Source organism: Actinomadura sp. NTSP31, assembly GCF_041951385.1.
GTDB classification, from domain to species: domain Bacteria; phylum Actinomycetota; class Actinomycetes; order Streptosporangiales; family Streptosporangiaceae; genus Spirillospora; species Spirillospora napierensis.
Map to the genome: position 1 here is coordinate 1 of NZ_JBGNUT010000046.1, position 55778 is coordinate 55778.

The following is a 55778-nucleotide window of genomic DNA, read 5'->3' on the forward strand; positions in this document are numbered from 1 at the left end:
CGCCCCCGGCGGGCGGGCCCGCTCCGCTCGCTGCACTCGCTCCGCGTGCCCGCCCGTGGCCGGTGGCTGAGGTCTGGTCTTCCGGACGGGTGTTCAGCCGGCGCGGGGGACGCGGCCGTGTGCGTGATCTTGGTGGGGTTTCTGAGTGTCGGCCGGGACGGGGCGGTGTCCGGTCGCTAGGCTCTGGGCGGACCCCGACCCCCAGAGGGCAGAAGACCGATGAGCGAGTCCGCGGCCGGCGATCCGGCCCTGTTGTGCGAGGAGGCGCGGAGCCTCGCGGAGAACGGCGCGGCCCGCGAGGCCGCGCTGCTGTTCGAGCGGGTGCTCGCCCTCGGCGACACCCCGTGCCGCGCGCAGGCCGCGCTCGGCCTCGCGGTCGTGCTGGACGACGGCGGGGACGTCGAGGCGGCCCGCGAGGCCGACCGGGCCGCCATCGCCACCGGCGACCCCGAGTACGGGCCCCGCGCCGCCTACCACCTCGCGCTCACTCATGAGCGGGCCGGCGAGCACGAGGAGGCCGCGCCGGCCTGGCGCGTCGTCGTCGACTTCGGCAACCCGGCCTACCTGCCGCCCGCCCATCTCGCGCTGGCCCGGTTCGCCGACGACGCCGGCGACTTCGAGGAGGCGCGCGGGCACTGGGAGGCGGCGGTCGGGACGGGCGACCCCGAGTACGGGCCGCCCGCCGCGCACGAGCTGGCCCAGCGGCTGCTGGAGCGCGGCGAGCCCGCACGCGCGCAGCGGGTGCTGGCCGCCGGGCTCAGGCTGATCGACCGGGACGGCGCGCCCTACGCCTACGCGCGGCTCGCCGTCGCGCTCGGCATCTCCTACCTCGACCAGGCCGTCGGCGCGTTCGGCGCGGCGCTCGGCGACCCGGCCGACCCCGCCGACCCCGAGGTCGGGCCGCTCGCGACGGAACTGCTGGCGCGGACGCTGCCGCTGCGCGGGCGCGGCCCGGAGGCGGGCGAGGTGTGGCGGCGCGGGCTCGCCGACCCCGGAGTCGCCGGGCAGGTCCGGGCCCGGCTGCGCCGCGACTTCGGCGACGATCCCGACGACGCGGCCGACCCCGCCGACCTGTGGTGGGAACCGGTCGTCGAGCAGGCCGTCACCGACGGCACGCTGCCCGCCCTCGCCGGCGAGGCGTTCGGCGCCCTCGACCACATGTACGCGCTGCTGGCCGTCCGGTACGCCGGCGAGAGGCCCCCCGGGGAGGCGCCGGACGCCGTCGGCGACGCCGTCCGCGTCCCCGACGGCTACCCGTGGGGCCCGCTGCTGCACGAGAGCTTCGCCGAGCGGCTGCGGCTGGCGATGGGCGAGCCGGCGCCGCCCGACCGCCCCACCGCCTGACCTCAGTGCGCGACGTCGCGCTCGGCGACCACCTTGGTGATCCGGGCGCGGACGAGGTACTCGCCGGGGACGGCGTTGCGCTTCCCGAACTCCTCGCCGCGCTCGGGGCCCATGTAGCGGCGGCCGAGGACGGTCGCCCACCTGAGCAGCTCGTCCATGTCCTCGACGAGGCGGGCCTCGGCCTGGATCATCACGTACGAGTACGGCGGGGTCTGGTCGTCCACGCACACCGACAGGCGCGGGTCGCGGCTCAGGACGCGGCCCTTGATGCTCTCGTTGTGCGTGGTGAACAGCAGGTCGTCGCCGTCGAGGACGAACCAGACGGGCGTGACGTGCGGCGTGCCGTCCTTGCGGGTGACGCCGGCCTTTCCGGTGCGGGTGCCCTCGGAGACGAAGGCGCGCCATTCACTGTCGGTCATCTGCTCCATCCGTCCAGTGTGCCCCACAAGATCATCGGCCATGCCCGGCGGATACGGTGGCGGTATGCAGATCCAGACCGCGCGCGGGCCCGCCGAGGCGACCCTGGACGAGCCGGACCGCCCGGCGTTCCTGCTGGTGCTGACGCACGGGTCGAACGGGGGAGTGGACGCGCCGGACCTGCTGGCGGTCCGGGACGCCGCGCTCGGCCTGGGCGGCGCGGTCGCGCGGGTCCTGCAGCCGTTCCGGCTGGCGGGGCGGCGGGCGCCCGGCCCGGCCGCCAAGCAGGACGAGGCGTGGCTGGAGGTCATCGGGGTGCTGCGGGAGCGGTTCGGGGACGTCCCGCTCGTCCAGGGCGGCCGCAGCAACGGCGCGCGGGTCGCGTGCAGGACGGCGGTGCGGGCCGGCGCGGCGGGCGTCATCGCGCTGGCGTTCCCGCTGCACCCGCCGGGCAGGCCCGAGAAGACCCGGGTGGACGAACTGCGCGGCGCGGGCGTGGAGGTGCTCGTCGTCAACGGGGACCGCGACCCGTTCGGGGTGCCGGACGCGGCGGACGCGGCTCAGGTCACGGTGCTGCCGGGGGAGCGGCACGACCTGAACAGGAACCCGGCCGAGGCGGGCCGGGCGGCGGAGCCGTGGCTGCGGCGCTGGGCGGCGTCCCCCGTCCGGAGCGGCCGCTGACGGGGCCCGCCGACAGGGCCGCCGAAAGGGCCGGAGAAACAGAACGCCTCTGGGCCCGGTGCGGGCCCAGAGGTCGTGGTCGGGCGGGCGTGCCCCCGAGGATGATCACCCGTTCGAACTAGTCCCCCGTCGGAGACTGGTCACGCGGCGGACGGCGCCTTGAGGTCCGTCGGCCGGTGCGGTGCGATGACTGCTCCGTCGGGCAGCAGCTCGCCGGTGTCCTCGAAGAGCACGACACCGTTGCACAGCAGGCTCCACCCCTGTTCGGGATGGGCGGCGAGCGTCCTGGCGGCGTCGCGGTCGGATGCGTTGTGCGAGGGACAGGGCGGCTGGTGCGGGCACATCGGCGTGCCTCCGGTCTCAACTACTGGTCGGTTGTTGTGCTTATCTCTTATGACGCACCCCAGTGTGGAACGGTTCGCCCGGACCGGCCATAGCCCGTTGGGACGGTTGTCCCGTGGTACCGGAGTACCGGTGATCTGTGACCCGTCTCACCCCGAGGTGCCAGGCATAGCGTCCCTCACGTGCGATAGCGGGCGAACGGCGACACGCCGTCCCGGGCGGGAAACCTTCCCGCCGGTTCCATCCTCCTTACCGGGCCGCCCGGATCCGGTCGGCGTGTGCGATCGTTTCCCCCGGACGGCGCCTCCGGGCGCCCTACGATGTCCCCCGGGGGCGAGGCTTTGCGAGGCGTGGGGGTGAGGCCGGTATGCGCGTCGCACTGTTCGTCGCGTGTTTCGACGACGCGTTGTTCCCCGCGACCGGCAAGGCCGTGACGGCGCTGCTGGAGCGGCTCGGCCACGAGGTCTCCTACCCGCCCGGCCAGACCTGCTGCGGCCAGGTGCACTGGACGACCGGCTACCACCGGGAGGCCGCCGGGCTGGCACGCGCGTTCACCGCCGCGTTCGAGGGCGCCGAGGTGATCGTCGCGCCGTCCGCGTCGTGCGCCGCCGCCGTCCGCGACGCCTATCCGCGGATCGCGCGGGCGGCCCGCGACCCCGCGCTCGCCCGCGCCGCCGAGGAGCTGGCCGTCTACGAGCTGACCGAGTTCCTGGTGGACGTGCTGGGCGTCACCGACGTCGGCGCCTACTTCCCGCACCGCGTCGCCTACCACCCGTCGTGCCAGTCCGCGCGGGCCCTCGGCGTCGCCGACCGGCCGCTGCGGCTGCTGCGCGCGGTGAAGGGCCTCGACCTGGTGGACCTGCCGGCGGCGGACGAGTGCTGCGGGTTCGGCGGCGCGTTCGCGATGAAGAACGCCGACGTGTCGGTGGCGATGGTGGCCGACAAGGTGCGGCACGTCCGCGACACCGGCGCGGATGTGGTGTGCGCGGTCGACAACGGCTGCCTCGCGCACATCGGCGGCGCGCTGTCGCGGCTGCGCGGCGGCGTCCGGGTCATGCACGTGGCCGAGATCCTGGCCGGGACGGGGCCGGCGTGACCGGCGCGTCACCGGGGTCCGCCGGGGCGCCGGGGCCGCCGCGGGCGGGGGCCGCGCGGCCCAAGTTCGCCGTCGCCGCCCGGTCCGCGCTGGCCGACACCGGCCTGCGCCGCACGCTGCGCGGCGCCACCGCGGCGATCAGGGAGCGCCGGTCGGCGATTCCCGAGCCCGCCGACTGGGAGGACCTGCGCGAGGCCGGCCGGGCCATCAGGGACGAGACGCTCCTCGGCCTCGACGCGCACCTGGAGGAGCTGGAGCGTGCCGTCACCGAGGCGGGCGGCCGCGTGCACTGGGCGGCGGACGCCGCCGAGGCGCGCCGCGTCGTCACGGGCCTGGTGCGCGCCGCGGGCGCGGCGGAGGTCGTCACGTCGACCTCGTCGGCGGTGCGGGAGATCGGGTTGGACGGCGCGCTGGCCCGGGCGGGCGTGACCGTCCGCGAGACCGCGTTCGGCGACCTCGTCGCCCGGCTCGGCGAGGAGGGGCCCGCGCACCTGCTGTCGGCCGCGCCGCACCGCGACCGCGCCCAGATCCGCGAGCTGTTCGCGCGGAGGCTGCCCGGGGCCCCCGACGACCTGTCCGACGACCCGGCCGCGCTCGCCGAGGCCGTGCGCCTGCACCTGCGCGAACGCTTCCTCGGGGCGCGCGTGGCGGTCACGGGCGCGAACTTCCTTGTCGCGGAGACCGGCACGGCCGTCCTGCTGGAGTCGGAGGGCAACGGCCGGATGTGCCTGACGCTGCCCGACACGCTGATCACCGTCGCGGGCATCGAGAAGGTGGTCCCGACCTGGCAGGACCTGGAGGTCCTGCTCCAGCTGCTGCCGCGCTCGTCGTCCGGGGAGCCGATGACGCCGTACGTGTCGTCGTGGACGGGCGTCACGCCCGGCGACGGCCCTCGCGAGTTCCATCTCGTCCTGCTCGACAACGGCCGCACCAACGCGCTCGCGGACGAGATCGGGCGCGCCGCGCTGCGCTGCATCCGCTGCTCGGCGTGCCTGAACGTCTGCCCCGTCTACGAGCGGACGGGAGGCGCCCCCTACGGTCCCGTCCACCCGGGGCCGATCGGGGCGATCCTCACCCCGCAGCTGCGCGGCGTGGAGCGGGCCGCCGAGGCGTCCCTGCCGTTCGCCTCGACGCTGTGCGGGGCCTGCGCCGACGTCTGCCCGGTGAAGATCGACATCCCGGAGGTGCTGGTCCACCTGCGCGGCAAGGTGGTCGAGTCGCGCCGCCACCGGCCGGTCCCCACGCCCGAGCTGATGCTGATGCGCGGCCTCGCCTGGACGATGGGCGACCCGCGCAGGTACGAGGCGGCGCTGCGGCGCGGCACCCGGTGGGCGCGGCTGATGTCGCGCGGCGGCCGGATCCGCCGGCTGCCCGGCCTGCTCGGCAAGTGGACCGAGGCCCGCGACCTGCCCGCGCCGCCGCCGGAGACCTTCCGCGCCTGGTGGGCCCGGAGGCGCCGGTGAGCTCCCGGGACGAGGTGCTGCGGCGGGTCCGGGACGCGCTCGGCGGCGAGCGCGGCCCGCGCCCGCCGGTGCCGCGCGGGTACGCGCGCCGGCTGGCCGCCGCGGCGGCCGGCGGTCCGGACCGGGAGAGCGCGGCGGACGTGCCGGCGCTGTTCAGCGAGCGGGTCGCCGACAACCGGGCGGCGGTGCGGCACGTCGGCGCGGACGAGCTGGCCACCGCGGTCGCCGCCGCCCTGTGGGGCCGGGAGGCCAAGCAGATCGTCGTCCCGGCGGACCTGCCGTTCGGGTGGCTGGCGGAGCTGGACGGGGTACGGGCGATGGCCGACCGGCCCGCGATCGACCTCGACGGCCTCTCGGCCGCGGACGGCGTCGTCACCGGCTGCGCCGTCGCGATCGCCCAGACCGGGACCGTGGTGCTGGACGGCGGCCGGGCGCAGGGCAGGCGCGCCCTCACCCTCCTCCCGGCCTACCATCTGTGCGTCGTGCAGGCCGAGCAGATCGTCGGAACGGTCCCGGAGGCCGTGGAGCGGCTCGACCCGGCCCGCCCGCTCACCTGGATCAGCGGGCCGTCCGCGACGTACGGCGTCGAGATGGTGCGGGCGGAGGGCATGCACGGCCCCCGGCACCTCGAGGTGCTGGTCGTCGAGGACTGACCCGGGCGCCGTTATCCGGCGCCCGCGAGGACGAGGTCGAGGCCGGCGGTGAACCGGGCGTCCCAGTCGACCGCGCGGTCGGCGCCGTCCTCCTCCGTGCCGCGGATCTCCAGGGCGGCGTGCCCGATCACGTAGCCGAGCAGCGTGTGCGCGGCGACGGCGGCGGACTCCTCGCGCACGCCGCCCCGCCGCAGCACCTCGCGCAGGGACGCGACGGTCGTGGCGAGCGCGACGGGGTTGCGCCGGGTGACCACGAGCGGGAGCACGCCCGCGTGCGCCAGGAGCCGGGCGCGGTAGTCGCCGGCCCAGGAGCGCAGGACGTCCCGCCATGACCCCGCGGCCGCGCCGGTGTCGGCGGGGGCGGACGCGACGTGCGCGACGAGGCCGTCCAGCAGCTGCTCCTTGCCGCGGGGGAGGTGGTGGTAGATCGCCATCGCCTCGACCTCCAGGGCGTCGCCGAGACGGCGCATGGTGAGGCGGCCGAGTCCCTGGCCGTCGACGATCTGCAGGGCCGCCTCGGTGATGCGCTCGATGGACAGCGGCGCGCGGTTCTGGGCGTTGATGCTGGGCTGCCTGACCATGGGGGCAAGCGTACGGGGGTCCGCCGACATGATCGGGGATGCCGCGGGGACCTGCGCGGGGACATCGCGACCCGGTGTTACCTTACTGTGTAAAGGCGCCGACTTCGGTGTCCGGCGTCACACTCGGCGACCGGCGCGCGTACGCTGGCCTCCATCGTGACGATGAAGATCGTGAGCTTGAGGAGTATCGCCATGCCGCTGATCCGCAGGGTGGGCAAGGACGTCGCGGAGCAGTACGAGGCCGACGAGCGGCTGGCCGCCGACTACGACGCGCGCATCGCGGCCGCCTCCGAGGCCGAGCGCGCCCTGCGCGACGCCCAGGGCGCCGACGCGTCCGGGACGGGGCTGCACGAGCTGACCATCGCCTTCGACAAGGCCCTGACCGAGGCGCTCGCCGCGGCCGAGGCGGCCGAGCGGGTCGCCATGGGCCCGAAGGTCTACGTGTCCGAGGCGCAGGACGCCACGGCGCGCCGCGCCGCGGAGATCGCGCGCCGCAAGGCCAAGGCGCGCCCGTCCGTGCGGCCGTGGACCGACGAGGTCGACCGGCTGCGCACCGCGCGCGAGGCGCACCGGCTGAGCTTCCGGACCCGTCCCGCCGCGGCCGTCTGAGCGGGCGCCGCCGGCGGCCGGGGGGCCGCGGCGGCGGCCCGGGACCACGTGTGACGACGTGGGACGACACAGCACCACCGAGTGGCACCGGCCACCGAACTTTGAGAGTCTGCCCTCTCGGGGAACGCCGGGGCGGCCCGCGCCGCCCGCCGCGAGCTCGCGGCGGGCGCGGGACGCGCTCCGGCGGAGAGGGCGCTGGTGCCCTGGACGCGGGGGGAAGTCACGTGGAGCGCACGCCGCCGGACCGGTGCCGCGTACTCGAGTCCTACCAGGACGGGACGCGGGCGATCCGTGCGCTGGCGTCGGCGGTCGAGGACTGGGACGTGCCGACGCCGTGCGCCGACTGGCAGCTGATTGACCTGGCCGGGCACCTGCGGTGCGTGGCGGAGAACTTCCTGGAGTACCTGCAGGACGCGCCGGACAGCCGGCTGGCCAAGCTGTTCGCGCAGGACGCGGCGTCGGCGGTGCTGATCCGCCAGCAGGCGCGGCAGAACGCGGCGGAGCTGGCGGTGCTGCCGCCGGAGCCGGGCCCGGAGCGGATCACGGCGTTCTCCGTCTCCGCCGGGGCCTACGCCGACCTGATGCCCGACATGTGGGACCGCACCCACCTGATCTACCGCGGCACCAAGTACACCGTCGGCGACCACGCGGGCGCGGCCTGCGTGGAGTGGCACCTGCACGCCTGGGACATGGCCCGCGCGATCGGCGCCGACTACCGGCCGCGCGACCCCGAGGTGCTGGTGTCGGCGTGGCACTGGGGGGTCCCGCACCTGCCGCTGGCCTCGGGGGACGCGTGGGAGTCGGTGCTGCGGTCCTCGGGCCGGGCGCCGAACTGGCCGGACCCCGTTGAGGGGCCCGGCCGGTCGCGGGGCGGGCGGCAGCGCAACGCGCGGCAGGGCGTCAGACGCCCTCCGGCCTCCTCGGGTGGCGCCGCAGGTAGACCGTCCAGGTGACCACGCAGCACAGCGCGTAGAAGGCGATGAACGCGATGTAGGCGGCGTCGCCGGTGCCGGAGTCCAGGAACGACTGGCGGAAGGCGACGTTGACCAGCACGCCGCCGAACGCGCCGATCGCGCCGGCGATCCCGATGAGCGCGCCGGACAGCCGCCGCGCCTCGTGCTGGGCGGCGTCCGCGTCCTCGCCCCCGGCGATCCGCAGCCGCGCCTTCGCCTGGAAGATCGCCGGGATCATCTTGTAGGTGGACCCGTTGCCGACGCCGCTGAAGCCGAACAGCAGGACGAATCCGGTGAGGAACAGCGCGAGCGAGCCGCTGCGGGAGGCGATGAGCACCAGCACCGCCGAGACGGCCATGGCGACGAAGTTCCAGAACGTGACCTTGGCGCCGCCGATCCGGTCGGCGAGCCGGCCGCCGACGGGGCGGATGAGCGAGCCGAGCAGCGGGCCGAGGAAGGTCAGGTAGGCGGCCTTCACCGGGGTGTCGAAGTCGGCCTTGAACTGCACCTGCAGCACCTGCCCGAACGCGAACCCGAACCCGATGAACGACCCGAACGTGCCGATGTACAGCAGCGACATGATCCAGGTGTGGGCGTCGCTGCACACGTCCCGCATCGCCCGCTTCTCGTTGCGGGCCTGCGAAAGGTTGTCCATGTAGAGGGCGGCGCCGAGCGCGGCGAGGACGATGAACGGGATGTAGATGCCGGCGACGAGGCCGGGGTGGCCCTTGCCCGCCGTGGCGAGCACCAGGAGCCCGACGAGCTGGACGACGGCGACGCCGAGGTTGCCGCCGCCCGCGTTGATCCCGAGCGCCCAGCCCTTGAGCCGCTGCGGGTAGAACGCGTTGATGTTGGCCATCGACGAGGCGAAGTTGCCGCCGCCGACGCCCGCGATCGCGGCGAGGACCAGCAGCGTGGAGAAGGACACGCCCGGCTTGATCAGGAACGCGGCGAGCACCGCCGGGACGAGCAGCAGCGACGCGCTGACGACCGTCCAGTTGCGTCCGCCGAACCGGGCGACGGCGAAGGTGTAGGGGACCCGCAGCACCGACCCGACCAGCGCCGGGACGGAGGTGAGCAGGAACTTGCCGGCCGGGTCGATGCCGTAGGCGGGGCCGAGGAACAGCACGACCACCGACCACATCGTCCAGACCGAGAAGCCGATGTGCTCGGAGAAGATGGACATGACGAGGTTGCGGCGGGCGACGCGGGAGCCGGTCGCGGCCCAGAACTCCGGCTCCTCGGGCCGCCAGTCGTCGATCCGGCGGCCCCTGAGCGGGCCGCCGCGCTCGGTCCGCGCGGCTTGGGTGGTGACGGTCATCGTGTCTCCCTGTGGTCTGTGTCGCGGCACGACCGTAGGAGCGCGCGGTTTCGTGCTTGTGCAGCCGGTGATGCAACGGTGATAACTCCACTGCACAGCGTGGCCTCGCCCGATGTGAGACGGGTGGGGCCGCTCCCGCCGGGGTAGACAGTGATCGCGGCGCGGCGGGGGGAGGAGAACAGGACCGATGGCGACCTGCGAGGTCTGCGGGAACGACTACGCGATGGCGTTCGAGGTGCACGCGCAGGGCAGCGTGCACACCTTCGACTCGTTCGAGTGCGCGATCACCCGGATGGCGCCGATCTGCGAGCACTGCGAGTGCCGGATCCTCGGGCACGGTGTGGAGGTGGACGGGCGGTTCTACTGCGGCGCCCACTGCGCGCGCGCCGCCGATCCGGTGGGCGCCCGCCTCATCCAGGACGCCGCGCCGGTGTAGGCGCGGCGCGTCCGGCCGGCGGGGCGGCCCGCCATCGGCGCGACTGGTGAGCGGTGCGGTCGGCGGGCGGTGCGGTCGGCGGGCGGTGCGGTCAGCGGGCCGTGCCGAACGCGGGCTCCCGGCCGTCCTCCAGGTAGACGGGGCGGCCGTCGGCGAGGGCGCGCAGGCTGGGCTCCATCCGGCGCGACACGTGCGCGGGCGACAGCTCGGGGATCTTCTCCGGCGCGACCAGGACGTGGTCGGACAGCTCGTCGGGCGGCAGCCGGATGGCCTCGAGCTCGGCGTCGGTGATGGCGCCGCCGAAGACGAACACGTTGACCGAGTCGACGCCGTCGTCGCGCGGGGAGCCCCAGTCGACGCAGACCAGGCCGTCCAGGCGGGGGACGAACCCGAGCTCCTCCCGGCATTCGCGGACGCACGCCGCGAGCGGGGACTCGTCGGTCTCGATGACCCCGCCCGGCAGGAACCAGCCTTCGCTGTAGGTGGGCTTGACCAGCAGGACCCGCCCGAGGTCGTCCAGGAGCAGGGCCGCCGCGGCGCCGCGGGAGCGCGGCAGCGAGGCGTAGTAAGCAAGGTCGGGCATGTACCGAGATTAGGCCGGATGGCCGTCGGGTGATCCGCGGGGCGGCGGGGCGGGGACCGCATTTTCCGCGAGATCGCCGGGCCGCCAGTGAATCCGGTTCGGTATTCGGCCGGTCGGTGACGAATGGACCCTGACAATCGCCGACAACGCTTGACACGCGATCGTCAACCTCTGTCCGGGGTGCCCGCGGTGCGCGCCTGACCTTGACGGATGTGCGGCGTGAACCGCATTTAACGCCCGGGTCACACGTGGGACCCGAGCGCGAAACGGCGCCGCCGGACTCTTCAGCCATGACCGGGACTCCTACGCATTGTCCGTACTGCGCCCTGCAATGCGGGATGAACCTCGACGGCGCGCCGGGTTCCGCGGGCTCCCCGGTGCGGGTGACGCCGCGCGACGACGTGCCCGCGAACCGGGGCGGGCTGTGCCAGAAGGGCTGGACCGCCGCCGAACTGCTCACCGTCCCGGACCGCCTGACCACGCCGATGATGCGCCGATCCCGAGACGCGCCGCTGGAACCGTGCAGCTGGGACGAGGCGCTCGACCGCGTCGCCGCCGAGATCGGGCGGCTGGCCGCCGAGCACGGGCCGGACGCCGTCGCGGTGTTCGGCGGCGGCGGGCTGACCAACGAGAAGGCGTACCAGCTGGGCAAGTTCGCCCGGGTCGCGCTGCGGACGTCGCAGATCGACTACAACGGGCGGTTCTGCATGTCGTCGGCCGCCGCGGCGTCCGGCCGGGCGTTCGGGATGGACCGCGGGCTGCCCGGCCCGGTCACCGACCTGGCGGAGTCCGGCGCCGTCCTGCTGGCGGGCGGGAACCCCGCCGAGACGATGCCGCCCTTCATGCGGCACCTCATCGAGATGCGGGAGGGCGGCGGCGCGCTCATCGTGATCGACCCGCGCCGCACCGCGACGGCGCGCCAGGCCGACCTGCACCTGCAGCCGGCGGCGGGCACCGACATCGCCCTCGCCAACGGGCTGCTGCACCTGGCGATCGCCGAGGGCCTCGTCGACGAGGACTACATCGCGGCGCGCACGACCGGGTTCGAGGCCGTCCGGACGGTCGTGAACGCGTACTGGCCGGACCGGGTGGAGCGCATCACCGGCGTCCCGGTGCCGAGCATGCGCGAGGCGGTCCGGCTGCTGGCCGGCGCCGGCCGGGCCCACGTGCTGACGGCGCGCGGCTCCGAGCAGCACGCGCGCGGCACCGACATGGTCAGCGGCTTCATCAACCTGGCGCTGGCGCTCGGGCTGCCGGGCCGTCCCGGCTCGGGCTACGGCTGCCTGACCGGGCAGGGCAACGGGCAGGGCGGGCGCGAGCACGGCCAGAAGGCCGACCAGCTGCCCGGCTACCGGAAGATCGACGACCCGGCGGCGCGCACGCACGTCGCGGCCGTGTGGGGCGTGGACCCGGACGCGCTGCCGGGGCCGGGCCGGTCGGCGTACGAGCTGCTGTCGGCGCTCGGCACCGCGGGCGGCCCGAAGGCGATGCTGCTGTTCGGGTCGAACCCGGTGGTGTCGGCGCCGCGCGCGTCGTCGGTCGAGGAGCGGCTCGGCGCCCTCGACCTGCTGGTGGTGGCGGACTTCGTGCCTTCGGAGACCGCGCGGCTCGCCGACGTGGTGCTGCCCACGGCGCAGTGGGCCGAGGAGTCCGGCACGATGACGAACCTGGAGGGCCGGGTGCTGCGGCGGCGCCGCGCGGTCGGCCCGCCGGACGGCGTCCGCACCGACCTGGAGATCATCGCGGCTCTCGCCGGGCGGCTCGGCGCGCCGGGGGAGTGGAGCACCGACTCCGAGCGGGTGTTCGGCGAGCTGCGCCGCGCGAGCGCCGGCGGCATCGCCGACTACTCGGGCATCACCTACGAGCGGATCGAGGCGGAGGGCGGGGTGTTCTGGCCCTGCCCGGGGGAGGACCATCCCGGCACGCCGCGTCCCTATCTGGACCGTTTCCCCACACCGGACGGGCGGGCCCGGTTCACGGCGGTCGAGCACCACGGCCCGGCCGAGGACGTCGACGCCGACTACCCGCTGTACCTGACGACCGGGCGGGTCCTGGCGCAGTACCAGTCGGGCGCGCAGACCCGCCGGGTCCGGGCGCTCGCGGACGCGGCGCCGGGCCCGTTCGTGGAGCTGCATCCCGACCTCGCCGAGCGGCTCGGCGTCGAGGACGGCCAGGACGTGAAGGTGGAGAGCCGCCGGGGCGCGGCCACGGCGGCGGCGCGCGTCACGGACGCGATCCGCCGCGACACGGTGTTCATGCCGTTCCACTGGGCGGGGGAGGGGCGCGCGAACCTGCTGACCAGCACCGCGCTCGATCCGGTCTCGCGAATGCCGGAGTTCAAGGTGTGCGCCGTCCGGATTTCGGCGTGAGCGCCTTTTAACACGGCGGTGACAAAGGAGACCCAACCGTGAAACGGCCCCTTCGCAGACTCGGTCCCATGAACATCGGGGACGGACCGGCGGCACCGGCCACCGCACGAACCTTACAACGTCAAGGCGCCGGGTCGAGGGCGTTGACCGCCCTGCTCCCGGCCGGAAGGTCCCCGCACGCGACTCGCCCGGAGGTTGCCGTCCGATGAGCATCACGTCCGAAACGACGATCACGAGGCGTCCCGCCGAAGCCGCGGCCCGCTGGTTCGACATCTGCTCCTACACCGACCTGATCCCCGAGCGCGGCGCCTGCGCGATGCTGGACGGCACGCAGGTCGCGGTCTTCCGCGCCTTCGACGGGACCCTGTACGCGCTGGCGAACCTGGACCCGTTCAGCGGCGCCTACGTGCTGTCGCGGGGCATCCTCGGCACCCGCGACGGCACCCCGACGGTCGCCTCGCCCATGTACAAGCAGGTGTTCGACCTGCGCACCGGGGTCTGCCTGGACGATCCGCGGGTGGCGGTGCCGACCTTCCCGGTCCGCCGCGCGGCCGGCGGCGACCGCGTGGAGGTGGCGCTCACCGATGAGCACCGACAGTGAGCCGCTGGCCGGGTTCGCCGTCGGGGTGACCGCGGCCCGCCGCCACGAGGAGCTCGCGACGCTGCTGGAGCGGCGCGGCGCGCGGGTGGTGCCGGCGCCCGCGATCCGCCTCGTCCCGCTGTCCGACGACGCCGAGCTGCTGGAGGCGACGCGGGCGTGCCTGGAGCGGCCGCTCGACCACGCCGTCGTCACGACCGGGATCGGCTTCCGGGCGTGGCTGGAGACGGCCGACGGCTGGGGCCTGCGCGACGCCCTCATCGGGGCGCTCGTCGGCGCCGACATCGTCGCGCGCGGCCCGAAGGCGCGCGGCGCGATCCGCTCGGCCGGGCTGCAGGAGCGCTGGTCCCCGGACTCGGAGGGCTGCGCCGAGGTGATCGCGCACCTGCTGGAGAAGGACCTGGCGGGCGCCCGGGTGGCGGTCCAGCTCTACGGGGAGCGGCAGCCGGAGCTGACCGCCGCGCTGCGCGCGGCCGGCGCCGAGGTGATCGAGATCCCCGTGTACCGGTGGGCGCGCGCCGAGGACGGGACGCCGCTGCGGCGGCTCGTCGGGCAGGCCGTCGCCGGCACCGTCGACGCGATCACCTTCACCAGCGCGCCCGCGGTCACCGCGACCCTCGCGGTGGCGGCCGAGGACGATCTGGAGGAGCCGCTGCTGGAGGCGCTGCGCACCCAGGTGGTCGCGGCGTGCGTCGGGCCGGTCACCGCCCGGCCGCTGGTCGAGCGGGGCGTGCCGACCGTCCAGCCGGAACGGGCCAGGCTCGGCGCGCTGGTCCGGGCGCTGGCGTCGGAGCTGCCGCGGCGGCGCGCCCGGCTGCTGTCGGTGCGCGGGTCGGCGCTGGAGCTGCGCGGGCACGCCGTGGTGCTGGACGGGCAGTTGCGGCCGATCGCGCCCGCGCCGATGGCGATACTGCGGGCGCTGGCACGCAAGCCGGGGCACGTGGTGTCGCGTGCGGAGCTGTGCGGGGTGCTGCCGAGCCGGCTGGTCGTGAGCGGCTCGCCGTGGTCGCGGGAGGCGCGGCCGCAGGCCGACGAGCACGCGGTGGAGATGGCGGTGGCGCGGCTGCGGCGCGGTCTCGGCCGCCCCGGGATCGTCGAGACGGTCGTCAAGCGCGGCTACCGGCTGGCGTGCGACCCCCGGCTGGTCGACCGGCTCGCGGCGGGCGCCGGTGGCTGACGGGCACCCCGCGCTGCTGGCCGTCGCGCACGGCACCCGCGATCCGGCGGGTCCCGCCGTCGTGCGGGAGCTGCTGGACCGGGTCCGGGAGCGGCGCCCGTGGCTTCGTGTGGCGGAGGCGTACGGCGAGCTCGTGTCGCCGTCGCTGGAGGAGGCCGCCGCCGCCCTCGGCGAGGCCGGCGCCGGCGGCCCGGTGGTCGTCGTGCCGCTGCTGCTGGGGCGCGGCTACCACGCACTGATCGACATTCCCGAACGCGCCGGGCGGCTCCTGCCCGGTGCGGTGACGGCGCGTCCCCTGGGCCCGGACGCGCTGCTCGCCGACGCGCTGGCCGGACGACTCGGCGCGATGCCGTCCGTCCGGCGCGGCGACGGGGGCCCGCCGTGCCCGCAGGACACCGTCGTCCTCGGCGCGGCGGGCTCCGCCGACCCGTCGGGGGCCGCGGACGTGCGGGCGGCGGCGCGGCTGCTGGCGCGGCGGCTGGGGCGGCCCGTCCCGCACGGGTTCGTGGCCGCCGGCGGGCCCGCGCTGGAGGAGGTCGTCGCGCGGCGGCGGCGCCGCGGCGCCGCCCGCGTGGTCGTGGCGTCGTACCTGCTGGCGCCCGGCCGGTTCCTGGACCGGATGCACGAGTGCGGCGCGGACGCGGTGACCGAGCCGATCGGGGCGCACGACGCGGCGGCCCGGCTGGTCCTGCGGCGTTACGACGAGGCGCGGTCGCGCATGGGGGAGCCCGCCTCCGCGCGCTGAGGCGCCTGGAGCCGCAGGGCCTCGGCCTCGACCTGCGGGGTGACGACCCGTTCGCGCGACGCCGCTCCCCGCGCGGGCGCATCGGGCCGCGGAGGGGCGTCGTCCCGTGCGGGGGCGGTGAACCGGTCGTCGTGGTGGGCGAGGACGCGCAGCAGCATCGCCCTGAACAGCCGCCGCTCGTCGGGTGACAGGGGCTCGAACAGGAGCTCGTTGAGGCGGACGCGGGCGTCCAGGCACTCCTCGAGGTACGCGCGGCCGTCGTCGGTGGCCTCCAGCGCGTACCGCCGCCGGTCCGCGGGGTCGCGGCGGCGCCGGACGTGCCCGGCCTCCTCCAGCGCGTCCACAATGCCGACGAGATCGCCGGCGTCCATGCGCAGCCGCTCGGCGACCTCCCGCTGCGACAGCGGACCCGTCCGCGCGACGCACCACAGCACCAGCAGTTGCGGCATGCGCGGCTGGCCGGGGAACATCCGCGCGCCGGTGCGGCGGACGAGCCGCACGGTCTCGTACATCAGGTAGGTGGGCGAGTCGTACATGGGGTCGGCCTGCTCCGTCACGTCCCGCTCCTCCAGGTCATGTGAGAGACCTAATCTCTCTTGACGTGAGAGATAGGTTACTCCTACCGTTGGAAAGCCCAAAATATGGGCGCATGTCTCCAGCTGAGGGAGGGCCCATGCCGGACGGGGGACCCGCCGTCGAGGTCGACGGCCTGATCAGGAAGTTCGGCGACGTGGAGGCGGTGCGGGGGATCGGCTTCACCGTGGCCCCGGGGGAGATCTTCGGGTTCCTCGGCCCGAACGGCGCCGGCAAGTCCACCACGATCAACATGCTCTGCACGCTGCTGAAGCCCACCGCCGGGCGCGCGCTGGTCGCCGGGTTCGACGTGGTGACCCAGCGCGACACGGTCCGCCGCAACATCGGCCTGGTGTTCCAGGACCCCACGCTGGACGGCTACCTGACGGGCGAGCAGAACCTGCGCTTCCACGCCGAGCTGTACGGGGTGCCGCGGGCCGTGGCCGGCGACCGCATCCGGCAGGTGCTGGAGATGGTCGGGCTCTGGGACCGGCGCGCGGACCTGGTGCAGACCTACTCCGGCGGCATGAAGCGCCGGCTGGAGATCGCGCGCGGCCTGCTGCACTCGCCCCGCGTGCTGTTCCTGGACGAGCCGACGGTCGGCCTCGACCCGCAGACCCGCGCGTCCATCTGGGACTACATCCGCCAGCTGAAGGACGCCGAAGAGATCACGATCTTCATGACGACCCACTACATGGACGAGGCCGAGTTCTGCGACCGGATCGCGATCATGGATTCGGGGCGGATCGTCGCGCTGGACACCCCGGAGGCGCTCAAGGCGGGCGTCGGCAAGGACCGGGTCCGCATCCAGACCGCCGACGACGAGGCCGCGATCGCCGCGCTGCGGGAGCGGTTCGACCTGGAGGCCGGCATGTCGGAGGGCGCCGTCGCCTTCTCGGTGGCCTCCGGCGAGGCGTTCGTGCCGCGGCTGTTCGCCGAGCTCGGCGTGCCGATCCGGTCGGTGAGCGTGTCCCGGCCGTCCCTGGACGACGTCTTCATGTCCTTCACCGGCTCGACGATCCGCGATGCCGAGGCCGGTACCGGCGACAGGATGCGCATGGCGATGCGCATGGCGAGGAGATGAGATGACGAGTTCGACGCGGGAGGGCGCGCCCGGGGCGGCGCCCGTCGCCGACGTGGTGCGGGTCCGGGTGCCCGAGCCGGGGCTGCGGCAGGACGTGCGCGCGGTGAAGATCGTCCTGCACCGGGAGCTGATCCGGTTCTGGCGCGACAAGCTGCGGATGGTGTCGGGGCTCGTCCAGCCGGTGCTGTGGCTGCTGGTCATGGGCACCGGCCTGTCCAACCTGATGGCCAGCGGCGGCGCGCACGGCGACATCGACCTCAAGACGTTCATCTTCCCCGGCGTGTGCGCGATGTCGGTGATGTTCACCGCGATGTTCTCCGCCGGGTCGATCGTGTGGGACCGCGAGTTCGGCTTCCTGCGCGAGATGCTCGTCGCCCCCGTCAGCCGCAGCTCGATCGTGATCGGCAAGTGCATCGGCGGGGCGCTGGTGGCGACCCTGCAGGGCGCGGTGATCGTCGCGCTGGCCGGGCTCGCCGGGGTGCCCTATGACCCCGTCCTGATCCTGGAGCTGCTGGGGCTGATGTTCCTGGGCGCGTTCGCGCTCACGGGGTTCGGCGTGATGATGGCCGCGCGGATCAAGCAGATGCAGTCGTTCTTCGGCCTCATGCAGATGGCGATGATGCCGATGATGTTCCTGTCCGGAGCGCTGTACCCGCTGAACGGCCTGCCGACGTGGCTGACCGTGCTGACCCGGTTCAACCCGCTCACCTACGCCGTCGACCCGCTGCGCCAGGCGGTCTTCTCGCATCTGGACCTGACGCCGGCGCTGCGGCGCACCTTCGACCCGGGGGTCACCTGGAACGGGTGGGTCGTCCCGGTCTGGCTGGAGATCGTCATCGTGGTGGGGATGGGCGTCGGCCTGATGGGCGTCGCGATCCTCGAGTTCCGGCACACGGACTGAGCGGAGCCTTCAGAACACTCACCGAAATACCGTCGTCACGGTGCGTGGTGCACCATACTGAGCGCGGCCACGAAGAGAGTTCGGTCGGACGCGAAGGGTGACGGTGAACAGGTGAACGGGCATCGGACGATGATGCGTGGGACGGCGGCGGTCGCCGCCGTCCTCGCGGCGGTCACGGTTCCGGCGGTCGGGTCGGCGCCGGCGCGGGCGGCGGACCGGACGCCGGACCGCGCGGCGGGCGCGCCGGCGGGACTGCGGATCACGCGGTTCCTGGGGGAGCGGCGGCTGCCGCACCTGATGAAGTTCCAGGGCACGACGGTCGGCGGCCTGTCGGGCATCGACCGCGACCCGCGCACCGGCGACTGGTACATGGTCTCCGACGACCGGTGGCGGTACGACCCGGCCCGCTTCTACACCGGCCGCGTGGACATCGACCGGCGCACGGGCCGGTTCGCCGGCGTGCGGATCACCGGCGCGCACACGCTGACCGGCCCGGACGGCAAGCCGTACCCGGGGTTCGGCAAGCCCCGCTCGGTCGACCCGGAGTCGATCCGCTTCGACCCGAGCCGCCACCGGGTGCTGTGGGGCAACGAGGGCGACCGGCCCGACGAGACCCACCAGGTGCCGCTCGCGCCGCTGACCGTCCAGTGGGCGGGGCGGGACGGCCGGTACCGGGGCCTGCTGCCGCTGCCGAAGGACCTCCGCCTCACCACCGGCCACCGCGGGCCGCGCCGCAACTTCGGCATGGAGGCGCTCGCGATCGCGCCGCACACGATCGCCGGGATGGTCGAGGGGCCGCGCTACGAGGACGGCGCGCTGCCGACGGTGGAGCACGGCGCCGTGACCAGGCTGACGATGTGGAGCCGCGGCGGGAAGGTGCGGGCGCAGTACGCCTACCCGGTGGACCGGCTGCCGGCCGCGCCCGTCCCGGCGGGCGGCGTCGCCGACAGCGGCGTGTCGGAGATCCTGGCGGTCGACGACCACCGCTACCTGGCGCTGGAGCGGTCGTGGCTGCAGGGCGTCGGTTACAAGATCAAGCTGTACGAGTTCGACACCCGCGGCGCGACGGACGTGCTGGCGCGCCGCGGCCTGGCGAAGGGCCGCGCGTACCGGACCGTCCGCAAGCGGCTCGTCGCCGACCTCGGCCGGTACGCCTCCCCGGCGCAGAACCTGGAGGGCATGGGCTGGGGCCCGGAGCTGAGGTCGGGGGAGCGGACGCTGGTGATCTGCTCCGACGACAACTTCGACGCCCAGGAGGTCACCCAGTTCCTGGCCTTCGCGGTGCGGGGCCGCTGACCGCGCGGCACCCGGGAGACGACGGCGCCCGCCGGATCAGCGGTGATCCGGCGGGCGTCGTGTCGGCGACGTGGCGTGCGGGCTATGCGGCCTGCGTGTCAGACGGCGAAGTCCAGCAGCGGGCGGGCGTTGCTGGGGTGCCGCAGCTTGGACAGCGACTCCTTCTCCAGCTGGCGGATCCGCTCGCGGGTCAGGCCGAGGGCCTTGCCGATCTCGTCGAGCGTGCGCGGCGTCCCGTCGTACAGCCCGAACCGCATCGCCATGATCTTGGCTTCGCGGGGCGACAGGATGTCGAGGGTGCGGCGCAGCTGGTCGGCCATCAGCTGGCGGTCGACCAGCTCGGACGCCTCGGGGCTGTCGGTGTCCTCGATGAGGTCGCCGATGCGGGTCTCGCCGTCCTCGCCGATGGTGGAGTCCAGGCTGATCGGCTGGCGGCTGGTGCGCAGCAGCTCGCGGACCTGCTCGGGGCTCTTGTCCAGCTCGACCGCCAGCTCCTCGGGGGTGGGCTCGCGGCCGAGCCGCTGGTGCATGTCGCGCTCGACGCGGCTGAGCTTGCTCAGCATCTCCAGCACGTGCACGGGCAGCCGGATGGTGCGGGCCGAGTCGGCGAAGCCGCGCTGGATCGCCTGCCGGATCCACCACATCGCGTAGGTGGAGAACTTGTAGCCCTTGGAGTAGTCGAACTTCTCCACGGCGCGGATCAGGCCGAGGTTGCCCTCCTGGACGACGTCCAGCAGCGACAGCCCGCGGTCGGAGTACTTCTTGGCGACCGACACCACGAGGCGCAGGTTGGCCTCCAGCATGTGGGCCTTGGCGCGGCGCCCGTCGGCGGCGACCCACTCCAGGTCGGCGCGCACCCGCGGGGTCAGCTGCTCGGTCTCCAGCTTGTGCTCGGCGTACAGCCCGGCCTCGATGCGCTTGGCCAGGTCGACCTCCTGCTCGGCGGTGAGCAGCTGGCGGCGGCCGATCGCCTTGAGGTAGGTGTGCACCGAGTCGCCCATGGTGGTCGACTGGTCGTCCAGGTCGGCGGGGGAGTCGGCGGCCTCGACCTCGGTGACGTCGAACCCCTCCTCGGGGACGTCGGCGTCGCCCGCGCCGGACCGGCCGCCGTCCTTGGCGGCGCCCTTGCGGGTCCGGCCGCCGGTCTTGGCGCCGGTCCCGGCGGCGGCGCGCTTCTTGGCCGCGCCGGGGGTGGCCCGGGCGGCCTCGCCGCCGTCGTGGTCGGCGGCCGCGGCCATCCGGCGGGCGGTGTCGGGCTCGCCGGCCAGGCTGATGCCGGCCTCCGACAGCTCGCGCAGGATGGAGCGGCCCTGCGCCGGGCTGAGGCCGGCGCTCTCGAAGGCTCGCCTCACCTCGTCGAGCGAGAGGCGCCCTTGGGCGCGGCCGCGCTTCAGGAGGTCGTCGAGCGCGGGGCTCGCCGACTCCGTGAGCGGGGTCTCGATAGCGCTTCGCGGCATGGGGGCACCCCTCTCCCTTCGGTGTGTGGATGCGGCGCGGATGGTCGTTCGCTGCAGGCGCACGCATATACGGGAACGTCGCACGGGCGGGCCGTTGTTCCCGGCGCCGCGGATCGGCGCTCCCGGCGGGGGATCGTGAGGGGAACGATCCAGGGGGTCGTGGTGCCCGGTCGGCGGCGTTTCACACCGTGCGAGACGCTCCAGCCTGACCTTACTGCGTAAAGGGCGTGGGCTGTGACAATGTGACGAATGCCACTATGCTCCCGGCTCTTTCGGCCGCAACGTCCCCCCATACCGTGCGATGACGCGTTCCCGCAGTTCAGGGTCGTCGCGGGGGACCGGTTCGAGGAAGACCTCGTCGATCTCCTCATGCGCGTCCCGCAGTTCCCGCGACATCCGGACGCAGGCGCGCTCGACGTCGCCGGCGGTGAGCGCGTCGCGGAAGTCCAGCCGCGCACAGACCAGGACGCGGTCGGCGCCGACCGTCATGGTGATGATGTCGACGACCCATTCCACCTCGGGCGCGGCGTACAGCCGGGCGCGGACGTCGTCGACCATCCGCGGGTCGGCCTGGTTGCCGATCAGCAGGTTGAGGTTGATGCGGCCGAGAATCAGCGCGACGGCGGTGAGCAGGACGCCGATGAGGAACGACCCGACGCCGTCCCAGACCGGCGAGCCGGTGAGCTGGTGCAGGCCGAGCCCGCCGAAGGCCAGCAGCAGGCCGACCAGCGCGGCCGAGTCCTCCAGCAGGACGCTGATCGCGGTGGGTTCGTCGGTGCGGCGGATGTAGCCGAGCAGCGGCAGCCGCTCCTCGCGGGCCGCCGCGCGGGTCTGCCGGAGGGCCTGCTGCCAGGAGATCCCCTCCAGGACGAACGCCACCGCCAGGACGATGTACCCGATCAGCGGGTCGGTCTCCTCCTTGGACCTCGGGCCGGTGAGGGTCTGGATGCCCTGGTAGTAGGAGAACAGCGCGCCCATGCCGAAGATCGCGACGGCGACGAGCAGCGTCCAGATGTAGCGCTCCTTGCCGTAGCCGAACGGGTGCCGGCGGTCGGCGGGGCGGCCGCTGCGGCGCAGCCCGACCATCAGCAGGATTTCGTTGAAGGTGTCGGCGATCGAGTGCGCGGCCTCGGCGGCCATCGAGGCCGACCCGGTGACCAGCGCCGCGACGATCTTCGCGACGGCGATGCCCAGGTTGGCCAGGAACGCCAGCAGGACGGTCAGGCCGCTCTCGTTCTCCGGCTCCTCGCGCTCCTCGCCCATGCCGGTCGTCCTCCCCCGATCATCACGGTGCCATGCGCGGTGATCGTCCCGCCGCGCGCGGGGTCAGCCCTGGCGCAGGCGGGCGCGGTCGGGCTTGCCGGAGGCCAGCAGCGGGATCGCCGGGACCAGTTCCAGCTCGCGCGGCGCCGCGGCCGCGGGCATCGTCTTACGGACGAAGGCGCGCAGCTCGGGCAGGGCGGGGGGCTCGGCGGCGGGCACCACGACGGCGGTGACCCGCTCGCCCCACTCGGGGTCGGGGCGGCCCACCACGACCACGTCGCGGACCTTGGGGTGCCGCGACAGCGCGGTGGCGACCTCGCCGGCGACGATCTTCTCGCCGCCGGTGTTGATGACGTCGTCGATCCGGCCGCGGACGCGGAGCCGGCCGTCCTCCAGGGCGCCGAGGTCCTGGGTGACGAACCATTCGCCGTCCCGTACGGCTGCGGTCTGCTCGGGCCGCAGCCGGTAGCCGGTGAACAGCGACGGGCCGGCGAGGCGGATCCGTCCGTCGGCGCCGAGTTCGGCACGCATGCCGTCCAGGGGGATGCCGTCGTAGACGCAGCCGCCGCAGGTCTCGCTCATGCCGTAGGTGGTGAAGACCCGGCCGCCGCGGTCGCGGGCCTCGGCGAGCAGGCCGGGCGCGGCGGCGGCGCCGCCGAGGACGATCGCGCCGAGCCGGGACAGGTCGGCGCCGGCGTCCAGCAGGCGGCGCAGCTGGGTGGGGACCAGGGAGATGTGCACCCGCCCGGCGGCGGCGACGGCGCCGGTGTCGAAGCGGGGCGTGATGATCGGGTCGGTGCCGGCGAGCAGGGAGCGGACGAGGACCTGGACGCCGGAGATGTGGCTGGTGGGCACGCAGCACAGCCACCGGTCGCCGGGCGCGGCGTCGATGCGGGCGAGGGTGCCGGCGGCGGAGTGGCGCAGCGCGGCGGCCGACAGCTCGACGAACTTGGGGGCGCCGGTGGAGCCGGAGGTGGCGATCAGCACGGCGGTGCCGCCGGTGAGCGGGGTGCGCTCGCCGACGGCGTGGTGGCGGGTGAGGCCGTCCTCGGTCTCGACGGCGTCGGGCGCCAGCGCGTCCAGCATCGCCTCCAGCGCGGGCGCGGGCAGGCCGGGGGAGAGGGGGCAGACGGCGGGGCCGCCGTCGAGGGCGGCGGCGAGCGCCCGCAGCAGGCGGGGGCCGGGCGGGAGCACGACGGCGTGGAGGCGGCGATCCATGATCTCATCAGGGTAGGCGACCCCGCTGAACGCGTTCAAACCGCGGGGCGGTTGAATGGGCACCACCCGGATCGACGCGGGCCCCGACGGGAGAGGATCACATGGTCTCGGAGCTGTTCGACGCGGACGCCTGGAAAGAGGTCGAGGGGTTCGGCTTCACCGACATCACCTACCACCGGGCCGTGGACCAGGGCACCGTGCGGATCGCGTTCGACCGGCCGGAGGTGCGCAACGCGTTCCGCCCGCACACCGTCGACGAGCTGTACCGGGCGCTGGACCACGCGCGGATGTCGTCGGACGTCGGCTGCGTGCTGCTGACGGGCAACGGGCCGTCGCCCCGGGACGGCGGGTGGGCCTTCTGCTCGGGCGGCGACCAGCGCATCCGCGGCAAGGACGGCTACAAGTACGCCGAGGGCGAGACGGCGGAGTCGATCGACCCGGCGCGGGCGGGGCGGCTGCACATCCTGGAGGTGCAGCGGCTGATCCGCATGATGGGCAAGGTCGTGATCTGCGTGGTGCCGGGGTGGGCCGCGGGCGGCGGGCACAGCCTGCACGTGGTGTGCGACCTCACGCTCGCGAGCCGCGAGCACGCCCGGTTCAAGCAGACCGACGCCGACGTGGCGAGCTTCGACGGCGGGTTCGGGTCGGCGTACCTGGCGCGGCAGGTCGGGCAGAAGTTCGCCCGGGAGATCTTCTTCCTCGGCGACACCTACGACGCCGAGGCGGCGCACCGGATGGGGATGGTGAACGCGGTCGTCCCGCACGCCGAACTGGAGGCGACGGCGCTGGAGTGGGCCCGGAAGATCAACGGGAAGAGCCCGACGGCGCAGCGGATGCTGAAGTTCGCGTTCAACCTGATCGACGACGGGCTGGTGGGGCAGCAGGTGTTCGCCGGGGAGGCGACGCGGCTGGCCTACGGCACCGATGAGGCCGCCGAGGGGCGCGACGCGTTCCTGGAGAAGCGCGACCCGGACTGGTCAGGCCACCCGTGGTATTACTAAACGTTCGGCGTGCGATGTGGTCCGGAATAGTGTGATTCGTTAGGCAGGTCAGGGGGTCAGCGGGTGCGGGTCTTCGCCATCCCGATGCGGACGCGGTTCCGCGGTGTGACGCGGCGGGAGGGCGTGCTGTTCCAGGGCCCCGCCGGCTGGGGGGAGTTCTCGCCGTTCGCCGATTACGGCCCGGCCGAGTGCGCCCGCTGGCTGGCGGCGGCGCGGGAGGCCGCGCGCGAGGGCTGGCCGGCGCCGGTCCGCGACCGGGTGCCGGTGAACGTGACGATCCCGGCGGTCGGCCCGGAGCGGGCGTTCGAGATGACCAGGGCGTCGGGCTGCCGGACCGCGAAGGTGAAGGTCGCCGAGCGCGGCCAGGACGACGCCGACGACTTCGCGCGGGTGGAGGCCGTCCGCGACGCCATCGGGCCCGACGGGCGGGTCCGCATCGACGTCAACGGCGGCTGGGACGTCGACCACGCGGCGCGGATGATCCGGGCGCTGGACCGGTGGGAGCTGGAGTACGCCGAGCAGCCGTGCGCGACGCTGGAGGAGCTGGCGCGGGTGCGGCGGCTGGTGGACGTGCCGATCGCCGCGGACGAGTCGATCCGGCGCGCCGAGGACCCGCTGAAGGTGCGGGCGGCGGGGGCCGCGGACGTGGCGGTGCTGAAGGTGCAGCCGCTGGGCGGCGTGCGCGCGGCGCTGGAGGTCGCGGAGGCGTGCGGGCTGCCGGTGGTGGTGTCGAGCGCGGTGGAGACGTCGGTGGGGCTCGCGGCGGGCGTGGCGCTGGCCGCCGCGCTGCCCGAACTGCCCTACGCGTGCGGGCTCGGCACGCTGTCGCTGATGGACGGCGACGTCGTGCGCGATCCGCTGCGCGAGGTCGGCGGTGAGATCGAGGTGCGCAGGCCCGTGGTGGACGAGGAGGCGCTGGCCCGGTTCGCGGCGCCGGACCTGGAGCCGGGCTGGCGGGAGCGGGTCGTGGGCGCGCAGGGGTTCCTGCCGGGCCCGCCGATGGCCGGGGTGGGCAGGTGAACCCGGCGACGGCGCTGGCGACGGTGCTGGTCGACGAGCTGCTGCGGTGCGGGATGACGGACGCGGTGCTGGCGCCGGGGTCGCGGTCGGCTCCGCTGGCGCTGGCGTTGCACGCCGCCGAGGAGGCCGGCCGGGTCCGGCTGCACGTGCGGATCGACGAGCGGTCGGCGTCGTTCCTGGGTCTCGGGATGGCGAAGCGGTCGGGCCGTCCGGTGGCGCTGGTGTGCACGTCGGGGACGGCGGCGGCGAACTTCCATCCGGCGGTGGTGGAGGCGCACGAGTCGGCCGTGCCGCTGATCGTGATCACGGCGGACCGTCCGCCGGAGCTGCGCGACACCGGCGCGAACCAGACGATCGACCAGGTGAAGCTGTACGGGACGGCGGCGCGGTGGAGCACCGAGGTCGGCGTGCCGGAGAACCGTCCGGGGATGGTGGCGTACTGGCGGTCACTGGTGAGCCGGGCGTGGGGGCTGGCGCAGGCGCCGGTGCCGGGTCCGGTGCATCTGAACGCGGCGTTCCGCGAGCCGCTGATCCCCGACGGGGACGAGTCGTGGTGCGAGCCGCTGGACGGCGACGCGACCGGGGCGTGGACGAAGGTGCGGGCGGCGACGCCGGGGTCGGTGCTGCACGTCCCGCCGACGCGGCGCGGCGTCCTGGTGGTCGGCGACGGTGCGGTGAACGTCAAGCGGTACGTGGCGGCGGCGTCGATGGCCGGCTGGCCGGTGCTGTCGGAGCCGAACGGCAACGCCCGCTACGGCGACCACGCGCTGACCTCGCACCATTTCCTGCTGGGGATTCCGGAGTTCGTGGAGCGGCACCGTCCCGAGGTGGTGGTGACGCTCGGCAAGCCGGGGCTGTCGCGGCCGCTGCTGTCGCTGCTGCGGCGCGCCGAGGAGCACATCGTGCTGGCCCCGGACCTGGCGCACTGGCCGGACCCGGTCCGGTCGGCGACGCAGGTGGCGCCGGAGATCGAGATCCCGGTGGTGTCGGGCGACGACGCGTGGCTGAAGTCGTGGCGGTCGGCGGACCTGGCCGCCGCGGCGGCGGTCGACGCGGTGCTGGACGCCGTGCCGGAGGTGAGCGAGCCGCGGCTGGCGCGGGACCTGGTCGCCGCGATGCCGGGCGGGTCGCTGCTGTTCACCGCGGCGAGCATGCCGATCCGTGACCTGGACCAGGTGATGCGGCCGCGCCGCGGCATCAGGATCATGGCGAGCCGGGGGGCCAGCGGGATCGACGGGCTGGTCTCGACGGCGATGGGGGCGGCGCTGGCGCACAGCGGCCGCTCGTACGCGCTGCTCGGCGACCTGGCGTTCCTGCACGACCAGAACGGGCTGATCGTCGGCCCGTACGACCGCCGGCCGGACCTGGCGATCGTGGTGGTGAACAACGAGGGCGGCGGGATCTTCTCGCTGCTGCCGCAGGCGGCGCTGGCCGGGCCCTTCGAGCGGGTCTTCGGCACGCCGCACCAGGTGGACCTGGAGACGGTCGCGGCGGCGCACGGCGTCCCGTACCGGCGCCTGGAGGCGGCGGCGGACCTGCCCAAGGTGATCGCGGGGGAGGGGCTGCGGATCGTGGAGGCCCGCACCGACCGGAACGCGAACGCGGTGCTGCACGCGGAGATGCGCAAGGCGGCCCACGCCGCCGTCCGCGGCCTGTTCGGCTGAGCGCCCCTCGGCATCGGAGCCCGACGACGCCCTCCTGATCGACGACCCCTCCGATTGATTCAACCCTTAACTTACAATGTAAAGGCCCGGGGTCGGTTCAGTTTTCAACAGCAACACATAACCAACTACCACCACGACATCATCAGTCCGCAGATACCTGGTCAGCGTCGGCGGGGATGGCAAGGGTCGAGGTGGGGGCGGGTGTGGCGGCCGGCTGGGCCTTGAACGTGGGGCGGGCTCGCAGGCAGCGGAGCATCTCTTCGCCGTAGGGGAGGGCGCCGAACAGGCCCATGGCCGCCAGGAGCGTGATGCGCGTCCGGCGGGAGATCGGGTCGCGGTGCTTGAGGCGCAGACGGAAGTCGGGGCGGCCGTTCTGGCCGACGAGGGCGCGGGCCTGGTCCCAGTACATGACGGTGAGGAACCCGGTGGCCATGAGGGGGACGACCTCGAGGAGGCTGTGGATGTGCTGTTCGAGCGGGGTGACGCGGCGGCGCTCCTCGGCGTAGCTGACATCCCAGTAGGCGGTGGCGCCGTGGACGGTGAGGGCGGTACCGCAGGTGGCCAGGACGCCGGGGTTGACCTCGCAGAACAGGCCGAGGGCGAGCGGGACGCCGGCCTCGGCCATCATCAGGGAGTGGATGAGGGACTCGCGGGGTCCGGCGGTGGTCTCGATATGGGTCTTCTTGTGCCGGTGCCAGTCGGCGAGGCCGGCGCCGAGCCACAGCGGCAGGACGCCGCCGATGAGCCAACGGCGGGTGGCGGTCTCGACGCCGAGAGCACGGCGGACGTCGCGGGGACGGACCGTGGGGTCGGCGAGGGCGCGCAGGGCGGCCAGGTGCGGTGAGCGCAGTTTCATCGACGCTGCCTCCGGTGGGTTCGCGTGCTTGCGGCGCTACCCGTGAGGCGTCGCCGTACACCTGGGCCCCGCGGAGCCCGCGTGCGGCGGGTGGGGGCGGTCAGCCGAGGAGGCGCTCGCGGAGGGCGTCGGTGTCCTCGCCGGTCCAGCCGTGGCCGGTGAGCCAGCCCTCGGTGCCGCCGAACTCCTCGTCGATGCGGGCGAGGAGTTTCTCCATGATGGCGGCGTGGGGGAGGTGGCTGTCGGCGGGGCGGGAGTCCAGGTCGGTGGCGTAGGTGTCGCTGCCGCGCAGGCGGCGCAGGACGGCGTGGATGCGTTCGCCGGTCATGGCGTAGTCGGCGACGATGGCCTCGCGGGTGACGCCGGCGAGGTCGAGGGCGAGGGCGCAGACGACGCCGGTGCGGTCCTTGCCGGCCGCGCAGTGCACGAGGGAGGAGCCGTCGGTGCGGGTCATGACGCGCAGGGCGGCGGCGATGTTGTCGCCGCGGTCGCGGAGGTAGCCGAGGTAGTGGCCGGTGGAGCGGTCCAGCGCGGTGCCCTCGGTGGCGCGGTCCTGCCAGGGGAGGGCCTTGCCGACGTCGGCGCGCTCGGGGGTGTCGGCGGCGACGTCGGTGCGGCGGCCGCCTTCGGGGAACAGCGACAGCTGGTGGAGGGTGACGGAGGGGACGCGGGTGAGGGGGCCGGGGCCTTCGAGCCGGACCTCGGCGTCGCTGCGCAGGTCGATGACGTTCTTGAGGTGGTACTCGTCGAGGAGGACGCGGACGTCGGTGACGGTGAGGTCCTGGAGGTTGTCCGAGCGCAGGACGCGGCCGCGCCGGGTGGCGCCTCCGTCGGCGGTGGGGAGCCCGCCGAGGTCTCGGGCGTTGACGGCTCCGTCCAGGTCGATCCACCGCGTCGGTTCGCTCATGGCTTCTGACCCTATATGGACGTGATGGTCCGTCTTGGACGCAGGGTCGGGATCCGCGGGCCGTCCGGGGTCGGTCGCGGACTAGTCATGCGGGCGCCGCGTGGTCCCCTGGGGCGAGGGCGGATGAGGGGCAACCGGGACCTGGGAGCCAGACCGGGGTTGGCTCCCCAGCGTGGAGACGGCCCGGTGGCGGTCTCCGTAGCTTTGCGGAGCAGTTGGCGACCGACGATCCGATGGAGGAACCGATGCCCGCGATTCTCGACGCTCCGCCCGCTCGGGCGGCCGGCAGTGATTTCGCTCCGCTCGCGCGGCAGGTCCGCGCGAGCGGCCTGCTGGACCGGCGTCGCGGCTACTACGCGCGGGCGATCGGGCTGAACCTGGCCGGGACGGCGGCGGTGTGGGCGGCGATCGGGTGGGCCGGGGCGAGCTGGTGGGTGGTGCTGCTGGGGATTCCGCTGGCGGTGCTGTCGGCGCGGACGGGGTTCCTGGGGCATGACGCGGGGCACCGGCAGATCGCGCGGTCTGCGCGGGCGAACCGGTGGCTGGGGCTGCTGCTGGGGAACCTGCTGCTGGGGATGGGGCAGGGGTGGTGGACCGACAAGCACAACCGGCATCACGCGAATCCGAACCATGTCGGCAAGGACCCTGATGTGGGGGAGGGCGTTCTGGCGTGGACGGAGGGTCAGGCGGTGCGGCAGCGGGGGGTGCTGCGGTGGGTGGCGCGTCATCAGGCGGCGTTGTTCTTCCCGCTGCTGACGCTGGAGGGGCTGAACCTGAAGATCGGCAGTGTGCTGTTCCTGCGGGGCCGGTCGCGTCGGGATCAGCTGGTGGAGGGCGGGCTGCTGGCGCTGCACGCGGTGGGGTACCTGTCGCTGGCGTTCACGCTGCTGTCGCCGGGGAAGGCGATCGTGCTGATGGCGCTGCACCACGCGCTGTTCGGTGTGCATCTGGGGTCGGTGTTCGCGCCGAACCACAAGGGGATGGCGATGCCGGGTCCGGGTGAGCGGTGGGGGCATCTGCGTCGGCAGGTGCTGACGTCGCGGAACGTGCGGGGCAGCGTGGTGGTGGACTGGCTGATGGGCGGGCTGAACTACCAGATCGAGCACCACCTGTTCCCGGGGATCCCGCGGTGCAGTCTGCGGCGGGTGCAGCCGCTGGTGCGGGCGCATTGCGCGGCGGTGGGTTTGCCGTTCACCGAGACGGGGCTGGTGGAGTCCTACCGGCAGGCGCTGGGGCACATGCGGGAGGTGGGCGCTCCGCTGCGGTGACCGCGGGGTGACCGTAGGATTGCGGGCGTCATGCCCGAAGGACATACCCTCCATCGTCTGGCCGCCGAGCACCGTCGGGTGTTCGGCGGCCGTCCCGTTGCCGCCGAGAGCCCGCAGGGCCGGTTCGCGGCGGGTGCGGCCGAGATCGACGGCCGTGTTCTGGTCGGCGCGGACGCGCACGGCAAGCATCTGCTGCTGGAGTTCGACGACGACCGGGTCCTGCACGTCCATTTGGGGATCTATGGGACGTGGCGGTTCGGTGGGCTGCCGGTGCCCGAGCCGCAGGGCGCGGTGCGGTTGCGGCTCGCGGGTGCGGGCGGGCATGCGGATCTGCGCGGTCCGAACGCGTGCGAGCTGCTGGAGCCGGGCGGGGTGAAGCTGCTGCGGGACCGGCTGGGGCCGGACCCTTTGCGGGCGGACGCCGATCCGGGGCGGGCGTGGGCGCGGATCGCGCGGAGCCGGACGAGCATCGCGGCGCTGCTGATGGATCAGTCGGTGGTGGCGGGGCCGGGGAACATCTACCGGGCGGAGGTGCTGTTCCGGCAGGGGATCGATCCGTTGCTGCCGGGACGGGCGCTGTCGCGGGAGCAGTGGTCGGCGGTGTGGGCCGATCTGGTGGTGTTGATGGCGGAGGGGGTGCGGACGGGGCGGATCGACACGGTCCGTGCGGAGCACACTCCGGAGGCGATGGGGCGTGCGCCGCGGGTGGACGATCATGGCGGTGAGGTGTACGTGTACCGGCGTGCGGGGTTGCCGTGCCTGGTGTGCGGGTCGGTGGTGGCGGCGGCGGAGTTGGCGGGGCGGAATCTGTTCTGGTGTCCGGGGTGTCAGCCGGCGTCGCGGTGAGCGCCGGTGGTGGCGTTGCTGGTCGCGTCGCGGGTGGTGCCGAGGTAGCGGTCGGCGAGGGCGCGGACGGTTCCGGTCATCATGTCGCGCAGTTGGGGTGGGGCGATCACTTCGACGTCGGCGCCGAGTTTGAGGAATTCGACGTGGGCGTGCCGGAGTGATTCGACGGGGAGGGTGATCCGGGTCCAGCCGGCGGGGTCGGGCGGGTCGGCGTTGTCGTGGACGGCGCGGGCCATGACGGGGGGCAGGAGGACGGCGGCGGTTTTGAGGCCGTCGGGGGACAGGCGGACGGTGGCCTGGTCGCGGTAGGAGTCGGCTTCGAAGCGGGCGGCGTACTGGTCCCAGTAGGCGGCGAGGTCGAAGCCGGGCGGGCGTTCGAACCGGTGGGGGAGCGGCTCGATGGTCAGGATCCGCGACACCCGGTAGGTGCGGGGGTCGGTGGGGTCGCGGTCGGGGTGGTGGCTGCGGGCGATGAGGTACCAGCTGCCGGCCTTGAGGACGACGCCGAGGGGTTCCAGGACGCGTGCGACCTGCTGGGGGTGCGCCCAGCGGCGGTACTGGACGCGGATGTGCTGCTGGTTCCAGACCGCGTCGGCGACGGCTTGGAGGTGGGGGACGTCGTCGGGGGTGCGGAACCAGCCGGGGGTGTCGAGGTGGAAGCGTTCGCGGATGCGTGCGGCGCGGGTGCGCAGGTCGGGTGGGAGGGCGGCCATGAGTTTGAGTTCGGCGGCGGCGACGACGTCGCCGAGGCCGAGCTGGGTGGCGGGGCCGGGCATGCCGGACAGGAAGAGGGATTCGGCTTCGCCGGTGGTGAGTCCGGTGAGGCGGGTGCGGTAGCCCTCCAGGAGCCGGTAGCCGCCGTCGGGGCCGCGGTCGGCGTAGACGGGGACGCCGGCGGCCGACAGGGATTCGACGTCCCGGTAGACGGTGCGGACCGATACTTCAAGTTCGGCGGCGAGTTCGCGTGCGGTCATGCGGCCGCGGGTCTGCAGGAGCAGCAGCAGGGACAGCAGGCGTGAGGCGCGCACGTGACCAGTGTGGCGGTGCGGGCGGGGTGGGTCAGCCTTGCAGGGCGTACTGCATGGCGCGGAACTTGGTCTGTGCTTCGGCGAGTTCGGCGCTGGGGTCGGAGTCGGCGACGATGCCGCAGCCGGCGAACAGGCGGGCGCGGGTTCCGTCGAGTTGGGCGCAGCGCAGGGCGATGCCCCATTCGCCGTCGCCGCGGGCGTCGACCCAGCCGACGGGGCCGGCGTAGCGGCCGCGGTCCATGCCTTCGAGTTCGCGGATGAGGTCCATGGCGGTGTCGGTGGGGGTGCCGCAGACGGCGGGGGTGGGGTGCAGGGCGGCGACGACGTCCAGGACGGAGCGGTCGGCGGTGAGGCGGCCGCGCAGGGGTGAGGCGAGGTGGTGCAGGTTGGGCAGGGTGAGCAGTTCGGGTTCGGCGGGGATGTGGAGGTCGGCGCAGAGGGGGGCGAGGGCGTCGCGGACCATGTCGGCGGCGTAGCGGTGTTCTTCGCGGTCCTTGGCGGAGGCGGACAGGCGTGCGGCGCGGTCGCGGTCGGCGGCGGGGGTGTCGCCGCGGGCGGTGGTGCCGGCGAGGACGAGTGATTCGATGTCGCCGCCGGTGCGGCGGATGAGGAGTTCGGGGGTGGCGCCGACGAGGCCGGCGCAGGAGAAGGTGTAGCAGCCGGGGAAGCGGTCGGCGAGGCGGCGCAGCAGGACGCGGGCGTCGATGGGGGCGTCGGCGCGGACGGTGAGGTCGCGGGCGAGGACGACCTTGCCGAGGGCGCCGCCGCGGATGCGCTGGACGGCGGTGGCGACGGCCTGGCCCCAGGCGTGCGCGGGCATGGCTCCGTCGTCCCAGGTCAGGCCGGTGGGGGGCTGGGGTTCGTGGACGAGGGAGAGGGGTTCGGCGTCGTCGCCGATGGTGGTGAGCCAGGCGCGGCCGTCGCGGCGGCCGAGGACGCGGCGGGGGATGATGAGGACGGAGTCAGGCGACTTGGGGTCGAAGGCGAATCCGCCGAAGGCGACGGGGCCGGAGCCGGGGACGGCGACGGGGTCGTCGATGGCGGCGGCGCCGAAGAGTTCGCGCAGGAGTGCGGCGGCGGCGGTGAAGCGGTCCTCGCCGCCGGGCAGGGTGATGCGGGCGGCTTCGCCCCATCCGACGATGCCCTCGCCGTGGCGGATCCAGGCCAGGGCGGAGGGGTGCGGAAGTCTCGAGACGAGGTCGCCGGGGTCGGCGACCGGGACGGTGCGGACGACGAGGCGGTCCGGTGCTGTCACGGCGAGCTTCACGAATGCCACTGTACGGCAGAATTGAACCTGTTCAAACAGGCGGGGCGGCGGCGTCCGGTGAGGTGTGCGCCACATGCCGGGTGCGGGGCCACCGGCTGCACATTCCCGTTCCGGCCGCCGCCATGCACGAGGGCCTCGGGAGCGCCCGGCCGCGCGTCGCCCCCGCGCGGAAGGCGCGCGGGGGCGGGAGTTGCGGGGACCTCGGTGTCAGGAGGCGCGGCCGGTGAGGCGGCCCGTCAGCTTCCACGCGGCCGGCAGCAGCGCCGCCGCGAGGGCGACCTTCAGCGCGTCGCCTGCCAGGAACGGCGTCATGCCCAGGTGCAGCGCCTTGCCGAGGCCGACGTGCAGGGACGCCATCAGGTAGGGGACGCCGGCGGCGTACATGATGGCGGTGCCGGTCAGCATCGTCGCGATGGTGCGGATCGGGGTGCGGTCGCCGCCGCGTTGCGCGAGCTTGCCCACGGCGGCCGCGGCGACCACGAAGCCCAGCACGTAGCCGAGCGTGGGGAAGTCGGTGCCGGAGGCGCCGTTGGTGAACCAGGGCACGCCGGCCATTCCGGCCAGCAGGTAGACGAGCATGCCGAGGGCTGCGCGGCCGGGGCCGAGCGCGGCGCCGGCGAGCAGCACCGCGAAGGTCTGCCCGGTGACCGGGACCGGGGTGCCGGGCAGCGGCACGGCGATCTGCGCGGCGAGGCCGGTGAACGCGGCCGCGCCCGCGACCAGCGCGGCGTCGCGGGCGAGGGAGCCGGGCAGCAGGTCGCCGAGGACGGCGGGGCTGCGCCGGGCTGCGTGAGCGGTGGCCACTGAACCTCCCATGAACGGTGTTGTCAGCCGAAACCTAGCGAACAGGTCATCTGGCGCCGAACGCGTGGTCGGCGGAACCATCCGGGCGAGGCCGGTCCGCCGGAGCCGGCTCCGGCTCCGGGCGCGGGCGGCGGGCCAGGTACACCATGTCCGGCTCGCCGCGCGGCACGGGCACCGGCAGCGCTTCCACGCTCGCGAACCGGGACGCCAGCAGGTCGGCGAAGCCGGGTGCGGCGCCCGCGCTCCACACCGCCAGCGTTCCGCGCGGGCTCAACCGCCCGGCGAGCAGGTCCAGCCCGTGCGGGCCGTACAGGCGTGCGTTGCCGGGCGTGACCGTCCAGTCGGGGCCGTTGTCGATGTCCAGGCACACCGCGTCGAACACGTCCGCCGGGCCGGTTCCCGCGGACGGCGGGGTGGCGACGACGTCGAGGAGGTCGGCGAGGACGTCGAGGAGGTCGGCGAGGACGAGGGCGGTGCGGGGGTCGTCCAGCCCGCCGCGCGACCACGGCCGCAGCGGCCCGGCGTGCCAGGCGGCCACCGCGGGCTCGCGCTCCACCACCGTGACGTGCCCGACGGCCGGGTGCGACAGCGCCTCGGCCAGGGAGAAACCGACGCCGAGCCCGCCGATCAGCACCCGTACCGGTTCCGCGTTCCCGCCGGTGGCGAGGGTTGCGTCGACGGCGGCGCGGACCAGCAGCCGTTCGGATTCGCCGTTGCGGGTGTCCATCAGGAACATCCCGTTGCTGATGATCTCGTAGTCGGCGCCCGCGCGGCGCAGCACCAGTTCCCCGCCGGCGCCCGCGGCGCGTTCCACGACGACCGGCTCGGCCCGGTCCGCCCCGATCACGTCCATTCTTTCCCGATCACGTCCATGGCCCCGACCCTAACCACCTGCGACCCGGCGGCGAGCGCGTTCGGGGGCTGGGCGGGGGAGGGGAGGGTCGGCTACGGTGCCGGGCATGCCCGCCCCCTCCGCGCCCCGTCCCCCCGCGCACCCGTCCGCGTACCCGTCCGAGCAGCCGGCCCCGGCCGGCGGCGCGCTGCTGCCCGGCCGCCGCATCCTGGTCGTCGGCGCCGGGACCCGTCCCAGCGCCGATCCCGACGCCCCGGTCGGCAACGGCCGCGCGATCGCCGTCACCGCCGCCCGGGAGGGCGCCGAGGTCGCCTGCGCCGACGTCGACGAGGACGCCGCCGCCGCGACCGCCGGCATGATCGCCGCCGAGGGCGGCCGGGCGCACGTGGTCGTCGCCGACGTCACCGATCCCGCGTCCTGCGACCGCGTCGTGACGCAGGCGGCCGAGAGGCTCGGCGGGCTGGACGGCGTGGTGTTCAACGCCGGGATCGGCATCGGTTACGGCATGGCCGGCACCGCCCTGGCCGACTGGGACCGGGTCCTGCAGGTCAACCTGCGCGCCCCGTTCCTGGTCGGCAAGGCGGCGCTGCCCGCCCTGGACGCCGGCGCGGCGATGGTGTTCATCGGGTCGCTGGCGGGCACCAAGCCCGGCTCGCGGTCGCCGTCCTACGACGCCTCCAAGTCCGGGCTGACCGGGCTGGTCCGCCACATCGCCGCCGAGGGCGCCGGGCGCGGCGTGCGCGCCAACGTCGTCGCGCCCGGGCTGATCGACACCGTCATGGGCCGCGCGGCCTCCAGCGGCAACGCCACCCGCGAGCAGGTCGCCGCGCTGATCCCGATGCGCCGCCAGGGCACGGCGTGGGAGGTCGCCGACGTCGCGGTGTTCCTGCTGTCGCACCGCGCCGGTTACGTCACCGGTCAGGTCGTCCACGTCGACGGCGGGCTGTCCACCCTGCGCTGACCTGCCCGGCGGCGCGCTTGGACGGGCCGCGGGGCGGCGCGGGTCAGGAGTGGAGGGGGTGGCCGGTGGTGGCGTCGACGTGGTCGGGCAGGTCCTCGTGGCGGTCGCCGACCGACAGCGTTCCGGCCGGCTCCAGCAGCAGGATCGACGCGCCGCCCGGGGAGGCGGGGCGGTGCTCGACGCCGCGCGGCACCACGAACACCGAGCCCGCCGGCAGTGTCACCTCCCGCACCGACCCGGCCGGGGCTCCCGGCTCGCCGCGCAGCGCGATCGTCAGCTCGCCGTCCAGTACCAGGAAGAACTCGTCGGTGCCGTCGTGGACGTGCCAGACGTGCTCGCCGGCCGCCTTCGCCACCCGCACGTCGTAGTCGTTGACCCGCGCGACGATCCGCGGGCTCCACGTCCGGTCGAAGCCTTCCAGGACCGCCGCGAGTTCCACCGGTGCGGGCCGCGCCGTGTCGGCCGGGTTCTGTGTGCGCTGCTCGTGCGCGTTGTGGTCGCTGTTGGTGTTCATGGGGTCGATGGTTCCCGGTGGCGTCGCCCGGCCGTGAGTGCTAGGAATCGCATATGCCGCAAGGATCCTCGCACCGCGTCGCGGTGATCGTCGGGCCCGGGTCCAACCCGTTCGAGCTGGGGGTGGCCACCGAGCTGTTCGGGCTGGCCCGGCCCGAGCTCGGCCACCCGTGGTACGAGCTGACGTTGTGCGCGCCGCGCCCGTCGGTGCGGATGCACGCCGGGTTCTTCACGCTCGGCGGGGTCGCGGGGCTGGAGGCCGCCGACGCCGCGGGGACCGTGATCGTCCCGAACCGGCCCGACCCGCTCGCCGGCGCCGACCCCGCCGTCCTGGCCGCGATCCGGCGGGCGGCGCTGCGCGGCGCCCGGCTCGTCAGCTTCTGCACCGGCGCGTTCACCCTCGCCGAGGCGGGGGTGCTGGACGGCCGCCGCGCCACCACGCACTGGCGGTGGGCGGAGGCGTTCGCCGCCCGCCATCCCGCGGTGCGGCTGGAGCCCGACGTGCTGTTCGTCGACGACGGCGAGGTGCTCACCGCCGCCGGGTCCGCCGCCGCCCTGGACCTCGGCCTGCACCTGATCCGCCGCGACCACGGCGCCGAGACCGCCAACACCGTCAGCCGCCGGCTGGTGTTCGCCGCGGGACGCGACGGCGGGCAGCGGCAGTTCGTGGACCGGCCCGTCCCCGCCGTCGACGCCGCGTCCCTGCAGCCGCTGCTGGACTGGGCCCGCGAACGCCTCGACCGGCCCCTGACCGTCACCGCGCTGGCCGCCCGCGCCGCCGTGCACCCCGCCACCCTGCACCGCCGCTTCCAGGCCGAACTCGGCACCACCCCGCTGGCCTGGCTGACCGAGGAACGGGTCGCGCTGGCCTGCCGCCTGCTCGAGCGCGGCGAGGACCGCCTGGAGGCCGTCGCCCGGGCCAGCGGGCTCGGCACCGCCGCGAACCTGCGGGCGCGGCTGCGGCGCCGCACCGGCCTGACCCCCACCGCCTACCGGCGGCGTTTCGGCCCCGGGAACACCCCGCCACCCCCCGATGTTGCGCGGTAATGTTGTAATCATCTGGAGGTGCGCGATGTCCCCCGACCCCCGCGAGCAGGAGCCCCTCGACGCCTATTCCGCCACCGTGTCCGCCGTCGCCCGCGAACTCACCCCCCGCGTCGCGGCGCTGCGCGTCCGCCACCGCCGCGGTGAGGGGGCCGGATCGGCCGTCGCGTTCACCGGCGACGGGTTCCTGCTCACCAACGCCCACGTGGTCGGCTCCGCCGCCGGCGGGCAGGCCGCCTTCGCCGACGGGTCCACCGCCGACTTCACCGTCGTCGGCACCGACCCGCTGTCCGACCTCGCCGTCGTGCGCGCCGACGGCGCCGTCCCCGGCCCCGCGACCCTCGGCGACAGCGACCGCCTGGTCGTCGGGCAGCTCGTCGTCGCCGTCGGCAACCCCCTCGGCCTGGCCGGCTCGGTCACCGCCGGCGTGGTGTCCGCCCTCGGCCGGTCCCTGCCGGCCCGCGGCGGCGGCGCCGCCCGCGTCATCGAGGACGTCATCCAGACCGACGCCGCCCTCAACCCCGGCAACTCCGGCGGTGCCCTCGCCGACTCCCGCGGCCGCGTCGTCGGCGTCAACACCGCCGTCGCCGGCGCCGGACTCGGCCTCGCCGTCCCCATCAACGCCACCACCCGCCGCATCATCGCCGCGCTGATGCGCGACGGCCGCGTCCGCCGCGCCTACCTCGGCCTGGTCGCCGCGCCCGTCCCCGTCCCCGCCGCGCTGCGCGCCCGCACCGGGCAGGACGAGGCGCTGCGCGTCGCCGAGGTCGTGCCGGCCAGCCCCGCCGACCGCGCCGGGCTGCGCCGCGGCGACCTGGTCCTCACCGCCGCCGGGCAGCCGGTGTCGCACGCCCAGTCCCTGCAGCGGCTGATGTTCGAGGGCGCCATCGGCCGGCCGCTGCCCATCACCGTGGTGCGCAACGGCGCCATGGTCGACGTCATCGCCGAGCCGACCGAGCTCACCGACACCGAAACCGCCTGACCCCGCGCCTCCAGCGGGCACGGGCGGGCGGTGGCGGGCGGTGCGGTCAGCCCGCAGGACGCTCCCCGCCCGGCTCCGACCCGGGGCCGCGGAACGTGGCCCGGTACGCCGACGGCGACACCCCCACCGCCGCCTGCAGATGCGCCCGCAGCGACGCCGCCGTCCCGAACCCCGACCGCTCCGCCACCCGCTCCACCGGCAGGTCGGTCTCCTCCAGCAGCTGCCGCGCCCGCTGCACCCGCTGCGCGGTCAGCCACACCGCCGGCGACACCCCGGCCTCCTGCCGGAACCGCCGCGTGAACGTCCGCACGCTCATCGACGCCCGCGCCGCCAGCTCCGCCAGCGTCAGCGGCCGATCCAGCCGCTCCAGCGCCCACGCCCGCGCCGGCCCCGTCGAGGCCTCCCGCGGCGCCGCGACCGGACGCGCGATGAACTGCGCCTGCCCGCCCTCGCGGTGCGGCGGCACCACCGTCCGGCGCGCCACGTCCCCCGCCACCGCCGCGCCGTGGTCGCGGCGGATCATGTGCAGGCACAGGTCGATGCCCGCCGCCTCGCCCGCCGAGGTCAGCACACCGCCCTCGTCGGCGTACAGCACCGCCGGATCCAGCCGCACCGACGGGAACATCGCGGTGAACCGGTCCGCCGACAGCCAGTGCGTCGCCGCCCGCCGCCCCTCCAGCAGCCCCGCCGCGGCCAGGACGAACGCGCCCGTGCAGATCGAGGCGACCCGCGCGCCCCGCCGGTGCGCCGCCGCCAGCGCCGCCGGGACCGGCCCCGCGCCCGGGCACCGCTCGTCCACCTCGTGCGAGGCCGGCACCAGCACCGTCCCCGCCCCCTCCAGCGCCTCCAGCCCGCTGCGGACCTCCACCTGGAAATCGGCGTCGGTGCGCACCGGTCCCGCCGCCACCCCGCACGACACCACCTCGTACAGCCGCTCCCCGCCCGCCGACCGGGCGTGCCCGAACAGCTGATGCACGATCCCCAGCTCCATCGGCAGCACACCGTCGCGCACCAGCACCGCCACCCGGTGCGGCACGCCCCTCACGTCCCCGCTCATGGCCCGATCCTTGCACATGATGGCTCACCGGCCACTCGTGACCGCCCGCGCCGCCCGGCAGCATCGAACTCACGCACACCGCGATCCCGCGAAAGGAGCACACGCGATGAACGTGCTGTGGGTGTTCGCCCACCCCGAACCGCGCTCCCTCAACGGCGCCCTGCGCGACCACGGCACCGCGACCCTGCGGCGCCACGGCCACCGCGTCCGCCACTCCGACCTGTACGCGATGGGCTGGAACCCCGTCGCCGGGCCCGCCGACGTCGGCCACGACCCCCGCGAACCCCTGCGACTCGGGCCCGCCTCCGAGCACGCCCGCGCCACCGGCGCGCTCGCCGCCGACATCCGCGCCGAACACGCCAAACTCGCCTGGGCGGACGCGCTGGTCCTGCAGTTCCCGCTGTGGTGGCACGGGATGCCCGCCATCCTCAAGGGCTGGTTCGACCGCGTGTTCGTGCAGGGCTACGCCTTCGGCGTCCACGACGAGGACGGCCGCGCCCGCCGCTACGGCGACGGCGGCCTGGCCGGGCACCGCGCCCTGGTCGTCACCACCGCCGGCGCCCGCGCCACCGGCCTCGGCCCCCGCGGCCTGCACGGCGACGCCGAGGACGTGCTGTTCCCCCTCCTGCACGGCACCCTGTTCTACGCCGGCATGGACGTCCTGCCGCCGCTGGTGATCACCGGCGCCGACCGCGCCGGACCCGCCGAGCGCGCCCGCGCCGCCGCGCGCCTCGACGCCCGCCTCACCGCCCTGCCCACCGCCGACCCCATCCCCTACCGGCCCGAACGCGGCGGCGGCTACGACGACGAACTGGTCCTGCGCCCCCACCTGGCCCCCGGACGCACCGGCCTCGCCGTCCACCGCACCCGGCCCGCCTCCTCCGATCGCGGACGCGGCCCGGCACCCGCAGGCATCGAACTCTCGTCATGTGCGAACAAACGTGATATTTGTTAGAAGCACGATGAAGTGAACAGCGACGCCGAGGGGGCCGCGATGCAATGGGTGATCGTCGACTACGGCGAGGTGGTCTGCCGCACCCCGCCCGAGGACGCCGCCGCCCGCCTCGCCGGCGCCGTCGGCGCCGAACCCGGCGCGTTCTGGGACCTGTACTGGAGCGGCCGCGGCGCCTACGACCTCGGCACCGTCGACGCCGCCGGATACTGGGGCGAGCTGTGCGGGCGCCTGGGCCGCGCCGCGACCCCCGCCCTGCTGGAGGTCCTGGTCCGCCTCGACCTGGAAATGTGGTCCCACCTCGACGAGGGCACGCTGCGGATCCTGCGCGACCTGGACGCCCGCCGCGTCCCGCTGGCGCTGCTGTCCAACGCGCCCCTGGAGATGGCCCGCCACATCGAGGCCGAGCCCTGGGCCGCGGTGTTCCGGCACCGGTTCTTCAGCGCCGACCTGCGGCTCGCCAAACCCGACCCCGCGATCTACCGGCACGTCGCCGGCCGCCTGGGCGCCGCGCCCGCCGACCTCACCTTCGTCGACGACCGCCCCGCCAACGTCGAGGCCGCCCGCGTCGCCGGCCTGCGCGCGTTCCTGTTCACCGGCGCCGAAACCCTGCGCCGCGACCTCGCCCTGTGACCTCGCCTGTGACGGCCGCCGGCGGCAGGGCCGCCGGGGTCACAGCAGCGACAGCTGCTCCGGCGCGGGCGGCGGGGGAGGGGGCACGCGGCGGTGCGGCGACGGGCCGCGGCGCCCCGCGCCCACCCCGTACCGGGCCGCCAGCTCCCGCACCCGCGCCGAGATCCGCCGCTGGTACTCCGCCGGGGCGTAGGCGCCCGACCCGTACAGCCGCGCATAGGGGACGACCAGCTCCGGATGGTGCTCGCGCAGCCACGCCATGAACCACTCGCGCGCCCCCGGACGCAGATGCAGCGTGATCGCCGACACCGACGTCGCGCCCGCCTCGGCGATCAGCCGCACCGCCTCCTCCAGCTGCGCCGGCGAGTCCGACAGGTAGGGGATCACCGGGCCCATCAGCACCGAGCAGCCGATCCCGGCCTCGTTCAGCCGCGCGCACACCTCCAGCCGCTTGCGCGGCGCCGGCGTCCCCGGCTCCACCAGCCGCCACAGCCCGGGGTCCACCGACCCCACCGACACCGCCGCGCTCACCTCCGCGCGCTCGGCCGCCTCCTGCAGCAGCGGCACGTCCCGCAGGATCAGCGACCCCTTGGTCAGGATCGAGAACGGGTTCGCCGCGTCCCGCAGCGCCGCGAGGATCCCCGGCATCAGCCGGTAGCGGCCCTCGGCGCGCTGGTAGCAGTCGACGTTGGTGCCCATCGCGATGTGCTCGCCCCGCCACCGCGGCGCCGCCAGCTCCGCCCGCACCCGCTCGGCCGCGTTCACCTTCACCACGATCCGCGAGTCGAAGTCGGCGCCCGCGTCCATCTCCAGGTACTCGTGGGTCTTGCGCGCGAAGCAGTACACGCACGCGTGGGTGCAGCCCCGGTAGGGATTGATCGTCCAGCGGAACGGCATCCGGGACGCCTTCGGCACCGCGTTGATCACCGACCGGGCGCGGACCTCGTAGAAGGTCGTCCCGCGGAACTCCGGCGTGTCGAACGTGCGCGCCACCGCCCCCCGCTCGATCAGCGGCACGGCCGCGCCGCCCCCGGCGCCCGCCTCGTCGACGGCGCCCGCCCCGTCCCCGGAAAACCGCAGGTGGTCCCAGCGCACCCCCGCCCCCTCTCGAACACGTGAACGACCTGGTGTGACGGCCAGTATGGAACGCGTGTTCGAAGATCGCAACGGGGTGGCCGAAGGGACGAAGCGGGACACGGCCGTACCGTGAGGCATCACACGGACATCGGCGTTCGGTCCGAACCACCGCAACGGATGCGTAACAATGGCTCGCTATGGCATGGCGAACGGGGACGCGGATCCGGGCGACCGCGGCGGTGCTGGCGGCGGGCGCGGTCACGGGCGTGACGGCGGGCTGCGGCGTGCCCGCCTTCGGCGGAGGCGACGACGGCGACCGCGCCGGCCCCGTCACCGCCGGCGCCAGGCCCGAATGCCCCAAGACCCCCGCGCCCGACGGCGCCGGCGCCGCCCGGCAGGTGCGCGGCATGTGGATCGCCACCGTCGGCAACACCGACTGGCCCACCGAGCCCGGCCAGTCCGCCGCCACCCAGAAAAAGCAGTTCACCCGGCTCCTCGACACCGCCAAGACGATGAACATGAACGCGGTGTACGTGCAGATCCGCCCCGACTCCGACGCGTTCTACCCCTCCCCGTACGAGCCGTGGTCGCAGTGGCTCACCGGCAAGCAGGGCAAGAACCCCGGCTACGACGTCCTGGACTTCATGGTCAAGGAGGCGCACGCGCGGAACCTGGAGTTCCACGCCTGGTTCAACCCCTACCGCGTCAGCCGCCAGGACGACCTGAAGAAGCTCGCCGCCAACAGCCCCGCCCGCCGCCACCCCGACTGGGTCCGCAAGTACGGCGGCGGCCTGTGGTACGACCCCGGCCTGCCGCAGGTCCGCGACCTGGCGACCAAGGCCGTCCTGGACGTCGTCCACAAGTACGACGTCGACGCCGTCCACTTCGACGACTACTTCTACCCCTACCCCGAGGACGGCGACTTCCCCGACGCCGCCACCCACAAGACCTACGGCAAGGGCCTGTCCAAGGCCGCCTGGCGGCGCCGCAACGTCGACACCCTCGTCCAGACCCTCTCCCAGCAGATCCACCAGGCCAAACCCTGGGTGCGGTTCGGCATCAGCCCCTTCGGGGTGTGGCGCAACAAGTCCAGCGACCCGAACGGCTCGCCCACCAGCGCCCTGCAGAGCTACGACGACATCTACGCCGACACCCGCGGCTGGATCAAGAAGGGCTGGCTGGACTACGTCACCCCCCAGCTGTACTGGCCCATCGGCGACCCCCGCGCCGGCTACGCCGAACTCGTCGCCTGGTGGGCCGACCAGGTCAAGGGCACCGGCGTGCAGCTGACCATCGGGCAGGCCGGCTACCGCGTCGGCGAGGCCGGCGCCTGGAAGAAACCCGCCGAACTGTCCCGCCACCTCACCCTCAACCGCAAGTACCCGCAGGTCAGCGGCGACGTGTTCTTCAGCGCCACCGACATCGCCGCCAACCGCCGCGGGTTCGCCGCCCGCATCCGCGACGACCACTACTCCCGCCCCGCGATCCCGCCCGCCGCCACCGGACGCGGCGGCCACGCCCCGCCGCCCGTGCAGGACACCAAGGCCGTCCCCGACGGCAAGGGCGTCAAGGTGCAGTGGCGGCCCTCCCAGGACGCGGTGTCCTACGCGGTGTACCGGGCCGACGGCAAGGCCGCCGGCTGCGCCCCCGTCGACCGCGCCCGCCTGATCGGCGACATCCGCGGCGGAGGCGTCATCGACCCCTCCGCCAAGCCCGGCCGCTCCTACACCTACTACGTCACCGCCCTGGACCGCCTCCACCACGAGAGCGCCCCCGCACGCGGCGCAACGGTTACCGCCGCCGAAGGATAATGATCATGCTCCGTGGGGAAGAACACAGCACTGCCCGCCCCCCGGAGGTACTGAGCATGGCGCTGTCGATGGAGGAAGAGCGGATCCTCACCCAGATCGAGGTCCGCCTGAGCGAGGACGACCCGCGGCTGGCAGGCCGCCTGGCACGGCTCGGCGCCCCCCGCGGACGCCGCGCCCGCGTGATCACCGCGACACTGATCACCGCCGCCGTCGTCCTGGCGGCCATCGGAGCCGCGATAGCCGCCGCCCTGGTGCAGTGACCCGCACCACCGCCCGCCGCCCCGGCCGCCCGCCCCCCGCCGCGGACGGCCCCCGGCACCCCGCCCCGACGAACATCTGAACGGTTGGACGAACACCTGAACGCCCGGCTGAAACGCCCGCATCCTGCCGCATGCCGCCGAGCATGCGAACGCCGAGGCCCCGGCGAGAACGAATCTCGCCGGGGCCTCGGCGCTTAGGCCGGTGTGGTGGTCGCCTCACGGCGAAAGGCACAACGGAGTTCCAGCCCGGACCGTACGGACCGGCGGTATTCCCCGAAGGCATTGTGTAGAGCCCGGGGGACACAAGCCACACCGACGCCACCCACCATAACGGCAACCGGACCCTGCTCATTCCATCGGGGCCGTCCGCGTGTCCACCATCACCTCACCCCCGGGTGAGGAACGCCTGCGCCCGTGCACCGCCCCCGCGCCCGATGCGTCCCTGAAGATGGACCGACGCGGAGAACGCCGGAACCGGACGCCAGGACGGGGAACACCCGGCGCCGCACCCGGCCCGCACACCGCCAACGGTGAGGAGACGGGGAAGTGGGAGCCGACGGGCCCGGCATCGACACGGCCACCAGCATCGACACAGCCACAGCCACGACCGGCATTGACGCCACCGGCATCGATACGACCGGCATCGGGGCCGTCGCGGGGGAGCGGAGCCCCTCCCCGGACGCTTCCGGCGGCGCGTCCAGGGCCGCGTCATGGGAACTGCCCGACGACACCCGCACCGCCTCCCGCGCACGCGCCCTCACCACGCGGACACTGGGCGCCTGGCACGTCGACGACCCCGCCGACGTCGACGACATCGTCCTGATCGTCGACGAACTGGTCACCAACGCGGTCGTGCACGGAACCGGACCGGTCCGCCTCGCCCTGCGCCTGGACGGCGCCCGCCTCACCGGAGAGGTCGGCGACGCCGACCCCGCCGCGCCGCCCGCCGCGCGCCCGGCGCCCGCCGTCCTCGACTGGGCCGAGGCCGGCCGCGGACTGCTCCTGGTCACCGCGCTCGCCACCGGATTCGGCGCCCGCCCCCACGCCACGGGCAAGACCGTCTGGTTCACCCGCGACCTGAACCGCGTCAACGGCCACCAATCCAACGGCCACGGGCCCGGCGCCGCGGCGGTGCCTGTCACCGCCGACGCCGAAGGTCCCTCCGGTCTGCGGGCGGCTCCTCCGAGTCGCCGGTGACCGTTGCCCCGCCGACGGGCGCACCGCCCGGCGCGGACGACCGGGCAGGGAACGGGACGGGCGGCGGGACGGGACCGCCCGCGCTGCCGCGCCGGCCGCGCCGGCCGCGCCGGACGTGCCGGGCCGCCGCGACCGCCACCACCGCCGCCGACGACGCCACCAGCCCGCACACCCCCGTCCACCCGAACCGGCCGTACACCGCCGCCCCCAGCCACGACCCCGCGCTGCCGCCCAGGAACGAGCACGTCATGTAGGCGGTGTTGAGACGGGCCCGCGCCCCCGGCGCCAGCGCGAAGATCCGCGCCTGGTTGGCGACCTGTCCCGACTGCACCGCCGCGTCCAGCAGCAGCATCCCCGCCACCAGCGCCGCCATCCCCGCGGCGCCGCCCGCCGACCCGCCCGCCAGCACCGCCGCCGCGGCCGTCACCGCCAGCGCGCACACCGGGCTGACCGCGTCGGGACCCGCGCGGTCGACCACGCGCCCCACGACCGGCGTGCACGCCATGCTCGCCGCGCCCACCAGCGCCACCAGCCCGACCGCCTGCGCGCCCAGCCCGTACCGGGGGCCGCTGACCAGCAGCGCCACGGCCGTCCACGCCGCGCTGAAACCGCCGAACATCGCCGCCTGGTACAGGCAGGAGCGCCGCAGGTCCGGTTCGCGCCGCAGCAGCAGCACCGCCTCGCCCAGCAGCCGCGGATAGCGCTGCCGCGACGCCGGAGCCGTCACCGGCACCACCACCGCCAGCACCGGGGCCAGCAGCAGCGCCAGCACCGCCGCGATCAGATACGGGGCGCGCCACCCCAGCTGCGCCCCGGCGACCCCGCCGAACGCGCGCGCCAGCAGGATCCCGCCGAGCAGCCCGCTCAGCAGCGTGCCGGTGACCGCGCCGCGCCGCCGCTCACCGGCCAGCCCCGCCGCCATCGGCAGGATGATCTGCGGGACGGACGTCGTCGCGCCCACCAGCGCGCCCGCCGCGACCAGCACCGGCACGTCCGGCGCCAGCCCCGCCGCCAGCAGGCCCGCCCCGGTCAGCGCCGTCAGCACCGCGATCAGCCGCCGGTGCGGCACCCGGTCCCCGAGCGGCACCAGCAGGAACATCCCCGCCGCGTACCCCAGCTGCGCGGCGGTGGCCGCCAGGGCCGCCGTGCCGTCCGGGACCCGCAGCCCCTCGGCGATCAGCGGGATCAGCGCCTGCGGGAAGTAGATGTTCGCCACGGTCACCCCGCACGTCACCGCGAGGAACCAGATCAGCCGACGGCCGAGGACCACCTCACCGGACACGCCGGCGGAGGCGTCGGCCAACGGCGGGGTGTCGGGGGACGGCGGGACGTCGCGGGAGGACCGGGTGTCGGGGGAGGACGGGGTGTCGGGGGAGGACGGGGGCACGGGCACCTCGCACAGATGAACCGGTTATAGCGGTTCAGGACGGTACCAGTTAAACCGGTTCGCGGCTATGCTCGGCGCCATGGCCCCCTCCGCGCCGCCCGGCCCGCCCGGCCCCCCCGTGCCGCCCGCCGCCTTCCGCCAGGGCGCCGGCCGGATCTGCCTGGACTTCATCCGCACCCTGCGCCACCGCGGCGGCCCCGACGCGGTGGAGGAACTCGCCGACCCCGCCGCCCTCGACGCCTGGATCCGCCAGTTCGGCCCCTACGACGACCCCGGCACCCGCGGAACCGACGGAACCGGTGCACGCGAGGCGCAGCGCGCTGACGCCGCCGACCTGCTGGCCGCCCGCGCCCTGCGCGAGGCGATCCACCGGCTCGTCACCGCCGCCCGCGAGAGCGGCCCCGCCGCCTGCGACGCCGCGTCCCACGACCTGGTCAACACCGCCGCCGCGCGGCCCGTGCCCGTGCCCGCCCTCGACGCCGCCGGGCGGCTGCGCCACCACGCCGCCGAACCCGTCACCGCGATGCTCGCCGTCCTGGCCCGCGACGCCCTCGACCTGGTCGCCTCCACCGCCCTGGCCCGCGTCCGCGCGTGCGCCGGCGACCGGTGCGGCGCCCTGTTCCTGGACACCTCCCGCCCCGGGACCCGCCGCTGGTGCTCCATGAACACCTGCGGCAACCGCGCCAAGAAGGACGCCCTGCACGCCCGCGACTGACCCGGCCCTGCACTCCCGCGAACGCCCCCGCGAACGCCCCTGCGGCGGTCACGCCTGCAGCGGGCAGCGGTCCACCACCCAGAGCTCCTCCTCGTCCTCCGACAGCGGACGCGGCGGCTCGTCGGTCAGCCGGTCCAGATGCCACTCGATGTGCGCCAGCGGCCCCCGCCAGCCCGCCAGCAGATCGGCCAGCGGACGCGGCGGCCCCGGCGGCCCGTAGGGGCGCGGATCGGGCAGCTCCTCCTCCCACAGCGCGTCGTCGCAGTCGGCCGCCCAGTGCGCCGCCGCCTCCAGCACCTGGTTCAGGTCGCGCACCAGATCCCCCAGCGACCGCAGCGCCATCGCATCCTGGATCATCCGCTCCCGCGCGTCATAGGGCAGCTCCCGGTCGAACTCGGCCGGGAACGCCGGCCGGCGCCCGTCCAGCACCGGCTCCTCGCCCGTCGCCGCCGCCCGGATCGCCGCCAGCTGCCAGCGCGTCCACTCCGCCAGATGCCCCAGCACGCCCCGCAGCGCCGCGGCGCCCTCACCGCCGCCGCGCACCTGCGCCGCCGCGTCCCGCAGCCGCGACCGCACGAACTCCAGCCGGTCCAGCGTCCACGCCCGCGCCCGCGCCGCGCCCGCCGGGCCCCGCGGCCCCGCCTCCGCCGCCGGACGCGGCATCGGCACCCGCAGCGCCGCCAGCAGCCCGTCCAGGTCCCGCACCTCCGCGCCGCGCCCCGACAGCACCGCCGCGCCCACCCGGTCGACCCGGAACATCCGCGGCCCGTCGCGCATCAGGCACCACCCCACCAGGTACTCCCCGTAGGGGGCCGTCACCAGGCCGTGCGCCTCCACGTCCCGGAAGCTGCGCGCACCGGCCTGGTCGGTGTAGGCGAGCCGGACGATCCGGCGCCGCCGCACCGCCTCGGCGAGGGTGCCGCGCACCGGGCCCATCAGCGAGGCCACCTCGCTGAGCGGCTCCGGCTCCGCAGGCGCCGCCAGGACGTATCCGCCGCGCCCCTCCGCCCGCACCGGCAGCCCGCCGTGCGTCAGCAGCTCCAGGTCGCGGCGCACCGTCCGCTCGCTGACGTCCAGCCGCGCCGCCAGCTCCCGCGGCTCCAGCGGCTCGGGCGAGGCCGCGCGCAACTCCGCCACCAGCGCCAGCAACCGGTCCACGCGATCGACATGCTCCACACACCCATCGTGACCGCGCGCACCGACATTATGCGGCGCCGAAGACGGCTGTACCCCCACGGGACAAGGGCTCCCGGCGCCCCGGCCCCGCCCGGCGGGGACCGGGGAGCCGGTCAGTGGCCCGACAGCTCGGCCGCCAGGCCCTCGAAGTCCGCCGCCGTCAGCGTCAGCGCGCCGCCGATCGCCTGCGTCGCCTCGGCGCTGCCCAGATGCCGCGTCGCGGCCCGGTCCAGATACGCCTCCACCAGCCGCGCACCGGTCAGCCGCCCGCGCGCGCGCAGCGTCGCCGCGTCCCGCTCGACCACCGCCCAGGCGTCCGAACCCAGCCGCAGCGACCGCTCCTCGGCCAGCAGCCCGACCAGCGCCGACCGCGCCCGCGCCGTCCCCAGATCCGGCAGCCGCACCGCACGCAGATCGGTCACCAGCTCCGGCGACGCCGCCGACAGCTCCCCGACCCGGTCCGGCTCGCAGGTGCCCAGCAGCGCGGTGTCGTTGACGCCCTCCAGCCGCGCCCGGTACAGCACCGACGCGTACCCCGCGCCCTGCGCCTCGTCCAGGACCAGCCCGTCCAGGCCGTCCAGCAGCAGCACATGCCCGGCGTGCTCCTCCAGCGCCGCCCGCAGCCCGTCCGGGCCGGCGTCGCGCAGGTCCTCGGCGTGCACCGAGTGGACCTCGCCGCTGGAGGCCTCGACCTCCGCCAGCGCCCGCGCCACCATCCGCGCCAGCCGCCGCTGCCCGCTGGACGGCGCGCCGATCAGCAGCAGCGCCGGCGCCGACGCGCTCGACACCTCCTGCCCGCGCAACCGCCGCGCCCACTTGCCGCGCCGCCGCACCTCCGTCACCACCCGGCCGATGTCGTCGGCGCCGCACAGGAACCGGATCCCGTACGCCTCGGCGATCTGCGGGCTCGACTCCGGCACCGGCGCCGGCGGCGCCGGCGGGACCGGCTCGGGCACGGGCGCCGGAGGCGGCGGCAGATCCGGCTGCTGCGCCGCCGGCGGCGGCGCGGCGGGCGTCTGGGCGGTCGCGGCGGGCGGAATCGGCGCACCCGGCCACGCCGGGCCCTGGTCCAGCATGGTGCGGAACGCGTCGGTGTCCAGCTGCGTCGCCGAGGCGTAGGCGGCCGGAGACGCGGGCTCCGACGGCCAGCGCGGCTCGTCCTCCGCCGGATCCGACGGCCACCGCGGCTCCTCCGCCGCGGCGGGAGCCGGCCGCGCGGGCTCGGGCGCCGGCTGCGCCGCGGGCTCCGGCCGGGCCTCAGGACGCGGCTCCGCGGCCGGCGGGGGCGGCGGGACGTCGGAGCCCAACGGGTTCTGCATCCCCGCCCGTTCGTCCCGCACCGGAGACGCCGCGGGACCGGGCCCGGGGCCGGGCGGCGGAGGCGGCGCGGGCGCCTGCGCGCGGACCCCGAACGGGTCGGACGGCGCGGGCGGCGGCACCGACGGACCGGACCCGTGCGCCTGCGCGGGCCCCGGCGGCGCGACCGGAGGCGAGACCGGGGGCGAGACCGGCGGCGCCGACGGGGGCTCCATCGGCGCGGCGGCCGGCGGCGGGCCCGGCGCCTCCTGCGCCGGCTCGGGCACCGGCGCGACCGGACGGTCGGCGTCCGAGCCCGAGGAGGCGCGCTCGGCCGCCATGTGCGCGCGGGCGGCCTTGATGATGTCCCACGCCGACAGCTCGTCGGTCGACGGCGGGGAGTGCATCGCCGGGGACGTCAGCTCCGCCGCGACCGCCTGCGGCACCGCGAACCCCGTCGCCGGCGGCGGCACCTGCGCCAGCCGGCACCAGGTCAGCCCGACCGTGTAGGTGGTGGCCAGCAGCGCCGCCAGCGCGTCGGCGTCGTCGCGGCGCAGCGCGTCCGGCAGCCGCCCGTCGCGCGGCCACAGCGCCCGCAGCGGATGGGCCGGGTCGCTCAGCACCGCCTGCAGCGTGCGGGCGCTGTCGGGGTCCAGCCACCGCTGCAGCGCCGGCAGCGCGCCCGGCGCGGCCTGCAGGTCGGCGGCCAGCACCGCGATCCCCGCGCGGCGGACCTCGTCGTGGCTGCGGCCGCCCGCCGCGGGGCGCGGCCCGGTCAGCCCGTGCACGATCTGCTCCAGGTCGTACAGCGCGAGCCGCAGGTACTCCCCGGGCGCGGTGTCGCGGACCATCGGGGTGGCGAACTCGGCGGGACACCGGCGCCGCCACTCCTGCACGATCGCCTCCGGCCCGTACCGGACGGTCGCCATGTCCTGGTTGACCGTCCGCAGCGACGCCGCCGTCACCGCGGCGAGCGCGTCGGCGCCGGGACGGAACCGCGGGTCGGCCTGCAGGCCCGCCGCGACCTCGTACATCACCCGCGCGATGTGCGCGGCGCCGCCGCCGTCGCCGGCGCCGAGCCGGTGGACGTAGTAGCCGGCCAGGGTGGCGAAGTCCGGCGGCATCATCCAGTGCAGCCGGTCGGCCGAGGTGGTCAGGAACGGGATGAACGACTCGATCAGCGGATGCTCGGTCAGCACCACCGGGGACCCCGCGCACCACAGCAGCGCCCCCCACGCGGCCGCGATGGTGCTGGGCGTGCCGGGCTGGAACATCGGGTCGCGCTGGGCGAACTGCTGCGGGTTCACCGCCAGCGCGGTGGTGATGGCCTGGGAGATCCGCGCGACGACCGCGGTGTCGGGGACGGGCCCGAGGAACCCCAGCGGCGCGACCCGCCCCGCCGACAGGTCCGGGCCGGTCGGGTACAGCTGCGGCGGGACCGGCGGCGTCCCGCCGCCGCGCGGCGCCGGGACCGCGACGCGGCGGTCCTCGAAGTCGGGCGGGGGAGGGCAGGGATGCCAGGCGCCGTCCAGCCCGCACCGGTACCAGCGGCCCCAGGCGCCGAACAGCCACCATTCCCCGGCGCCCCACAGCATCCGCGCGGCGATCTGCGCGGCGCGCTCCTGCGGCTGGGCGGTCCGCCACCACGGCGAGGCGACCAGCTCGCGCACGTTGCCCTCGACCGCCGCGAACAGGTCCGCGCCCGGGCCGCCTCCCGTCCCGCCGGGTCCCGCCCCGGCCCCCTGCCAGCTCACCCGGCGAATAGTAGTCCTCCCCGGCGGAGTGTCCGGCATGCCGCGTTCGGTGCACTGGCCGGCACACGGCCGGCGCGCGTCCGGCCGCGCCGCTCCCACCCTCGCCATGTAATGACCGTTATGGCACGATGCTCCTGATCGAGGGAGAGGGGAGGAGCGGGCGATGGGCGTCGACGCGGCCGCGCGCACCCGCGCGCAGGGCGTCGCGCTGGCGGTGTTCTCCTCGGTGTGCTTCGGGGCGTCCGGCCCGTTCGGCAAGGCGCTCATCGAAGGCGGGCTGGAACCGCTGCAGGCGGTGTGGCTGCGCATCGCGGTGTCGGCGGCCGTGCTGGTCCCGATCGCTGCCGCGGTGCGGACCCGCCCGGGCGCCCGCCCCCTGCGCGCGCAACTGCGGCCCCACCTCGGACGGCTGACGCTGTACGGGCTGACCGGCGTCGCCGGATGCCAGGCGTGCTACTACCTGGCCGCGTCCCGGCTGCCCGTCGGCGTGGCGATCCTGCTGGAGTTCACCGGCCCCGTCATGGTGCTGGCCTGGCTGCGGCTGGTGCGCCGCGCCCCCGTGCACCGCACCGCCGCCGCCGGCGTCGTCGTCGCGATGGCGGGACTCGCGCTGGTCGTCCAGGTGTGGACGGGCCTGAGCCTCGACCCGCTCGGGCTGGCCGCCGGGCTCGGCGCCGCCGCCTGCCAGGCGTCCTACTTCCTGCTGGTCGACCGCCTCGCCGGACGCGTCGACCCGCTGGTCATCACCACCGCCGGCAGCGCGGTCGCCGCCGCCGCGCTCGCCCTGCCCGCCGCGCCGTGGGCGCTGCCCTGGGACGTGCTCGCCGCCGCCGTCCCCGTCGGTGGGCGCACCGCCCCCGGCTGGACGCTGGTCGCCTGGATCGCGCTGGTCAGCACCGTGCTGGCCTACCTCACCGGGATCGCCGGGCTGCACCGCCTGTCGGCGCAGGTCGGCGGCGCCATCTGCTACACCGAGGCGGTCGCGGCCACCCTCATCGCCTGGGCGGCGCTCGGCGAACGCCTCACCGCCGTGCAGATGACCGGCGGCGTCATCGTCCTGGCCGGCGCCTACATCGCCCAGCGCGCCGCCACCGCACCCGACGCCCCGAACGCCCCGGGCGCGGCGGACACCGCGCCCGGGGCCCTGCCCGCGCCCAGCGCCGCCGACGCCCGCAACTGACCGGCCGCCTGCCCCCGCACCGGCACGCACCGCACCGGCACCGCGCCGGCGCCTGCGGCCGGACGCGGCGGTCAGGCGTTCTCGGCGCGGAACCGCCGGGCGCCCAGCCACACCGACACCACCAGCAGCACCACCGCGACCAGCGCGCCCTCGGCGACCGCCGCCGTCGCGTAGTCGCCCAGGAACGCCGCGCGCGCCGCGTCCACCACGTACCGGAACGGCGTGCACCGCGACACCACGTCCAGCCACCCCGGCGCCAGGCTCATCGGCAGCAGGATCCCCGACAGCAGCATCAGCGGCAGCGTCACCGCCGACAGCAGCGGCGCGAACGCGTCCTCGGCGCGCGTCCGCATCGCCAGCACGTACGACAGCGACGCGACGGCGACCGCCAGCGACACAACGAACAGCAGCCCGACGGCGATGCCGCCCGCCGGCGCGCGCAGCCCCAGCGCCAGCCCGACCGCCACCAGCATCACCGCCTGGAACGCCACGATGACGGTGTCGCGCAGCACCCGGCCGAGCAGCAGCGCCGTGCGGCTCACCGGCGTCACCCGCAGCCGCTCCACCACCCCCGACCGCAGCTCGGCGATCAGCCCGAACCCGACGAACCCGGCGCCGAACAGCGCCAGCTGGATCAGCACGCCCGGCACGAACACCTGCCAGGCGTTGCCGGCGCCGAAGCCGCGCACGTCCACCAGCCTCGACAGCAGCGGCCCGAACAGCACCAGGTACAGCAGCGGCTGCATCGCGCCGAACACCACCGCGACCTTGCTGCGCAGCGTCTGCCGCAGGTAACGGCCGAACACCAGCCGGGTGTCGGCGGCGGTCCGCGCCAGCGACCCCGGCAACGACGTCGCCATGGACGTGGACAGGGACAGGGACATCGCGGTCCTCCTTCTCTCTCGGGACGAGCGCGGCCGGGTCAGGCGGCGTCGCGCAGGGAACGGCCGGTGACGGTGAGGAACACGTCGTCGAGGCTCGGACGGGCCAGGTTCAGCGACGCCAGCTCCACACCGGCGGCGTCCAGCGCCCGCACCAGGCTCATCAGCTGCCGCTCGCCGTCCTCGACGGTCAGCCGCACCCCGCCGCCGCTGACCACCGCCTCCCGCACGGACGAGTGCCGCGACAGCGCCTCGCGCGCCGGCGCCGCGCCCGCCGGGTCGGCCAGCTCGAGCGTGACCACGTCCCCGGCGACGCGGCGCTTCAGCTCGGCGGGCGTGCCCGCGGCGACGATCCGCCCCCGGTCGATGATCAGCAGCCGGTCGCACAGGGCGTCGGCCTCGTCCAGGTAATGGGTGGTCAGGAACACCGTCGTGCCGTCCTCGGCGCGCATCGAGCGGACGTGCTCCCACAGGTTCCCGCGGCTCTGCGGGTCCAGGCCGGCCGTCGGCTCGTCCAGGAACAGCAGCGGCGGGCGGTGCACCAGCCCCAGCGCGATGTCCAGCCGGCGACGCTGCCCGCCCGACAGCGCCCCGCACGGCCGCGACCCCAGGCCCTCCAGCTCCAGGCGCGCGCACAGCTCGGCGATCCGCTCCGCGCGGCCGTCCACCCCGTACAGGCGGGCCTGCAGGCCCAGCTCCTCGCCGGCCGGGACCGAGGGGTCGGTGCCGCCGCCCTGCGCGACATATCCGATGCGGCGCCGCACCCCGCCCGGGTCGGCGCGCAGGTCGTGCCCGGCGACCGTGGCGGTGCCGGCGGTCGGCGCCAGCAGCGTCGTCAGCATCCGCAGCGTGGTGGTCTTGCCGGCGCCGTTGGGCCCGAGGAACCCGACGATCTCGCCGGGCGCCACCGACAGGTCCACGCCGCGCACGGCCTCCACCGTGCCGTGCTTGCCGGTGAAGGTGCGGGCGAGCCCGCGTGCCTCGATCACGATTGACCTCCGCTGGGGGGTGAACGACTCGCCGACAGAGTAACCACAAATTTGCAGTCACACCAAGTTTTCAGTGACACCAGTGAAGGTAGGATTCCGGGCATGGGAGAGGAGATCGACCGGCGCCCCGAACCCCGGCTCGGCCTGCGCGAGCGCAAGAAGCGCGAGACCCGCCGCCGCATCGCCGACATCGCCACCGGGCTGTTCATCACGCGCGGCTTCGACAACGTCACCGTCGCCGACGTCGCCCGCGTCGCCGACGTGTCGGTCAACACCGTCTTCAACTACTTCAAGACCAAGGAGGACCTGTTCTTCGACCGCCAGGACGAGATGATCGAGACCGCCGGGCACGCCTTCCGCGACCGCCGCCCCGGCGAGGGCGTCGTCGCGGTGTTCCGCCGCCGCTTCTTCGAAGGCCTGGACGAGGGCTCCTACCGCACCGCCTTCCACGAGGGCTCGGAGGTGTGGATGAAGACCGTCAGCGACAGCCCCGCCCTCACCGCCCGCTCCCGCGAACTCGGCCGGCGGATGAAGGACGTCCTCGCCGACCTGCTCGCCGAGGAGACCGGCGCCGGACCCGACGACATCGCCCCCCGCGCGGTCGCCTCGATGATCTACGCCGCGCAGGGCGTCCTCATCGAGGAGATCGCCGCCCGCAAGAGCGCCGGCGAGACCCTCCAGGAGATGCGCGAGGACGTCTACGCCTCCGCCGCCCGCGTCTTCGACCTGCTGGAACACGGCATCGGCGACTACGCGCCGAAACCCGCGGACGACCGGTAGCGGCGCGCCGCCCGCGCCGCCGCCGGAAAATGGGTGTCGACACGCTCCGCGGCGTTCCTAGACTCCATGATTGCGGAGGCGAACAATCATGGACACCCCCACGTTCCTGGCCCACCTGCAGACCCACGACACCCCGCTCACCCTGCCGAGGGGCGGCACCCTGCGCTGGGACGACGCGGACCTGCACCGCGCCGCCCACGCCGCCGGCCCCGAGCACTACGCGCTGCTGGCCCTCGCCCCCGGCGCGCTGCCCTGGCAGCGCGCCCGCGTCCTGCTGCAGACCCTCGCCGCCACCCAGGCCGGCCTCGACGCCCCCACCCGCGACACCCTCGCGCGCCTGGCCCGCGTCCTGACGCTGGCGCTGCCGCCCGCGCACGTCATCACCGCCCTGCTCGCCCTGCGCCGGCTGCGCGCCAACCACAAGCACACCACCCGCGCCGTCCTGCGGTTCGTGCTCGA

Annotated in this window: 55 protein-coding genes (1 of these 55 running past the window's edge); 32 read left to right on the plus strand and 23 right to left on the minus strand. The window is 75.1% G+C overall.

The features are described 5' to 3' along the window. The first annotated feature begins 219 nt into the window (after positions 1-219). Positions 220-1344 carry a tetratricopeptide repeat protein gene (locus tag ACA514_RS44710; RefSeq protein WP_375047570.1) on the plus strand — a complete coding sequence of 375 codons (1125 nt, stop codon included), beginning with the start codon at positions 220-222 and terminating at the stop codon, positions 1342-1344. Between the two features lie 2 nt (positions 1345-1346). On the opposite strand, the gene ACA514_RS44715 is transcribed toward ACA514_RS44710, so the two are convergent. Beyond that, positions 1347-1763 (minus strand): PPOX class F420-dependent oxidoreductase, encoded by a 417-nt coding sequence (locus ACA514_RS44715; RefSeq protein ID WP_375047571.1) that lies wholly within the window; start codon positions 1761-1763, stop codon positions 1347-1349. A 64-nt stretch (positions 1764-1827) separates the two neighbouring features. On the opposite strand from ACA514_RS44715, the gene ACA514_RS44720 reads away from it, so the two are divergent. Further along, positions 1828-2442, plus strand: coding sequence for an alpha/beta family hydrolase (locus tag ACA514_RS44720; protein WP_375047572.1), 615 nt, complete (start codon positions 1828-1830; stop codon positions 2440-2442). A 140-nt stretch (positions 2443-2582) separates the two neighbouring features. Here the strand turns inward: ACA514_RS44720 and ACA514_RS44725 are convergent, their stop codons facing one another. Then, the gene (locus tag ACA514_RS44725) at positions 2583-2786 is read right to left on the minus strand and encodes a DUF5999 family protein (RefSeq protein ID WP_375047573.1); all 204 of its coding nucleotides are present in this window, start codon (positions 2784-2786) and stop codon (positions 2583-2585) included. 365 nt (positions 2787-3151) lie between these two features. Here ACA514_RS44725 and ACA514_RS44730 point away from each other — a divergent pair, with 365 nt between their 5' ends. The 3 genes from ACA514_RS44730 to ACA514_RS44740 are packed head-to-tail and all read left to right on the plus strand — an operon-like array spanning position 3152 to position 5996. Continuing rightward, complete coding sequence (locus ACA514_RS44730) at positions 3152-3880, plus strand: (Fe-S)-binding protein (protein ID WP_375047574.1); 729 nt, start codon at positions 3152-3154, stop codon at positions 3878-3880. Next, the gene (locus ACA514_RS44735) at positions 3877-5343 is read left to right on the plus strand and encodes a lactate utilization protein B (protein ID WP_375047575.1); all 1467 of its coding nucleotides are present in this window, start codon (positions 3877-3879) and stop codon (positions 5341-5343) included. Before ACA514_RS44730 ends, ACA514_RS44735 begins: the two co-directional genes overlap by 4 nt. Beyond that, entirely contained in the window at positions 5340-5996 is a 657-nt protein-coding gene (locus tag ACA514_RS44740; RefSeq protein ID WP_375047576.1) for a lactate utilization protein C, read from the plus strand. Before ACA514_RS44735 ends, ACA514_RS44740 begins: the two co-directional genes overlap by 4 nt. Positions 5997-6007: 11 nt before the next feature. On the opposite strand, the gene ACA514_RS44745 is transcribed toward ACA514_RS44740, so the two are convergent. After that, the gene (locus tag ACA514_RS44745; RefSeq protein ID WP_375047577.1) at positions 6008-6577 is read right to left on the minus strand and encodes a TetR/AcrR family transcriptional regulator C-terminal domain-containing protein; all 570 of its coding nucleotides are present in this window, start codon (positions 6575-6577) and stop codon (positions 6008-6010) included. A 171-nt stretch (positions 6578-6748) separates the two neighbouring features. On the opposite strand from ACA514_RS44745, the gene ACA514_RS44750 reads away from it, so the two are divergent. Together ACA514_RS44750 and ACA514_RS44755 are read left to right on the plus strand one after the other, a co-directional pair. After that, positions 6749-7186: a plectin gene (locus ACA514_RS44750; RefSeq protein WP_375047578.1), complete on the plus strand. Its 438-nt coding sequence runs from the start codon at positions 6749-6751 to the stop codon at positions 7184-7186. Between the two features lie 224 nt (positions 7187-7410). Further along, positions 7411-8139, plus strand: coding sequence for a maleylpyruvate isomerase N-terminal domain-containing protein (locus tag ACA514_RS44755; RefSeq protein WP_375047579.1), 729 nt, complete (start codon positions 7411-7413; stop codon positions 8137-8139). Here ACA514_RS44755 and ACA514_RS44760 read toward each other — a convergent pair. Further along, positions 8087-9460 carry a nitrate/nitrite transporter gene (locus tag ACA514_RS44760; protein ID WP_375047580.1) on the minus strand — a complete coding sequence of 458 codons (1374 nt, stop codon included), beginning with the start codon at positions 9458-9460 and terminating at the stop codon, positions 8087-8089. The two genes, ACA514_RS44755 and ACA514_RS44760, sit on opposite strands and share 53 nt — an antisense overlap. A 187-nt stretch (positions 9461-9647) precedes the next feature. On the opposite strand from ACA514_RS44760, the gene ACA514_RS44765 reads away from it, so the two are divergent. Then, positions 9648-9896 carry a hypothetical protein gene (locus ACA514_RS44765; RefSeq protein WP_375047581.1) on the plus strand — a complete coding sequence of 83 codons (249 nt, stop codon included), beginning with the start codon at positions 9648-9650 and terminating at the stop codon, positions 9894-9896. Between the two features lie 91 nt (positions 9897-9987). Here the strand turns inward: ACA514_RS44765 and ACA514_RS44770 are convergent, their stop codons facing one another. Then, a complete protein-coding gene (locus ACA514_RS44770; RefSeq protein WP_344284743.1) occupies positions 9988-10479 on the minus strand; it encodes an NUDIX hydrolase in 492 nt (163 codons plus the stop codon). Positions 10480-10769: 290 nt separating this feature from the next. Here ACA514_RS44770 and ACA514_RS44775 point away from each other — a divergent pair, with 290 nt between their 5' ends. From ACA514_RS44775 to ACA514_RS44790, 4 genes are all read left to right on the plus strand, one after another. Further along, positions 10770-12848, plus strand: a complete 2079-nt coding sequence (locus ACA514_RS44775; RefSeq protein ID WP_375047582.1) for a molybdopterin oxidoreductase family protein — start codon at positions 10770-10772, stop codon at positions 12846-12848. A gap of 205 nt (positions 12849-13053) precedes the next feature. After that, positions 13054-13449 (plus strand): nitrite reductase small subunit NirD, encoded by a 396-nt coding sequence (gene nirD / locus ACA514_RS44780; protein ID WP_375047583.1) that lies wholly within the window; start codon positions 13054-13056, stop codon positions 13447-13449. Beyond that, entirely contained in the window at positions 13433-14623 is a 1191-nt protein-coding gene (locus ACA514_RS44785; protein WP_375047584.1) for a uroporphyrinogen-III synthase, read from the plus strand. The genes nirD and ACA514_RS44785 overlap by 17 nt, the downstream gene beginning before the upstream one ends. Continuing rightward, positions 14616-15368 (plus strand): sirohydrochlorin chelatase, encoded by a 753-nt coding sequence (locus tag ACA514_RS44790; protein WP_375047585.1) that lies wholly within the window; start codon positions 14616-14618, stop codon positions 15366-15368. The genes ACA514_RS44785 and ACA514_RS44790 overlap by 8 nt, the downstream gene beginning before the upstream one ends. Here ACA514_RS44790 and ACA514_RS44795 read toward each other — a convergent pair. Further along, complete coding sequence (locus ACA514_RS44795; protein ID WP_375047586.1) at positions 15320-15925, minus strand: MarR family winged helix-turn-helix transcriptional regulator; 606 nt, start codon at positions 15923-15925, stop codon at positions 15320-15322. The genes ACA514_RS44790 and ACA514_RS44795 overlap by 49 nt on opposite strands. A 116-nt stretch (positions 15926-16041) precedes the next feature. Here ACA514_RS44795 and ACA514_RS44800 point away from each other — a divergent pair, with 116 nt between their 5' ends. From ACA514_RS44800 to ACA514_RS44810, 3 genes are all read left to right on the plus strand, one after another. Beyond that, entirely contained in the window at positions 16042-17025 is a 984-nt protein-coding gene (locus tag ACA514_RS44800; RefSeq protein WP_375047587.1) for an ATP-binding cassette domain-containing protein, read from the plus strand. Position 17026: 1 nt separating this feature from the next. Then, on the plus strand, positions 17027-17926 hold the full coding sequence (locus ACA514_RS44805; protein ID WP_375047588.1) for an ABC transporter permease: 900 nt from the start codon (positions 17027-17029) through the stop codon (positions 17924-17926). Between the two features lie 111 nt (positions 17927-18037). Next, positions 18038-19222 carry an esterase-like activity of phytase family protein gene (locus ACA514_RS44810; protein WP_375047589.1) on the plus strand — a complete coding sequence of 395 codons (1185 nt, stop codon included), beginning with the start codon at positions 18038-18040 and terminating at the stop codon, positions 19220-19222. Between the two features lie 98 nt (positions 19223-19320). On the opposite strand, the gene ACA514_RS44815 is transcribed toward ACA514_RS44810, so the two are convergent. From ACA514_RS44815 to ACA514_RS44825, 3 genes are all read right to left on the minus strand, one after another. After that, positions 19321-20679 carry an RNA polymerase sigma factor gene (locus ACA514_RS44815; RefSeq protein ID WP_375047590.1) on the minus strand — a complete coding sequence of 453 codons (1359 nt, stop codon included), beginning with the start codon at positions 20677-20679 and terminating at the stop codon, positions 19321-19323. A 255-nt stretch (positions 20680-20934) separates the two neighbouring features. Continuing rightward, positions 20935-21942, minus strand: a complete 1008-nt coding sequence (locus tag ACA514_RS44820) for a cation diffusion facilitator family transporter (RefSeq protein WP_375047591.1) — start codon at positions 21940-21942, stop codon at positions 20935-20937. 63 nt (positions 21943-22005) lie between these two features. Further along, the gene (locus tag ACA514_RS44825) at positions 22006-23160 is read right to left on the minus strand and encodes an AMP-binding protein (protein ID WP_375047592.1); all 1155 of its coding nucleotides are present in this window, start codon (positions 23158-23160) and stop codon (positions 22006-22008) included. Positions 23161-23261: 101 nt separating this feature from the next. Between ACA514_RS44825 and ACA514_RS44830 the strand changes: the two genes are divergently transcribed. The 3 genes from ACA514_RS44830 (at position 23262) to menD (ending at position 26845) form a co-directional block, all read left to right on the plus strand. Next, entirely contained in the window at positions 23262-24161 is a 900-nt protein-coding gene (locus ACA514_RS44830; protein ID WP_375047593.1) for a 1,4-dihydroxy-2-naphthoyl-CoA synthase, read from the plus strand. Positions 24162-24224: 63 nt separating this feature from the next. Continuing rightward, positions 24225-25181 (plus strand): o-succinylbenzoate synthase, encoded by a 957-nt coding sequence (locus ACA514_RS44835; protein ID WP_375047594.1) that lies wholly within the window; start codon positions 24225-24227, stop codon positions 25179-25181. Next, the gene (gene menD / locus ACA514_RS44840) at positions 25178-26845 is read left to right on the plus strand and encodes a 2-succinyl-5-enolpyruvyl-6-hydroxy-3-cyclohexene-1-carboxylic-acid synthase (protein ID WP_375047595.1); all 1668 of its coding nucleotides are present in this window, start codon (positions 25178-25180) and stop codon (positions 26843-26845) included. The genes ACA514_RS44835 and menD overlap by 4 nt, the downstream gene beginning before the upstream one ends. A 142-nt stretch (positions 26846-26987) precedes the next feature. On the opposite strand, the gene ACA514_RS44845 is transcribed toward menD, so the two are convergent. Together ACA514_RS44845 and ACA514_RS44850 are read right to left on the minus strand one after the other, a co-directional pair. Further along, entirely contained in the window at positions 26988-27701 is a 714-nt protein-coding gene (locus ACA514_RS44845; RefSeq protein WP_375047596.1) for a diguanylate cyclase, read from the minus strand. Between the two features lie 100 nt (positions 27702-27801). Then, positions 27802-28608 carry a tyrosine-protein phosphatase gene (locus ACA514_RS44850; RefSeq protein ID WP_375047597.1) on the minus strand — a complete coding sequence of 269 codons (807 nt, stop codon included), beginning with the start codon at positions 28606-28608 and terminating at the stop codon, positions 27802-27804. Positions 28609-28853: 245 nt separating this feature from the next. Here ACA514_RS44850 and ACA514_RS44855 point away from each other — a divergent pair, with 245 nt between their 5' ends. Next, entirely contained in the window at positions 28854-29876 is a 1023-nt protein-coding gene (locus ACA514_RS44855) for a fatty acid desaturase family protein (protein ID WP_375047598.1), read from the plus strand. 30 nt (positions 29877-29906) lie between these two features. Then, positions 29907-30722, plus strand: coding sequence for an Fpg/Nei family DNA glycosylase (locus ACA514_RS44860; RefSeq protein ID WP_375047599.1), 816 nt, complete (start codon positions 29907-29909; stop codon positions 30720-30722). On the opposite strand, the gene ACA514_RS44865 is transcribed toward ACA514_RS44860, so the two are convergent. The 4 genes from ACA514_RS44865 to ACA514_RS44880 form a co-directional block, all read right to left on the minus strand. Beyond that, positions 30704-31750 (minus strand): helix-turn-helix transcriptional regulator, encoded by a 1047-nt coding sequence (locus ACA514_RS44865; RefSeq protein WP_375047600.1) that lies wholly within the window; start codon positions 31748-31750, stop codon positions 30704-30706. The two genes, ACA514_RS44860 and ACA514_RS44865, sit on opposite strands and share 19 nt — an antisense overlap. Before the next feature lie 31 nt (positions 31751-31781). After that, positions 31782-33017 (minus strand): isochorismate synthase MenF, encoded by a 1236-nt coding sequence (locus ACA514_RS44870; RefSeq protein ID WP_375047601.1) that lies wholly within the window; start codon positions 33015-33017, stop codon positions 31782-31784. A gap of 207 nt (positions 33018-33224) precedes the next feature. Beyond that, a complete protein-coding gene (locus tag ACA514_RS44875; RefSeq protein WP_375047602.1) occupies positions 33225-33821 on the minus strand; it encodes a biotin transporter BioY in 597 nt (198 codons plus the stop codon). Between the two features lie 46 nt (positions 33822-33867). Next, positions 33868-34674, minus strand: coding sequence for a spermidine synthase (locus ACA514_RS44880; RefSeq protein WP_375047603.1), 807 nt, complete (start codon positions 34672-34674; stop codon positions 33868-33870). Between the two features lie 106 nt (positions 34675-34780). Here ACA514_RS44880 and ACA514_RS44885 point away from each other — a divergent pair, with 106 nt between their 5' ends. Then, entirely contained in the window at positions 34781-35635 is an 855-nt protein-coding gene (locus ACA514_RS44885; protein ID WP_375047604.1) for an SDR family NAD(P)-dependent oxidoreductase, read from the plus strand. A gap of 43 nt (positions 35636-35678) precedes the next feature. Here the strand turns inward: ACA514_RS44885 and ACA514_RS44890 are convergent, their stop codons facing one another. After that, entirely contained in the window at positions 35679-36149 is a 471-nt protein-coding gene (locus ACA514_RS44890) for a cupin domain-containing protein (RefSeq protein ID WP_375047605.1), read from the minus strand. A 53-nt stretch (positions 36150-36202) separates the two neighbouring features. Between ACA514_RS44890 and ACA514_RS44895 the strand changes: the two genes are divergently transcribed. Next, positions 36203-37195 (plus strand): helix-turn-helix domain-containing protein, encoded by a 993-nt coding sequence (locus ACA514_RS44895; protein WP_375047606.1) that lies wholly within the window; start codon positions 36203-36205, stop codon positions 37193-37195. Positions 37196-37220: 25 nt separating this feature from the next. Then, positions 37221-38174, plus strand: coding sequence for a S1C family serine protease (locus ACA514_RS44900; protein ID WP_375047607.1), 954 nt, complete (start codon positions 37221-37223; stop codon positions 38172-38174). A gap of 46 nt (positions 38175-38220) precedes the next feature. On the opposite strand, the gene ACA514_RS44905 is transcribed toward ACA514_RS44900, so the two are convergent. Continuing rightward, a complete protein-coding gene (locus ACA514_RS44905; protein ID WP_375047608.1) occupies positions 38221-39231 on the minus strand; it encodes a GlxA family transcriptional regulator in 1011 nt (336 codons plus the stop codon). A 106-nt stretch (positions 39232-39337) separates the two neighbouring features. Here ACA514_RS44905 and ACA514_RS44910 point away from each other — a divergent pair, with 106 nt between their 5' ends. Together ACA514_RS44910 and ACA514_RS44915 are read left to right on the plus strand one after the other, a co-directional pair. Further along, the gene (locus tag ACA514_RS44910) at positions 39338-40186 is read left to right on the plus strand and encodes an NAD(P)H-dependent oxidoreductase (RefSeq protein WP_375047609.1); all 849 of its coding nucleotides are present in this window, start codon (positions 39338-39340) and stop codon (positions 40184-40186) included. 12 nt (positions 40187-40198) lie between these two features. Next, the gene (locus tag ACA514_RS44915) at positions 40199-40816 is read left to right on the plus strand and encodes an HAD family hydrolase (protein WP_375047610.1); all 618 of its coding nucleotides are present in this window, start codon (positions 40199-40201) and stop codon (positions 40814-40816) included. A gap of 39 nt (positions 40817-40855) precedes the next feature. On the opposite strand, the gene ACA514_RS44920 is transcribed toward ACA514_RS44915, so the two are convergent. Continuing rightward, positions 40856-41911, minus strand: coding sequence for an Rv2578c family radical SAM protein (locus ACA514_RS44920; protein WP_375047611.1), 1056 nt, complete (start codon positions 41909-41911; stop codon positions 40856-40858). A 179-nt stretch (positions 41912-42090) separates the two neighbouring features. On the opposite strand from ACA514_RS44920, the gene ACA514_RS44925 reads away from it, so the two are divergent. The 3 genes from ACA514_RS44925 (at position 42091) to ACA514_RS44935 (ending at position 45161) form a co-directional block, all read left to right on the plus strand. Then, on the plus strand, positions 42091-43704 hold the full coding sequence (locus tag ACA514_RS44925; protein ID WP_375047612.1) for a glycoside hydrolase family 10 protein: 1614 nt from the start codon (positions 42091-42093) through the stop codon (positions 43702-43704). A 56-nt stretch (positions 43705-43760) separates the two neighbouring features. Further along, complete coding sequence (locus ACA514_RS44930; RefSeq protein WP_375047613.1) at positions 43761-43964, plus strand: DUF3040 domain-containing protein; 204 nt, start codon at positions 43761-43763, stop codon at positions 43962-43964. A gap of 546 nt (positions 43965-44510) precedes the next feature. After that, positions 44511-45161 (plus strand): ATP-binding protein, encoded by a 651-nt coding sequence (locus ACA514_RS44935; protein ID WP_375047614.1) that lies wholly within the window; start codon positions 44511-44513, stop codon positions 45159-45161. Here ACA514_RS44935 and ACA514_RS44940 read toward each other — a convergent pair. Further along, positions 45103-46554 (minus strand): MFS transporter, encoded by a 1452-nt coding sequence (locus ACA514_RS44940; RefSeq protein WP_375047615.1) that lies wholly within the window; start codon positions 46552-46554, stop codon positions 45103-45105. The two genes, ACA514_RS44935 and ACA514_RS44940, sit on opposite strands and share 59 nt — an antisense overlap. A 73-nt stretch (positions 46555-46627) precedes the next feature. Between ACA514_RS44940 and ACA514_RS44945 the strand changes: the two genes are divergently transcribed. Continuing rightward, on the plus strand, positions 46628-47263 hold the full coding sequence (locus ACA514_RS44945) for a CGNR zinc finger domain-containing protein (protein ID WP_375047617.1): 636 nt from the start codon (positions 46628-46630) through the stop codon (positions 47261-47263). Between the two features lie 48 nt (positions 47264-47311). Here the strand turns inward: ACA514_RS44945 and ACA514_RS44950 are convergent, their stop codons facing one another. Further along, a complete protein-coding gene (locus tag ACA514_RS44950; protein WP_375047618.1) occupies positions 47312-48439 on the minus strand; it encodes a helix-turn-helix transcriptional regulator in 1128 nt (375 codons plus the stop codon). A 113-nt stretch (positions 48440-48552) separates the two neighbouring features. Beyond that, the gene (locus tag ACA514_RS44955) at positions 48553-51489 is read right to left on the minus strand and encodes a hypothetical protein (RefSeq protein WP_375047619.1); all 2937 of its coding nucleotides are present in this window, start codon (positions 51487-51489) and stop codon (positions 48553-48555) included. A gap of 163 nt (positions 51490-51652) precedes the next feature. On the opposite strand from ACA514_RS44955, the gene ACA514_RS44960 reads away from it, so the two are divergent. After that, positions 51653-52669, plus strand: a complete 1017-nt coding sequence (locus ACA514_RS44960) for a DMT family transporter (protein WP_375047621.1) — start codon at positions 51653-51655, stop codon at positions 52667-52669. A gap of 71 nt (positions 52670-52740) precedes the next feature. Here the strand turns inward: ACA514_RS44960 and ACA514_RS44965 are convergent, their stop codons facing one another. Beyond that, a complete protein-coding gene (locus ACA514_RS44965; RefSeq protein ID WP_375047622.1) occupies positions 52741-53553 on the minus strand; it encodes an ABC transporter permease in 813 nt (270 codons plus the stop codon). Between the two features lie 38 nt (positions 53554-53591). After that, positions 53592-54539 (minus strand): ATP-binding cassette domain-containing protein, encoded by a 948-nt coding sequence (locus ACA514_RS44970; RefSeq protein WP_375047623.1) that lies wholly within the window; start codon positions 54537-54539, stop codon positions 53592-53594. Between the two features lie 102 nt (positions 54540-54641). On the opposite strand from ACA514_RS44970, the gene ACA514_RS44975 reads away from it, so the two are divergent. Both ACA514_RS44975 and ACA514_RS44980 read left to right on the plus strand, forming a co-directional pair. Further along, complete coding sequence (locus ACA514_RS44975; protein WP_375047624.1) at positions 54642-55319, plus strand: TetR/AcrR family transcriptional regulator; 678 nt, start codon at positions 54642-54644, stop codon at positions 55317-55319. An 88-nt stretch (positions 55320-55407) separates the two neighbouring features. Beyond that, positions 55408-55778: the 5' end (the start) of a hypothetical protein gene (locus ACA514_RS44980; RefSeq protein WP_375047625.1), read on the plus strand. It continues 1006 nt past the right edge of the window; only the first 371 of its 1377 coding nucleotides appear in the window; the start codon lies at positions 55408-55410; its stop codon lies off the right edge, out of view.

Coding starts and splice junctions, on each gene's coding strand:
- ACA514_RS44710 (WP_375047570.1), top strand. CDS start 220: ATGAGCGAGTCCGCGGCCGGCGATCCGGCCCTGTTGTGCGAGGAGGCG.
- ACA514_RS44715 (WP_375047571.1), bottom strand. CDS start 1,763: ATGACCGACAGTGAATGGCGCGCCTTCGTCTCCGAGGGCACCCGCACC.
- ACA514_RS44720 (WP_375047572.1), top strand. CDS start 1,828: ATGCAGATCCAGACCGCGCGCGGGCCCGCCGAGGCGACCCTGGACGAG.
- ACA514_RS44725 (WP_375047573.1), bottom strand. CDS start 2,786: ATGTGCCCGCACCAGCCGCCCTGTCCCTCGCACAACGCATCCGACCGC.
- ACA514_RS44730 (WP_375047574.1), top strand. CDS start 3,152: ATGCGCGTCGCACTGTTCGTCGCGTGTTTCGACGACGCGTTGTTCCCC.
- ACA514_RS44745 (WP_375047577.1), bottom strand. CDS start 6,577: ATGGTCAGGCAGCCCAGCATCAACGCCCAGAACCGCGCGCCGCTGTCC.
- ACA514_RS44760 (WP_375047580.1), bottom strand. CDS start 9,460: ATGACCGTCACCACCCAAGCCGCGCGGACCGAGCGCGGCGGCCCGCTC.
- ACA514_RS44765 (WP_375047581.1), top strand. CDS start 9,648: ATGGCGACCTGCGAGGTCTGCGGGAACGACTACGCGATGGCGTTCGAG.
- ACA514_RS44770 (WP_344284743.1), bottom strand. CDS start 10,479: ATGCCCGACCTTGCTTACTACGCCTCGCTGCCGCGCTCCCGCGGCGCC.
- ACA514_RS44775 (WP_375047582.1), top strand. CDS start 10,770: ATGACCGGGACTCCTACGCATTGTCCGTACTGCGCCCTGCAATGCGGG.
- nirD (WP_375047583.1), top strand. CDS start 13,054: ATGAGCATCACGTCCGAAACGACGATCACGAGGCGTCCCGCCGAAGCC.
- ACA514_RS44785 (WP_375047584.1), top strand. CDS start 13,433: ATGAGCACCGACAGTGAGCCGCTGGCCGGGTTCGCCGTCGGGGTGACC.
- ACA514_RS44800 (WP_375047587.1), top strand. CDS start 16,042: ATGCCGGACGGGGGACCCGCCGTCGAGGTCGACGGCCTGATCAGGAAG.
- ACA514_RS44805 (WP_375047588.1), top strand. CDS start 17,027: ATGACGAGTTCGACGCGGGAGGGCGCGCCCGGGGCGGCGCCCGTCGCC.
- ACA514_RS44815 (WP_375047590.1), bottom strand. CDS start 20,679: ATGCCGCGAAGCGCTATCGAGACCCCGCTCACGGAGTCGGCGAGCCCC.
- ACA514_RS44820 (WP_375047591.1), bottom strand. CDS start 21,942: ATGGGCGAGGAGCGCGAGGAGCCGGAGAACGAGAGCGGCCTGACCGTC.
- ACA514_RS44825 (WP_375047592.1), bottom strand. CDS start 23,160: ATGGATCGCCGCCTCCACGCCGTCGTGCTCCCGCCCGGCCCCCGCCTG.
- ACA514_RS44830 (WP_375047593.1), top strand. CDS start 23,262: ATGGTCTCGGAGCTGTTCGACGCGGACGCCTGGAAAGAGGTCGAGGGG.
- ACA514_RS44845 (WP_375047596.1), bottom strand. CDS start 27,701: ATGAAACTGCGCTCACCGCACCTGGCCGCCCTGCGCGCCCTCGCCGAC.
- ACA514_RS44850 (WP_375047597.1), bottom strand. CDS start 28,608: ATGAGCGAACCGACGCGGTGGATCGACCTGGACGGAGCCGTCAACGCC.
- ACA514_RS44855 (WP_375047598.1), top strand. CDS start 28,854: ATGCCCGCGATTCTCGACGCTCCGCCCGCTCGGGCGGCCGGCAGTGAT.
- ACA514_RS44860 (WP_375047599.1), top strand. CDS start 29,907: ATGCCCGAAGGACATACCCTCCATCGTCTGGCCGCCGAGCACCGTCGG.
- ACA514_RS44880 (WP_375047603.1), bottom strand. CDS start 34,674: ATGGACGTGATCGGGGCGGACCGGGCCGAGCCGGTCGTCGTGGAACGC.
- ACA514_RS44885 (WP_375047604.1), top strand. CDS start 34,781: ATGCCCGCCCCCTCCGCGCCCCGTCCCCCCGCGCACCCGTCCGCGTAC.
- ACA514_RS44890 (WP_375047605.1), bottom strand. CDS start 36,149: ATGAACACCAACAGCGACCACAACGCGCACGAGCAGCGCACACAGAAC.
- ACA514_RS44895 (WP_375047606.1), top strand. CDS start 36,203: ATGCCGCAAGGATCCTCGCACCGCGTCGCGGTGATCGTCGGGCCCGGG.
- ACA514_RS44900 (WP_375047607.1), top strand. CDS start 37,221: ATGTCCCCCGACCCCCGCGAGCAGGAGCCCCTCGACGCCTATTCCGCC.
- ACA514_RS44905 (WP_375047608.1), bottom strand. CDS start 39,231: ATGAGCGGGGACGTGAGGGGCGTGCCGCACCGGGTGGCGGTGCTGGTG.
- ACA514_RS44910 (WP_375047609.1), top strand. CDS start 39,338: ATGAACGTGCTGTGGGTGTTCGCCCACCCCGAACCGCGCTCCCTCAAC.
- ACA514_RS44925 (WP_375047612.1), top strand. CDS start 42,091: ATGGCATGGCGAACGGGGACGCGGATCCGGGCGACCGCGGCGGTGCTG.
- ACA514_RS44930 (WP_375047613.1), top strand. CDS start 43,761: ATGGCGCTGTCGATGGAGGAAGAGCGGATCCTCACCCAGATCGAGGTC.
- ACA514_RS44945 (WP_375047617.1), top strand. CDS start 46,628: ATGGCCCCCTCCGCGCCGCCCGGCCCGCCCGGCCCCCCCGTGCCGCCC.
- ACA514_RS44960 (WP_375047621.1), top strand. CDS start 51,653: ATGGGCGTCGACGCGGCCGCGCGCACCCGCGCGCAGGGCGTCGCGCTG.
- ACA514_RS44965 (WP_375047622.1), bottom strand. CDS start 53,553: ATGTCCCTGTCCCTGTCCACGTCCATGGCGACGTCGTTGCCGGGGTCG.
- ACA514_RS44975 (WP_375047624.1), top strand. CDS start 54,642: ATGGGAGAGGAGATCGACCGGCGCCCCGAACCCCGGCTCGGCCTGCGC.